Genomic DNA, 53,453 nt, shown 5'->3' on the forward strand with positions numbered 1-53,453 from the left:
CACCACCCCGACGCCGCAGGTCACCTCCATGAACGGCGTGGAGGTGACCGGACAGCGCCCGATGGACTTCGTCACCGAAGCCGACGTCGTCCTGATCGGCAGCGGCGTGAAAACGCGCGACGTGGTCGCCGACGACCGGCTGATCTCGCGGCTCCCGCTCGACCCCGCCCGGCAGTTGATCGGCGCACAGTGCTCCGGCGCGCTGGTGCTCGCCCGGCTCGGACTGCTGAACGACATGCCCGCCTGCACGGACGTCACCACCCGGCCCTTCGTCGAAGCGCGCGGCGTGACCGTCCTGGACGCCCCGTTCCACGCCGAGGGCAACATCGCCACCGCGGGCGGCTGCCTGGCATCCCAGTACCTCGCCATCTGGGTCATCACCCGCGCACTCGGCACCGACGCCGCGCGCGGCGCCATCGGCTACGTGGCCCCGGTCGGCGAACAGCAGGAGACGGTCGAACGGGCTCTCCGCGCCGTCCACGCGGGCGAGGCCGTACGGGGCTGACGCCGGCCCGATTCCTACTGCTCGCGCAGCCCGCCGGTGACGGCGAGGCCGTCCATGTAGTCGCGGGCGTGAACGATCAGCCCGTCGCGGACCCGCAGCACCAGCAGCCCCGGGATGGCGAACTCGCCGCGCCCACCCGCGATTTCACCCCGCACCGTCTGCTCGGCCACCAGCACCTCCGGATCGGTCGACAGATGCACGCCCGTCTCCTCGATCCCCGTCGGCCGCGCCGGAGTCCCCGACCACGCCGCCTTGTACCCCGCCCGGATCTCCTCCCGCCCCTCGAACCGCGCCGGAAAGCCCGGGAACCGGAACGGGAACTCGTGCACCCCGTCCGGCGCATACAGCTCCGCCAGCGCATCGGCGTCCAGCCGGAGCATCGCCCGCTGGTAGCGGGCCAGTACGTCCAGGAGAGGCGAATCGGTCATGGCGGTACCCCCAAGGTGTCGTTCGTGATGGATTGACTCGGAGCCTACGCCTGATTGACGAACCGTCAGCCGAGAACCTGACAGCTCCGCGCAAGTCGGGTGTCAGCGGCGTTGTTGCTCCGCACGCTGGGACGGTACGTCGGGAGTTGCCTGTTCCGCCCGGCCCGCCCGCAGCGTTCGGCAGGCGTTTGAAAGACTCACCTCATGTGGCGCGAACTGATTCTTGAGATGGCACCGAACGCCGAGCTCGGTGCGCCGGCCGATGAGGCCTCCCTGATTGCGGTCGAGCAGGTCCTGGGCCAGCACCTGCCGGAGGATCTTGCGACTTTGCTGCGAGAGTGCAACGGAGTGTCCCGCAACGGTCTCGACACGATCTGGAGCGCCGAACAAATCGCGAAAGGCAATGCCGAATTCCGCGATACCCCGGGCTTCGCCGGCCTCTACATGCCCTTCGAGCCGCTGATGTTCTTCGGGGACAACGCCTCCGACCAGTTCGCCTTCATCCGCACGCCCGAGCGGGACGAGGTCTTCGTCTGGGACCACGAGACGGACAGCCGGTACATGGCGACAGCAAGCCTGCGGCAGTACCTTGAGCGGGCTCTGCGCGAGAGCGGAGACTGGTACCGCTAGACACACGACGGTCGCAGCCGTCAGTTGCCGGTGCTGCCGTTCGGCCAGGTGAGGCCGCGGGTGAAGTGGGTCAGTACGGTCAGGACCACGAGGCCGGACGTGATGCCGGCGAGGGTCATGACCGTGGATGGGGAGGTGTGGTCCACGATGCTGCCGCCGGCCAGTGCGCCGAGCGAGATGGTGGCCTGGAACGAGGCGGTGAAGAGCACCGACGCCGCCTCGGGTACGTTCGGGGCCGCCTTGGCGAACCAGGTCTGCGAGGACACGGGCACCGCACCGTAGGCGACGCCCCACACGAACAACAGGCTCACCGCGCCGGCCTTCGAGCCGCCCAGCACCGGCAGCAGCAGAGTGGCCCCGGCGAGCAGGGCCGCCGCCGCGCCGAAACCGGTGCGGGGGCGCCGGGCGACCAGGGAGCCGCCGAGGAAGTTGCCGAGGATGCCCGCGGCTCCGTAGACCAGCAGGAAGACGGTGATCAGTGCCGGGCCCGCATGCGTGACCTGTTCGAGGAACGGCGTCACATAGGTGTACGCCCCGAAGTGGGCCAGCACGATGAGCATTGTCAGCAGCAGCGCGAAGCGGACGTTCACGCTGCGGAACAGGCCGCCCAGCACCCGCAACCGGGTGGCCCCGGCCGGCGGCAGGGGCGGCACGACCACCAGCAGCAGGACGAACACGCCGGCCGACAGCGCGCCCATGACGGCGAACGCCGCACGCCAGCCCGCCACGTCGCCGATGAACGTGCCGACCGGCACCCCGAGGACGGACCCCAGCGGGACGGCCGAGAAGATCACCGAGACGGCGCGGCCGACGCGGTCCGCAGGCACCAGCCGATCGGCGACCCCGGCCGCGATCGACCAGAAGCCGCCGATGGTGACGCCCACCAGGACCCGTGAGACCACCACCAGTTCGAAGCTGGGCGCGACAACCGCCAGTCCGTTCGCCAGGGCCAGCAGGAGCATGAACGCCCCCAGCATCGCCCGGCGGTCGATGCGGGCGGTGGCTGCGGTGACCAGCGGCGCCGAGACAGCGGCGAGCAGGCCGGGCGTGGTCATCATCAGCCCCGCCACCCCGTCCGAGACCGCGAAGTCGGACCCGATCGAGGTGAGCAGGCCGATCGGCAGGATCTCGGTCGTGACGATCGAAAAGATCCCCAACATGACCGCCACCACGGACAGCCACCCGACCATGGGAGATCGGGCCGGCCGGTTGGCCGTGCGGGGGCGTGAAGCAGCGGAGGTGGCCATGAGTTCCGTCCTGTACCGGATCGTTCGATGTCCGGTCAGTTCAGCAGGGCCCCCGGGTGGAGGCTGGCGGCTTTCCGTCATCACCGTTACGGGGGACGGGGGCAGGCCCGGCGGGAAAGCCGAGGTGATTGGCCGTCGGCGGGGCGGTTGGGCGAGGATGGGCGAGTGGACCTGCCCAGAGTGATGCCGGAGATCGCGGCGGAGAACGGATTCCGGCTGCGGCGTTGGGAGCTGACGGACCGGGCGTTGCTGCGCGAGGCCGCCACCGACCCGTACATTCCGCTGATCACCACCGTGCCCGCGCCCTACTCCGACGCGGAGGCCGACGCGTTCGTGCAACGGCAGTGGCGGCGTACCGAGATCGGCACCGGCTACCCGTTCGTCATCGAGGACCCCGACGGGCGGGCCGTCGGGAACGTCGGCCTGTGGGTCGGTGAACTGCCGCTGCGCGGCAGTGCCACCGCCGGCTACTGGGTGCCGGGGAGCGGCCGGGGCAGGGGCGTCGCGCTCGTCGGGCTGAAAGCCGTCACGGACTGGGCGTTCGGCGAACTCGCCGTCCCGCGCGTCGAGTTGTACGTGGAGCCGTGGAACACCGGCTCGCTGCGCACCGCCGAACGGGCCGGCTACCGGCGCGAGACGCTGATGCCCGCGCACCAGGAGGTCGGCGGCGAACCGCGCGACATGTGGCGCTTCGCGCTCCCGTAGCACAGGCACCAGCACAGGTACCACGGAGACCCGGTGCCTCGGCAGGTCGAGCGGTGGTGCCGTGTGTGTTCGCTGAGCGAAGTCTGCCGGGCCGGTCCGGCCCTGTTTGTCCACGCGCGCCCACGGAATTTTCCTCTCGGCGCACAGATCACCGGTCGAACTGGCTTGGGCTTGCGGGAAGTTCGCGGCGCGGCCCAAGATCGAATGGTCCAGCGGCATCGGGCCCGGTGGCGGAGAGAGGCATGCAATGCGAACTGACGAGGCAGCCAGGGCGGTGATCGTCGGGGGGTCTTTCGCGGGCCTGGCGGCGGCGCACGAGTTGCGGGGTACGGGTGCCGAGGTGGCGGTGTACGAGCGTTCGGGCGGCCAGATAGCGACCCGCGGCGCCGGGATCGTCATGCAGCCGGAGGTGGGGGCGCTGCTGGCCAAGCTGGGCAGCTCCGCGCGAGAGGTCAGCGTCGAGTTGACGGAGCGCCAGTGGCTGCACCGCCGGGGCAGGCCCACGCGTTACGAGGCCCCGCAGTTGATGAGCGCGTGGGACGTCCTCCACCGCACGCTGCGAGTGCCCCTCGACGAGGTCTGCTACCGGATGGACAGCGCACTGCGGCACGTCCGGGTGGAGGACGGCAAGGTCACGGCCGAGTTCGCGGACGGATACACGACGCAGGGGCACTTCCTGGTGGGCGCCGACGGAATCGGCTCGACGACCCGCCGGCTGCTCGACCCCTCCTCCCGCTCCAGGTACGCGGGGTACGTGTCCTGGCGAGGCCTGGAACCGGAGTCCGCGCTGCCCGGCGAGCTGCTCGAACTGCTGGCCGGCAGGTTCACCTTCTTCGGCGCGGACGGCCTGCAGATGCTGTGCTACCTCGTCCCGGGCCCGAACGGCGAACGCACTGAGGGGTCCAGGCGGGTCAACTGGGTCTGCCACATGACCGTTCCGGAGACCGAACTGCCCAGGCTGCTGGCGAGCCGCTCGGGCAAGGCGTACTCGACCTTCCTGCCGCCCGGTGAACTGCTGCCGCAGATCGAAGCCGAGCTGGCGGCCACGGCGGAGCAGGTGATGCCGGCGCCGTTCGCGCAGTTGGTCAGGCTGTCCAAGGTCTTCATGCAGCCGATCTTCGACCTCGCACCCCACCGGATGGTCGCCGACCACGCCGCGCTGATCGGCGACGCCGCCGGCACGGTGCGCCCCCACACCGCCTCAGGAGCCGCCAAGGCGGTCGGTGACGCCGCCTCGCTCGCGACCGCCCTGCGCGGATGGGTACCGGGCCGGGGCCTGCCGCACGAGCGGCTCGCGGGCTGGGAGCGCGAGCGGCTGACCCACCTGGCCGCCCTCTCGCAGGCAGGGGTCTCCTTGGCCGCCCGGTCGTCGCTGGGCACGCCGGCCGCCCGCCGCTACTTCGCCTCCACCTGACCGCCCTCGGCTTCCCGGCCGGAACGGAGGCCGACCGCAGGGCCAGGCCGGGTCGCTGCCGGCGCGCAGCGATCCGACTGGCAGCGCGTACCAGGCGAATGTCCCGGCGCGTGCCTGCACCGGGGGAGACGGCACGACCTCGCGTTGCTCTCGCCGCGTCGGAACTCCGAGCCCCGGCAGGCGAGTTACCCGGCGACGGTGTACCGGTGGACCGTCGAGTTCCTGGTCCGGAACCCGGCCCGCTCGTAGAGGCGGTTCGCCGCTCGCCGCGACGGACGGGACGTCAGATCGACGGTCCGGGCGCCCGCGTCCTTCGCCAGCCGGACGGCCTCGTCGGTCAGTGCGGCACCGACGCCGTGTCCGCGGGCGGCGGCATCGACCACCACATCCTCGATCCGGGCCCGCAGCCCGGACGGCAGCGGCGACACGACCAGCGTCAGCACACCCACGATCACCCCGTCGAGCCGGGCCACCAGCAGCGTGTTCGAGTCGCAGGTCACCAGGCGGGCAACCGCGTCGTGGTCCAACGGCGCGGCTGTAGCGGACAGTTGGGGGAGTAGGCGGGCGAATGCGGTCACCAGTTCGTCATTCGCCTCGCGGGCGATCGCGATGTCGGTACTCATGGGCCGAGACCATAGTGGGAAGAGCCGGGAGCGAGCGGGATCGCGGCGGTAGCGGCAGCGGATCGAATGCGACGGGAGACGGGCGTGGCGGACGGCGGGAGCCTGGCCGAGCTGGCTCGGGAGCGGCTGCGGTCGGGGGCGGAACCGGCCGTGGTGTGCGGCGAGTTGGCCGTACGGACGGTGCGGTGGTGGGACGCGGCAGTGGTGGTCGGCCTGGCGATGGGGATCCCGGAGGCGGAGTTGCGGCAGCGTCTGCACGACGATCCGGACGAGATGCAGAGTCCGTTCGAGGACGGCGACGAGCCGTTGTTCGGCGAACTGTTGGAGATGGCCGGCGTGTTCGACATCCACCGGCAACTCGACGCGCGGGAGTTGGCGGTCGCGGAACGGCTGCGGGCCGCGGTGGCTGCCATGGGAGGTTTGGGGAGTGGGCACGCGCTCGGGCTCTCGCGCCGGTTTGCGAAGGGCGAGTTGGACTCGGTCCTGCGCTCGCTCGCGCGCTTCGGCCCGCGTACCGGGCGGGGCCGGCCGGTGGAGTTCTGGGAAGCCCTGGTGGCGGCCGGCGAACTGCTCGTCGAACTGGCGGACGGGGACGAGGCGCGGGCCGCGGTGGCGCAGGTCCTCGACGAGTGCCGCCTGAAGCTGGCCTCCTGCGAGCCGCACGGCAGTTGAGCCTGTCGAACCGGGCCACCACCGCGTCTGCCGGTGGGCCCGCGCCGTCCCCGCAGGCGGGTGTCCTCGGCGAAAACCGGGCGCGGGCCGGGGCGTGCAGCGCGTGTTGACCGGTGGGGACGGTGGTGTCGTGGCTACCGTGGGGGCGATGAACGAGCAGGTGGAGGACATCGCGGCGCAGTTGCGTGCGCTGGGCGAGGCCAGGGACCGGTTGCAGGGGCTGCTGTCGGCGGTGCTGGCCATCGGGGGTGACCTGGATCTGCCGACGGTGCTGCACCGGATCGTCACCACGGCGATGGAACTGGCCGGCGCGCGGTACGGCGCGCTCGGGATTCTCGCGCCGTCCGGGGACCGGCTGGAGCAGTTCGTGACGGCCGGGCTGTCGCCGGAGGAACGCGCGGATCTGGCCGGGGTCGACTTCCCGCGCGGACGCGGGGTGCTCGGGCACCTCATCCGGAACCCCGAACCGCTGCGGGTGACGGACATCGCCGCGCATCCGGCGTCGGTCGGCTTCCCGCCGGGCCACCCGCCGATGCGGACGCTGCTGGGCGTGGCGATCACCGTCCGAGGGGCGATCTACGGCGACCTGTACCTGTCCGAACGCCGGGACGGGCGGCCGTTCGACCAGGCCGACGAGGAGGTGGTGCAGGCACTCGCGGGCGCGGCCGGCATCGCCATCGAGAACGCCCGCCTGTTCGGGTACATGCGGGACAGCGCCGCGCAGTTCCAGCGGATGCTGCTGCCCACACTGCCGGACCTGTCGCCGTTCACCGGGGCCGCCGCGTACCGCACCGCCGCCGACCCGGCCGGCGTCGGCGGGGACTGGTACGACGCCGTCATCCTGCCCGACCACGCATGCGCGGCCGTCATCGGCGACGTCGTCGGCCACGACCTGAACGCCGCGGCCGCCATGGCCCAGGCCCGCAACATGCTGCGCGCACTGCTGTACGACCGCCGCAGCCCGCCCAGTTCGGTGCTGACCCAGCTCGACCGCACCGTCGAGGCCATCACCGACCTGCCCGTCACCACGGCCTGCCTGGCCCGGATCGAACCCGCCGCCGGGGACGGCTGGACCATGCGCTGGAGCACCGCCGGGCACCCTCCGCCACTCGTCCTCGGGCCGGACGGGCGCACCTGGTACCTGGAAGGCGAACCCGGCATCCCGATCGGCGTCGACCCCACCCTGCACCGCCCCGACCACACCCACCCGCTCCCCAGCGGCGCCACCGTCCTGTTCTTCACCGACGGCCTGGTCGAACACCCTGACCGCGACATCGACGAGGGCCTCGCCGCCCTCGCCACCCTCGCCGCCGCACACGCCGACCTTCCACTCGACGAACTGGTCCACCTCCTCGCGGACCTGCACCCCGGCGACGGCCACGACGACATGGCCGTCCTGGCCATCCGCACCCCGCCCCGGGCCTGAGCCGGGGGCCGGTCGCGGCCGCTGCGCCAGGATGCCCGATTGTCCGTGCCGCCCGCTAGCGTTCGGCCATGACGCCCCACCAGCTGGTTCTGCGCCTCGCGGCTCCCGACGACGCGGACCGCCGGGCCGCCGAGGACGCGTTGGCCGCGCTCGGCCCGGCTGCTCTGCCGGCGTTGATGGAGCACCTGGGCGACGCTGCTTCGCCGGTGAGCGAGGCCGCGCTGCTGGGTGTCCTTCGCCGCATGGGCCCCTCGGCGTTTCCGCTGGTGCTGCACGTTCTGCAGAGCGTGGCCGCGGGGCAGACGTACTGGCGGGCGTTCCGGGTGTTCACGGGTCTCGGGGCAGTGGCGCTGGACGGTTACAACGGTGCGCTGACGCATGAGGACCCGGTGGTGCGTCGCGCGGCGGTCGTGGCCATCGGCGAGTGCGGGGACGACGGACTGCGGTTCGCCGAGCGGGTGGTCCCGTTGCTGGGCGACCCGGACGCGGAGGTGCGGCGGGCGGCCCTGCGGTCGTTCGCGTGGTGGGGTGACGCTGTGGTGCCCCTGCTGCAGGCGGTGCGTCGCGATGGCCCCGGCGCCGCGCGGGCGGGCGCGCTGGAGGCGCTGGCGGAGATCGGCGGGGAGGCGGTGCTGAGCGCGCGCGACCTGGCGGCGCTGGAGCGGTTGGTGCGGATCAAGCTGCCCGACGACGTTCCCACTCCCATCTCTTGCTGCTACCTCTCGTGGATTGCGGTGAGTACGGGTGACCAGGCGGGGGTGCTCGAGTTGCTCGGCCTGTCGTCGCCGCGTCCGGTGCCGTTCGCCACCGGTGTGGACGCTGCCGACTGCGACAGTCACGCCGGCCTGGACGAGAACCCGCTCGATCAGTACCGCCGCGTGTTCGTCACCCCTGAGCTCGCCGGTTGGACTCTGGTGGTCGGGTCATGGTGCGACCCGAGCTCCGCCGAGCGCGAGGACGAGGTCCTGGAGGTGTGTGCGCAGCTGAGCGCCAAGTACGGGAGAACCCAGGCCTATTGGCACAGTTACCAGGGCGACGGCTCGGCGGTTCTGGTCGCCGAGCAGGGCACGATCGTGCGGCGCTTCGCCTACATACCCGGCGAGGACGCGCAGGACCTGGAACTGGGGGCGCCGCTTGCCTACGAGCAGCAGCGTCGAACCGCTCTGGGCCTGCCCGCGCTGGCAGGCGGCCACGTGAACGTCGAGGAGGAGGACGACGAATGGGTATGGGAACTGCTCGAGTTGGCGCCCGGCCTGGCCGCTGAACTGAGCCTGGACCCCCGGTCGGTCGACGCGAGCACACCGGCTCGGGGCACCGGCGTCCTCGCTCTCACCGAGTACGGTCGCAGGCTTGGCGCTCCGGCCGGGGCGCTCACGCTCTGACCGAAGGGCGTCGGGTGCGTTCGGGTAGCGTGGGCCGGTATGCGAACTGAACTGGTGGGGACGGCATTTCGGGTCGAGGCCGGGGCGCTCGGGGCCGCGATGGCCGGGCTGGAGGACGCTGACTGGGCGCGGGCCACGCGGTGCGAGCCGTGGACGGTGGTCGAGCTGCTGGCGCACGTCCGGGTCGCGATCGGGCGGGTGGAGGCGATGGTGGCGGCGCCCGAACCGGAGCGGGCCGAGGTGACGGCGGTGGGCTACTACCGTCCCGACGAGCGCTTCGACGCGGCCACCAACAGCGCGCGGATCGCGCTCGCCCGCGATACGGCCGGCGGCACCGAGCCGGTCGGCGAGTTCGAACGGACCTGGCGGGGCGTGGCGGACCGGTTCGAGGCCGAATCAGAGGCGCGGGTGGTACGGACCCGGCACGGCGACCCGATGCTGCTCACCGAGTTCATGATCACCCGAGTGGTCGAACTCGCCGTCCACGGCCTCGACCTGGCCGACGCGCTCGATCGCCCGGCCTGGCTGACGAACCAGGCCTCGGACGTCCTGGAAGACCTACTGCTCGCGGACGCCGACGGTCCGTCCGTCCGCAAGGCGCTCGGCTGGGACCGGGCAACACTGCTGCGCAAGGCCACCGGCCGTGCCGAGCTGGACGCCGCCGAACAGGCCGAGGTGAAGCGCGCCGGGATCACCTGGCTGACGCTCGGCTGAGAGCGAGCAGTTGGGCACGGCCTCCCGGGCGGCGGTGGTCCGGGAGGCCGTGTCGCGGTGGTCGTCACGCCCCGAGGGCCTCCTCGTGCGGCCACTGGACGGCGGGCAGGACGGACTGGCGCACGGCCCACAGGGCCTTGCGTTCGGTATGCATGAGGATGGGGTGGCTTTCAGGGCTGGGCGGGAGCGCTCAGCGGCCGGCGCGCAGGCCGGAGCGGGCCCCCCGCGGATAGGCGGGTGCCACACGAGGGCGCGATGCATCGCCCCGCTGGGGGCCGCGAGGTCGGTCGCGCGACAGGTCGGCTGTTCAAGGCCTGTCCGGCCCCGATGCGTGGCATCCGCTAAAAGTCCATGCGGTGATCGTGATCGACGCCACGCCCCTACGGCTACTCAATTTCCGTTGGCCGCACGATCGTTCGGGCAGTGATAAATATGCTGAGCGGATGAGCGACTCGAACAGCAAGCCCGTCGAACTGGTGATCTTCGACTGCGACGGCGTCCTGGTGGACAGCGAGCGGATCGCGGTACGCGTTCAGCAGGAGGTCGGCGCGCAGCTCGGCTGGCCGCTCACCGAGGCCGAGGTGGTGCGGCACTTCATCGGACGCTCGCACGCCGCCGGCTGGCAGGTGGTCGCCGAGCGCCTCGGCAAGACCGTCGCCGCCGAGTGGGAGCAGCGCTTCGAACAGCGGCACCGCGAGCTGGTGGACACCGAACTGGAGCCGGTGGACGGCATCGTGGAGGCACTCGCCGCGCTCGGCCTGCCGTCCTGCGTCGCCTCCAGCGGGACGCACGACAAGATGCGGCACACCCTCGGCCGGACCGGCCTGTACGAGCACTTCGAGGGACGGATCTTCAGCGCCACCGAGGTGGAACGCGGAAAGCCCGCCCCCGACCTGTTCCTGCACGCCGCGCAGCGGATGGGCTTCGCCCCGGAGGTGTGCGCCGTGGTCGAGGACAGCGGCCCCGGCACCCGGGCCGCCCGCGCCGCCGGCATGCGCTGCTTCGGCTACACCGGCGGACCCACCGGCGCGGACGCGCTCACCGGCCCGGGCACCGTACTCTTCTCCGACATGCGGCAGCTGCCCGCACTGCTGCGCGCCACCACCGGCTGACGCCCTGCACCCGCCCGCACTGCTGCGCGCCACCACCGGCTGACACCCCGTCCGCACCACCGAAGGGAATCCCCATGGCGCAGGTCGAACTTCCCCCCGGCCACACCGCACGGCCGATCGACCCGGCCACCGACCTCCCCGCCGTCCAGGACCTCGTCCACACCTGCGAACGCGCCCTCGACGGCACGGCCACCACCGACGCCGGCGCGCTCGCCGCCGTGTTCGCCCGCCCCGGACTCGACCCGGCCACCGACACCCTGCTGGTGCACGCCCCCGACGGGCGACTCGCCGGCTGGGCCTGGACGGACCGGCGCACCGACGCCGATGTGCACCCCGACCACCGCGGCCGCGGCATCGGCACCGCACTGCTGCGCTGGATCGAACAGCGCGCCCGCGAACGCGGCACCGCCGAACTCGCCCAGGTCGTCCCCGACCGCGACACGGCCGCCACCGCTCTGCTGCACGCCCACGGCTTCCGCCCCGCCGTCACCAGCTGGCTGCTCGCCATCGGCCTCGACGACCTGCCCGAGCAGCTGCCGCCCGCACTCGAGGGCATCACCGTCCGCCCCTTCCGGGCCGGCGATCCGGCGGACGAGCAGGCCACGCACCGGCTCATCGAGGACGCCTTCGACGAATGGCAGCAGCGCCGCAAGGACTTCGACGAATGGGCCGCCCACACCGTGCGCCGCCCCAGCTTCGCCGCCGACCGCTCCCCGCTCGCCTTCGCCGCCAACGGCCAGTTGGTCGGCGCCGCCCTCGCCCTCGATCTGCCCGACACCGGCGAGGGCTATGTGGAGAACGTCGCCGTCCACGGCGGCCACCGCCACCGCGGCATCGCCCGCCACCTGCTGCGCCACACCTTCCACGCCTGCCGCGCCGCCGGCCTGCGCAGCTGCACCCTGTGGACGCACTCCGGGACCGGCGCGCTCGACCTCTACCTGAAGACCGGCATGACGGTCCGGCACAGTTCCACGGTGCTGAAGAAGACCCTTCAGTAGTCCAGCAGGGCCAGCAGGCGGGCGGCCTGCCGTTCGGTGGTGCCCGGCGGGTTGCGGGCCGCCGTCGCCGGGTCGGTGGCCAGGAACACCAGCCACAGCAGGGCGAACAGGCGCCGGCACTCCAGCAGCCGGGCCTGCTCGGCGGGAGAGAGCGTGAACCGGCCGAGGAACGCCGCCGCGTCCAGGTCGGTGTCCACCCACGCCGAGAGGTGCTCGACCAACTCGGCGAGCTCGTACGGGCGGTCGCTGCGCCCCGAGTCCTCGAAGTCGACCAGCCGGACGTCGGCGCCGTCCCAGAGGAAGTTGGCAAGGTTCCCGTCCGCCTGCCCGAGCACCGGCGCCCACGGTGCTGACAACGAGGCCTCCGCGCCCGCCAGCCAGCGCAGCCCGGCCACCAGCGCCGGCAGCGAGGGTAGCGAGGGCAGCGAGGGCCGCGCCGCGCGGCGGCGGATCGCGGCCACCGAGTCGCCGACGTACCAGCGGCGCTCCGGGAGCGCGGCCACCTCCTCGGGCGGGACGGCGTGCAGCAGACGGTCGGTGGCGCGGGCCAGGGCGTCCAGGTGCGCGGTCGTCAACTCGGTGCCGCGCAACGGGATTCCGCGCAGCCTGGACATGGTGACGGTGCGCCCGTCCAGCGACAGCGGGCGCGGCGCCAGGCCCGGCGCGTACCGGTCGAGCAGGGTGAGCGCCCGCCACTCGCGGTCCGGGTCGCCGTCCGCGTCCGGGCGGAAACGCTTGCGGACGGTGTCGGGGAGGAACTCGACACCGTGGGTGGTCCACGAGGTGGTCATGGCGTCAGCTTTCGGTACCGGTGGGAAAGCGGCGTCGGGGGTCGGTGTGCGTCACTAGGCTAGGGGGAGCAGCACACGGACAACGAGGGGCGGCAACGACATGGTGGGGACCGAACTGGCCGAACTGGCGGCCTCCGGGGCGACGGCGCTGGTCGGCGCGGTGGCCACCGACCTGTGGGGGCAGGTGCGCGACCGGGTCGGCCGGCTGCTCACCCGCGGCCGGGAGAGCCGGGTGGAGGACGCCCGGATGGAACTCGCCTACGCCGAGGTCCTCGACGCCGAGGAGAACGGCCTGCCCGCGGTCCGCGAGACCGTCCGGCAGGACTGGGAACAGCGGCTGCTCACCGTCCTGCGCGAGGACCCGACCGCCGTCGCCGAACTGCGCGCCCTGCTCGACGAGATCGCCCCGCAGGGCGCCGGGCCGCGCATCGAGGTGACCACCATCCACAACGAGATCACCGCCGACGTGCACGGCATCGCCCTGCAGATCGGCCGGGTCGACACCAGCAACGTGACGGTGCGGCAGCCGGGCGATCAGCAGTCCCGGTGACGTCTACGGCCGTCGCGGCAAGTGCTGTTGCGGGGGCTGCCGTACCGAGGCTGAACGTCACATCGAGCCACCGTCAGTGCCGGACCCCGCAGGATCACTGCGCCCGGGTGTCGAGTGCGGCCAGCAGTTCGGGCCCCGACCAGGACGGCGGGGTCGGCGCGGACTCGGCCTCCCGGACCAGCTCCAGCAGCCGCCGGTTCGCGGGCGCCGCCAGCCCGTGCCGGGCGGCGAGGGCCAGCACCTCGCCCTGGAGTTCGTCGACCTCGGTGCGGCGGCCACGCTGCAGGTCCTCCCACATCGAGGACCGGGCCTGCGCGTCCACCCGGAGACTCGCCGCCGCGAGCCGCCGGAACAGCCCGTCCGGCAGCCTCAGTACGGCGGGCATCCACGACGCCGGAACCGGACCGAGCCGGGCCGGCACCAGCCCCGCCGCCCGCAACGCCGCCAGACCCTCACGCTGACACCGCGCCAGCACCAACCGGTACGGCCTGCTGCCGAGTTGCTCGCGGAGCGGCCGCCCGGACAGCGCGTTCACCGCGTTGTTCAGGTTGAGCAGCAACTTCGCCGCCTGCACCTGCGGCATGTCGCCACGCAACTCCACCGGCAGCCCGGCCGCCAGCGCCACGGCGGCGAACCGCTCTGCGGTGTCGGCGCGTTCGAGCATCAGGCGGCCGTCGGTGCCCTGGTGGAACGCGCCCGGCCCGGTGCGGACCACGTTGTACGGAACCATCCCGGCCAGCACCCGGAGCCCCGGGAGGGCTTCGGCGAGCAGGCGGGCGTTGTGCAGCCCGTTCTGGAAACTGATCACGGTGGTCCGCTCGTCCAGGTGCGGGGCGAGCTCACGGGCGGCCTCGGCGGTGTCCGACGACTTGACGGTCACCAGCACGTAGTCGGCCCCGGCAGCGGCCGAGGCATCCACCGCGGTGCCCGGCCGGGCCCGCAGCCGACGGTCGCCCGGCCCGGTCAACGTCAGCCCCGCACGGTCGAGTTCGGCCATCGCCGCCGGACGCCCGATCAGCGTCACCTCGGCGACGGCCGACAGCGCCCCACCAAGGCGGCAGCCGATGCTGCCCGCCCCGAACACGGCGATCCGCAGCGGGGAGGCGGAACGGTCATCGGACACCGGAGGCTCCTTCGTCGATGGCAACGGCCCCGAGGTTACCGTCCGGTCGCCTCCCCGTCAGTGCAGGTGCCGCTGGGTAAAACGCTGGCAGCCGGGGTTCTTACCGGGCGAAGATGCAGCCATGCGTCGTCCCAACACCGACCCTGAGTTGATGGACCTGGTCCGGCGATTCGCGGCCTGTGGCAGCAGTGGACCGAGGCCACAACGAACACGGTGCGGAATCCGCAGGAGTACCGGAAGGTCGTCGAGCAGCTCTGTGCCTTCGCCGCCGAGTGCGCCGGGCTTTTTGTCGGAAGGGAAACCGGCTGCTGAGACCTTCGAACCCCTCAGTAGGGTAAGGATCATGACGATGAACCAGGGCCGCGGGCCGAAGACCGACCAGGACAGTGGCGTCGAGGACGTGACGCTCCTGGTCCTGGAATGGCTGGGCGAGCAGGGCGTGAACGCGATGATCAGGGTGGACGCCGAGCGGGTGGCCGACAACGCACCGGCGTGGACGTTCGCCGCAAGCGGGGGTCCCCTGGAGCACGGCATCCGGGCGGACGGGAGGACGGTGCAGCACTGCATGTCGGCGGCCCTGGCCCGGCTGCGCGAGGCCGGGCTGCCGGTTCCGTTCTGATCTCCTAAGGATCCTTCCGCTTCGCGCAGTTCCCCGCGCCCCTGTCGAACGGATCGACGGTCCGTCAGTGCCCGGACGGGCCGTCAGGTTCGGTGTGGCGGGTGGCGAGGAGGGCGGCGACGTCGTCGTCGGGTGGGCCGCCGGCGTAGTGGCGGAGGTCGCGGCGGAGGTTGTGGAGGACGGTGGGGGAGGGGTCGGTGGTCCAGCCGGCGAGGCGGTCGGGGAGGGGGTAGAACTCGCCGTGGCGGTCGCGGGTTTCGGAGACGCCGTCGGTGTAGAGGAGGACGCGGTCGCCGGGGCCGAAGGGGACGGTCGCGGAGCGGTAGTCGGAGGCGACCAGGGCGGACAGGTTGAGTGGCGGCAGGGGGACCTCGGGTTCGAGGAGGCGGACGCCGTGGGGCTGGATCAGGACGGGTGGCGGGTGGCCGCAGTTGAGGAGGCGGGCCTCGGGGCGGTCGTCGGGGATCTCCAACAGGACGGCGGTGGCGAAGCGTTCGGCGGCGTCGGGTGAGGATGCCCGCTCGGCGTAGCGGTGCAGGCCGGTCTCCAGGCGGCTGGCGAGGGCGGGGAGGTCCTTGGAGTCGTAGGCGGCTTCGCGGAACGAGCCGAGCAGTGCGGCCGCCATCTCGACGGCGGGGAGGCCCTTGCCCTGGACGTCGCCGAGGATGATCCGCACCCCGAAGGGGGTTCGTACGGCTTCGTAGAAGTCGCCGCCGATCTGGGCCTGTTCGGCGGCGGCCGTGTAGTAGAGGGCGAGGTCGACGCTGTTGATCCGGTCGGGCAGTGGACGCAGCACCACCTCCTGGGCGGTCTGCGCGACCGAGCGGACCATCGCCAGGTCGCGTTCCCGGTGCACCCGTTGGGCGGCGGAGTACGCGGCGGCCAGCGTGACGGTGACGGTCGCGGCGATCACCGAGGCGCCGGCCGCGCCGACACTGTGGTCGCGGATCAGGGCCAGCACCACTTCGGTGAGCACGGCGAGGCCGCCGATGGCGAGTGTCCCGGCGGGGCCCCAACTGGCGGCGGCGAGCGCGGGGGCGGCCACCACGAAACGGTCGTAGCGCTGGCCGGCGGGGGTTTCGCTGTCGGCGGCCGCCGCGAGGGCGATCAGCAGGAACGGGGACAGGCGGGTGAGGGCGGTGAGGATCGGTCGCGGCTGCGAAGGATCCCGCTTGTCGGTGATCGTGGGCATGACCCGGTGAACGGTACCCGGGCGGCGCGCCCGGGTGTGGGAGGCGCGGGCGGGTGGTACCGGACAAATGATCAATGCGGCGCGGAGTGCATGAGCGGCTCAACGGCCGCCGCCACGTCGGACCGTGGGCGGAACCGGTCGGATGATCGGCGCGGCGCGGAGCCGATGAGCGCCTCAATGTCCGCCGCCACCATGCCAGTCGGCCCCTCGGTGGTGCGCGGGGCCATGGGCGGCCACCTGGTCCGCGCCGATGATTCACGCCAAACGTGCTCGGCCACCCCCCACTCAAGGCAGATGAGCACACGGCGAGAGCGGAGCCCCCACATGGCAGGACACTTCGGCAAGGGACGGATCGGGAGCTGGGCAAAGGCACTGCTCGCTGGAGCGGTACTGACCGCAGGTGTGCTGACCGGCGCCCCGCAGGCCTCGGCGGCGGGGCTCGGCCAGGTCACCGGGTTCGGCAGCAACCCGGGGAACCTGGCGATGTACAGCTACGTCCCGAGCGGGCTGGCCACCGGCAAGCCGCTGGTGGTGGCGTTGCACGGCTGCACCCAGACCGCCAACGACTACTACGGCAACTCGGGTTGGGCGCAGCTCGCCGACCGCTGGGGCTTCGCGGTGGTGTTCCCGCAGACCAACTCGACCAACAACATGCTGTCCTGCTTCTCCTGGTTCGACAGCTCCAAGGACACCCGGGGCAAGGGCGAGGCGCTGTCGGTCAAGCAGATGGTGGACAAGGCGGTGGCGCTGTACGGCAGTGACCCGTCGCGGGTGTACGTGACGGGCCTGTCGGCGGGCGCGGGCATGGCGGCCGATCTTCTGGCCGACTACCCGGACGTGTTCGCGGGCGGTTCGATCGCCTCCGGTCTGCCCGCGCAGTGCGCGACGACGCAGTCCGCCGCGTCCGGCTGTCAGAACGCCAGCCAGAATCTGACGCCCGCCCAGTGGGGCGACAAGGTGCGGGCGTCGAACCCGGGTTGGGCCGGGCCGTGGCCGCGGGTGGCGATCTGGCACGGCAGTTCGGACACCACCGTGGCGCCGGTCAACGCCACCGAGCTGCGTGACCAGTGGACCAATGTGTGGGGCATCCCGCAGACCGCGTCCGCCACCCAGTCGCTGCCCGGCGGCACCACGCTGAGCGTGTACAACGACAGCGCCGGGAAGCCGGCGGTGCAGCTGTACAGCGTGTCGGGGATGGGCCACGGTCTGCCGGTCAGTCCGGGCAGCGGTACCGCCAACTGCGGCCAGGCCGGCGCCTACTTCCTGAACACCATCTGCTCGTCGTACTACACCGGTCTGTTCTGGGGTCTGGACGGCAGCGGCAACAACGGTCAGCTGCCCGCACCGGGCGGCCTGAGCGTCACCGGCACCACGGACACCACCGCCTCGCTGAGCTGGAACGCGGTACCGGGCGTGGCGTCCTACACCGTGTACCGGGGCGGCGCGCAGGTCGGCACCAGCGCCGGCACCACCTACACCGACACCGGGCTGACCGCGGGCACCGGGTACGCCTGGACGGTCGCGGCAGTGGACGCCAACGGGGCGGTGGGAACGGTGAGTTCGGCCGTGACGGGGACCACCACCGGCAGTGTGTTCACGCCCAAGTGCTACACCGACAACAACTACAACCAGGTCTCGGCGGGCCGCGCCCACCAGAGCGGCGGGTACGCATATGCGAACGGCTCCAACCAGAACATGGGGCTGTGGAACCTGTTCGTGGTTCACACCTTGAAGGAGACCTCGGCCGGGTATTTCGTGCTCGCGGACTCCGGCTGCACCGCCTGAACCGTCCGGACAAGCTCTGACCAGCGATGATGTGGGCTCTGCCGGATTTGCCCGCGGGGCCCACCAGAGTGTCAGGGGGGCAACAAGACGTCTGACAGATTGAATGATTGTCCTACGTCAACGGGGCGGCCAGACTCGTGCATCTCAACATCCGAGCCGACACCCGATTGCCAAGGTGAAAATGACCGCCATCCCCGTGGCCCCGCCGGAGACCCGGTGGGCAACGCCCAAGCGCGTGAGCCTGGTTCCCCTGGTCGCCCTGATCTTCTTCAGCGTCTCCGGCGGCGCCTACGGCATCGAGCCGCTGTTCTCGACGTCGGGGCCCGGCATGGGAATCCTGCTGATCCTGATCGCCCCGTTGATCTACAGCGTTCCGCATGCCCTGGTCTGCGCCGAACTCGGCACTGCCATCCCCGTCGAGGGCGGCTACTACCACTGGGTCAAGCGCGGCCTCGGCCGGTTCTGGGCCTTCCAGCAGGGCGTACTGGCCTGGGTGTGCAGTTTCGTCGACATGGCGCTGTACCCGGTCATGTTCACTTCGTACCTGTCCAGCCTGATCAGCGCGGTCGCCCCCGGCGAGCACGTGCTGTTCGAGATCGTCGGACTGAAGATCGACCTGAACTGGGTGATCTGCGTCGGCGTCATCGTGATCTTCACGCTGCTGAACCTGATGGGCGCGGGCTGGGTCGGCGACTCCTCGGTGCTGTTCGCGATCATCTGCCTCACCCCGATGCTGATCCTCACCGCGATCGGCGGCTACCACCTGCTGACAGAGGGCATCAACCCGGTCACCCCACTGACCGCCGAACAGGGCCAGTCCACCTGGAACGCCTTCGGCTCCGGCCTGTTCATCGTGATGTGGAACTACTCCGGCTGGGACTCGGTCTCCACCGTGGCCGGCGAGATGGAGAACCCGAAGAAGCACCTGCCCAAGGCGCTGTTCTGGGCCGTCCTGCTGATCGTCGTCGGCTACCTGCTGCCCTCGGTGGCCGCCCTCGCGGTCGGCGCGGACGGCGACAACGGCTGGACGAACTGGAAGGACGGCTCGTTCTCCGACATCGCCGGCCAACTGGCCGGCCCCTGGCTCCAGTACACCGTCACCATCGGCGGCCTGTTCGCCTCGGTCGCGATGTTCTCCGCGCTGCTCGCCTCCTACTCGCGCCTCCCGTCCGCCCTCTCGCAGGACGGCTACCTGCCCAGGTGGGTCTCCAAGGAGAGCAAGCGCTACAAGATGCCGATCGCGTCGATCATCGGATCGTCCGTCATCTACGCGCTGTTCTGCTTCTCCAGCTTCAGCAAGCTGGTGATCTTCGACGTCTTCCTCACCAACCTCGGCATCCTGCTGGAGGTCGCGGCCCTGATCGCGCTGCGGATCCGCGAGCCCGAGCTGGAGCGTCCCTACAAGATCCCCGGCGGCTGGTGGAGCGTCGGCCTGATCACCGTCTGCCTGACCTCGATCAGCGTCTGGGCCGCCGTCGAGCAGTACAACGAGGAGGGCAGCAGGGCCGTCAAGCTCTGCCTGATCGTGGTCGGCATCTCGCTGGTGCTCTTCCCGCTGCTGTCGCTGCGCAAGGCCGCCAAGGAGTCCGCCGCGCTCGACCGGGCCGCCGCCGCGAACGGGTCGGTGCACGGCGACGCCTACGGGCTGTCAGGGTCGCAGTGGGACCCGGCACACAGTGACAAGGCCGCCACCGGCACCGGAACGGGTAGCGTCGAGGCATGATCAACAGCTTCGCCCTGCACGTCCCGGACGTTGAGCTGGAACCCGAGCCGCTCGATGCCGAGCAGATCGTCTCCGGCACCCCCGAGGTCACCGGCAAGGTGGTCTGGGAGTCCGCCGACGGCCGCCAGATCCGCGGGATCTGGCAGATCACGCCCGGCGTGGTCACCGACACCGAGGCCGACGAGATGTTCGTCGTCCTCAGCGGCCGGGCCACCGTCGCCTTCGAGGACGGCCCCGTCCTGGAGGTCGGCCCCGGGGACCTCGCGGTGCTGCGCGAAGGCGACCGCACCACCTGGACCGTCCACGAGACGCTCCGCAAGGTCTACACCATCAACCTCGGCCCGGAGGCGGCCGGGGACGAGGACCGATAACCGCCGCGAACGGCACAGCAGTCGGCCCGGCCGCCCCCACGGCCGGGCCGGCCACCCTCCCAAGGCAAGGAACCGAGAACATGGACCCCGTACACGCCCTGCGGGACGCCAAGCCCACCCCGTTCTGGCTGGAGGACCCCGGTCGTCCGCAGGCCAACTCGGCGCTCACCGGAGACGTCCGCTGCGACCTGCTGGTCGTCGGCGGTGGCTACAGCGGCCTGTGGACCGCGCTGATCGCCAAGGAACGCGACCCCGGCTGTGACGTGGTCCTGATCGAGGGCCAGGAGATCGCCTGGGCCGCCTCCGGCCGCAACGGCGGCTTCTGCGCCGCCAGCCTCACCCACGGCCTCGGCAACGGCCACGAGCGCTGGCCGGACGAACTCGCCGCCCTCGAACAGCTCGGCGCCCGCAACCTGCAGTCCATCGAGGACGCCATCACCACGTACGGCATCGACTGCGACTGGGAGCGCACCGGCGAACTCGACGTCGCCACCGAGCCGCACCAGGTCGAGGAACTTGCCGAGCTGTACGAACTCGCCAAGCAGTACGGCGACTACGAGCTGCTGGACGCCGACGCGATCCGCGCCCAGGTCAACTCGCCGACCTACCTCGGCGCGCTGTGGGACAAGGACGGCGTGGGCATGGTCCACCCCGCCAAGCTCGCCTGGGGCCTGAAGCAGGCCTGCGAGAGCCTCGGCGTCCGGATCTTCGAGCACACCAGGGCCACCGACATCGCCGAGTCCGGCTCCGGCATGGCCGTGCGCACCCCCTACGGCCGGGTGTTCGCCCGCCAGGTCGCGCTCGGCACCAACGTGTTCCCCTCGCTGATCAAGCGGATCCGCCCCTACACCGTGCCGGTGTACGACTACGCGCTGATGACCGAGCCGCTCAGCGACGAGCAGCTGGCCTCGATCGGCTGGCAGGGCCGGCAGGGCATCGGCGACAGCGCCAACCAGTTCCACTACTACCGGCTGTCCGCCGACAACCGGATCCTGTGGGGCGGCTACGACGCCATCTACCACTACGGCGCCAAGGTCCGCAACGAGTACGACCACCGGCCGCAGACCTACCGGACCCTCGCCCGGCACTTCTTCGAGACCTTCCCGCAGCTCGAGGGGCTCCAGTTCACCAACGCCTGGGGCGGCGCGATCGACACCTGCACCCGGTTCTCCGCGTTCTTCGACACCGCCTACCGCGGCAAGGTCGCGCTCGCCGCGGGCTTCACCGGCCTCGGCGTCGGCGCGACCCGGTTCGGCGCCGAGGTGATGCTCGACCTGCTGGCCCGCAAGAACACCGAGCTCACCACGCTGGAGATGGTCCGCCGCAAGCCGCTGCCGTTCCCGCCCGAGCCCGTCCGCTGGGCCGGCATCGGCATCACCAAGTGGTCGCTGGACCGCGCCGACCGCAACGGCGGCCGCCGCAACCTGTGGCTGAAGACCATGGACACCCTGGGCCTCGGCTTCGACAGCTGACGCCTGTTCGTTCCGCCGGCCGTCCCTCGGAGGGACGGCCGGCGGTCGCTTGTCAGTCCGGGACGCTCTCGCCCGCCGCGTGGGCGGCCTCGCGCGCGGCCTGCTCGACCCGGGCGTGGTGGGCCGGCCACCAGTCGGGGGAGACGTCGGGGAGGACGGCGTCCCCCGGGCGCAATCCCGTCGAGCCGTCGAGGAGTTCACGGACCACGTCGGCCTGGCCGGTGTGGCGCTGGGTCTCGGCGACCAGGTGGAGCAGGATCCGGCCGAGCGTGAGGTGGTGGCGCGGCGGCCAGGGGACCTGGCCGAGGGCGTCCAGCGGCAGGTCGTCGATGGTCGCGTCCGAATGCGCCCAGACCCGGCGGTACTCGGCGATCAGCTCCTCGCGGCTCTCGTCCGGGCGGGCCCACAGATCGTCGTTGGCGTCGGCGGCGCCCGCCACCCACAGGCCCGGCCCGCCGTCGAAGGGACGGCCGAAGGTCTCGCCGAAGTAGACCGCCTCCGCGCCCGTCAGATGCTTCACCACCCCGAGCAGGTTCGTGCCCGACGGCGTCACCGGGCGGCGCACGTCGTACTCCGACAGGCCCTCCAGCTTCCACAGCAGAGCATCCCGGGCGTCCTGGAGGTACAGCTTCAGATCCCGCTTCACGGCGGCGAGTTGATCGGGCGGGTTCGAGTCGTCGATGGTCGTCATGGCCGGAGTGTGGTCAAGATCCGAATTGGCTCGCAAAGGGTTTTCACACTCCGGTAACGTTCGCGGCATGGCCGTTGATCAAGAACTCGTCGATGCCGCAATCGAATTGACCCGCCGTCGGTTCCCCGGGAAGGAGTGGGCCGGCGCCGCGGCGCTGCGGCTGGACGACGGCACCGTGCTGACCAGTACCGCGCCCGAGCCGCCGAACAACGCGGTGCGGCTGTGCCACGAGACCGGGGCGATCTGCGAGGCGTACAAGCGCGACCGCAAGGTGGTGGCCTCGGTGTGCGTCACCTTCGCCGACGACGGCAGCGGGTTCTGGGTGCTCGCCCCGTGCGGCGTCTGCCAGGAACGGCTGTTCGCGTACGGCCCCGACGTCGAGGTGGGCGTCCCCGAACCCGAGGACCCGACGCGCTGGCGCACCCTGAAGCTGCGCGACGTCCAACCCCACTGGTTCGCCCGGGTGTTCCCCGACGAGACGTGGCCTTACCAGGAGCAGTAGCCGTCCTCAGTCGGTGATGGCGAAGACGAGGAGGCCCTCCAACTCCTCGTCGATCACCTCGACGTGCTCGACCACCGCCCGGGACGGGCCGTGCCGCATCCACCCCACCATCGCCTCCACTGGCGCCTCGTCGCCCTCGAACACGGCCTCCACCCGCCCGTCCGGCAGGTTGCGCACCCAGCCGGCGATGCCCGACTGGGACGCCGCCTGCCGGCAGGAGTCGCGGAAGAACACGCCCTGCACCGTGCCCGAGACCAGCACCCGACGCCGGATCACCCGCACCCACCTCGCCCCGCTCGCCGCCGATACTGCCCGCAGGTATATCCCAGCCGGGGCGGCCCGCGGCGGCAGGCAGGGCCGGACCGGCCGTCAGTTGGTGGTGGCCGCCACCGGCCGCGGCGCGGCCGGGGCCGCGTCGTAGCCGTCGATGCTGCGGCTGAACGGGCGCCAGGCGAACAGCGTGAGCACCGCCATCACCGCCGCCGAGAACCAGAACGGCCCGGTCAGGCCGAACGCGCGGGCCAGCGGGCCGCCGAGCAGCGCGCCCAGCGCCGAACCGCCGACCGCCAGCGCCATGAAGACGCTCATCACCCGGCCGCGCAGCTCGTCCGGCACCGAGCGCTGCACCAGCGTCCGGTCCACGTTCATCCACACCGCGCCGTGCACGCCGAACATCCACAGCACCGCGCCCGCCACCCACGCCGAACCCGCCAGCGCCAGACCGACATGCGTCAGCGTCTCCAGCACCAGGCCGGTGCGCAGCAGCACCGAGGACGAGAACCGGGCCTGAAGCCGCGGCGCGATCGCCGCCCCCAGCAGGCCGCCCACCGCCCCGACCGACATCAGCGCGCCGTAGCCGAACGGGGACAGCCCCAGGTGCTCACGGGCGTACAGCACCATGATCGAGAACCCGGCGATCAGTGTCACGTTCATCAGGCACAGCGCGAGCGTCAGCGTCCGTACCGCCGGATTCGCCCACAGCCAGCGCACCGCCTCGCCGAACTGACGGCGCACCGGCACCCGGGCGGCCGCCGGCGCCCACGGCTGCTTGCCCGGCACCGGCGGCAGCATCGAGATCAGCACGGCCGCGCCGGCGAAACTCAGCGCGTCCACCGTCATCGGCACACCGGCCGCCACCCCGAACAGGGCCGCGCCCAGCGGCGGGCCGCACAGCTTGTTGAGTACCGTATAGGCCCCGAACATCCGGGAGTTGGCGCGCGGCAGCTGCTCGGACGGGACGAGCGCGGGCAGCAGCACGGCGGACGCGTTGTCGCCCAGTGCCGCGCAGGCACCCAGCAGCAGACCCACCGCGTAGATCAGCGGCAGCGAGACCACCCCCGCGAACACCGCGCCCGCCAGCACCGCCGTCAGCGCGGCCCGCGCCGCGTTCATCGCCACCGTCAGCCGCCGCCGGTCCACCCGGTCCACCAGCACGCCGCTCACCGGGGCCAGCAGCAGCCACGGCAGCTGCTGGACGAACACCGACAGGCCGACCAGCACCGGATCCCTGGTCAGCGACGTCACCAGCAGCGGGGCCGCCGCCGCGACGATCCCGTCCCCGAGCGTCGACACCGCCGACGCCGACCACAGCACCCCGAACGCCCGACCAAGCCCGCCGGCCCGCTTCATCCCGCTTCACCCCATGCCGCGTCCGATTTCCGGGAAACGTCCGACGCTAACGGCAGGGGCCGCCCGCGCGCACATGGTTTTCGGGTCGCACATGGTTTTCGGGCCGCGCGGGGACTACTGGCCGGTGCGGCCGTCGACGCGCTCGCGCAACAGGTCGGCGTGGCCGCAGTGGCGGGCGTACTCCTCGATGCGGTGCACCCACAGGGCGCGGACCGGGTCGTGGTCGCGGCCGATCCGGGCGCCCAAGTCCGGGAACTTCGCGAACTCGGCGTCGGTGTCGGCCTGTTCGCGCTCCAGGTCGGCGAACGCGCCGTCCACGACCGACCGCTCGGGCAGCGCACCCTCGAAGTCGCCGTCCGGATCGCCGTACAGCTTGGGCGCCGGCTCGCCCGGGGCGATCCAGTTGCGCCAGTCGCGCTCCACCTCGGCGAGATGCCGGATCAGGCCCAGCAGCGACATGGTGGACGGCGGGACGGAACGGTGGGCGAGCTGCTCCGGCGACAGGCCCTCGCACTTCATCCGCAGCGTCAGCCGGTAGTTCGTCAAGTAGTCCTGGAACGTGGCCAGTTCGCCGTCCGGCGCCGATCCGTTCGTGTTGCGCGGATCGTCGTCCGGGTCCACCCACATGTCGGGGTACACGCCCGCCTTCGTCCAGCGCTCGGGAAGTTGCTCGCTCATCGTCCGGATGATTCCGGCCCGCCCGGCCGGCGGCAAACGATTTTCCGAGGAAGCGTGCCCTTCGCCCGGTACGCGGACGGCGGGGGTGCTCCACGGGCGGGGCCCGGTAGGATCGGTTGGCGCTGACAACGTTGACATACCGTCGGTGCACCTACTGACCCCCTCGTTGTGGAGCACCCCCATGCCCCTGGCGCTCGTCGCCCTCGCCATCACCGCGTTCGCCATCGGCACCACCGAGTTCGCCGCCATGGGACTGCTCCCACAGATCGCCCACAGCCTGGACGTCTCCATCCCGCAGGCCGGATGGCTGATCTCGACGTACGCGGCCGGCGTGGTGATCGGCGCCCCGCTGCTCACCGCCCGCACCGCCGGACTGCCCCGCAAGGCCGTCCTGGTGGGCCTGGTCGCGCTGTTCACCGCGGGCAACCTGCTGTGCGCGCTCGCCCCGAACTTCGCCTTCCTCGCCGCCGCCCGGCTGATCACCGGCCTGCCGCACGGCGCGTTCTTCGGCGCGGGCGCCGTCGCCGCCGCCGAACTGGTCGCCCCGCACCAGCGGGCCCGCGCCATCTCGGTGATGTTCTCCGGCCTGACCGTCGCCAACATCGTCGGCGTCCCCGCCGCCACCCTGCTCGGCCAGCACCTCGGCTGGCGCGCCGCCATGCTCGTCGTGGTCGCCATCGGCCTGCTCGGCACCGTCGCCATCGCCCGCCTCGTCCCGCAGCTGCCCGCCCACCCCGGCGCCGGACTGCGCAGCGAACTCTCCGCCTTCCGTAGCGGACAACTCTGGCTCGCCCTCGCCACCGTGGTCTTCGGCTGCGCCGGACTGTTCGCCTGCTACAGCTACATCACCCCCACCCTCACCGAGGTGGCCGGCTTCGCCGACTCCTCCGTCACCCTGGTCCTCGCCCTGTTCGGCGTCGGCATGACCATCGGCAACGTCATCGGCGGCTACGCGGCCGACCGCGCGCTGCGCCCCGCCCTGTGCGGCGCGCTGCTCGCGATGTCCGGCGCGCTCGCGCTGTTCGCCGTCACCGCGCACGCCCGCTGGTCGGCCGCCCTGACGGTGGTGCTGATCGGCATGGCCGGGTTCGCGGTCGTCCCGACCGTGCAGACCCTGGTGATCGACAAGGCCCGCAAGGCGCCCACACTGGCCTCCGCGACCGTCCAGGGCGCGTTCAACGTGGCCAACGGGCAGGGCGCGTACTTCGGCGGACTCGCGCTCTCGGCCGGCCTCGGCTGGACGTCGCCGACGCTGGTCGGGGCCGGGCTGGCGATGATCGGCTTCCTGATCGCCGTCGGGTCGTGGATCGCCGACCGGCGGGCGCCGGTGGTGGTCGGCGACCAGCCGGTGGCGGCCGAGCAGGTGGGTGCGACGCTCTGACGGGGGGTCATCGGGGGCTGGCGGTAAGATCACCGGATTTCCGCGCCGGCGGCGCGGAGGTGACCGTTCCGCGCACCTGAGGAGCCCCCGATGCCCAGCACCGCCAGCACCGCCAGCACCGCCAGCGCCGCCGTCCGAGGCCGGGTCGGCGTCATGCTGCCCCGTGACCTGCCCGCCCGCGACCTGATCCCGTACGCGCGCCGGGCGGAACAGCTGGGCTTCGACGAACTGTGGGTGGTCGAGGACCTCGGCTGGCGGGGCGGCGTCGCCCAGGCCGCCACCGCGCTCGCCGTGACCGACCGGATCACCGTCGGCATCGGCATCATGCCCGCCGGCGCCCGCAACGTCTGCTTCGCCGCCATGGAACTCGCCACCCTCGCCCAGCTCCACCCCGGCCGGGTGACCGCCGGCATCGGCCACGGCATGCCCGGCTGGATGCGCGGCGCCGGCGCCTGGCCCGCCAGCCCCCTCACCCTGCTCAAGGAGTACACGACCGCGCTGCGCACCCTGCTGCGCGGCGAGCCCGGCCCCGCAGGCGGACGCTACGTGCGCTGCGAGGGCGTCCAGTTGACGGAACTCCCGGACGTGGTGCCGCCCGTCGTCCTCGGCGTGCGCGGCCCCAAGTCGCAGGCCGCGGCGGGCGAAGTCGCCGACGGGCTGCTGCTGGCCGAACCCGCCACCCCCGCGTACATCGAGAACTCCCGCCGCCACCTCGCCCCCGACGCCACCGTCGTCACCTACGACGCTGCCGCGGTCGAAGACGACGAGAGCGCCGCCCTCGACCAGGTCCGGCCCGGCCTGGCCGCGATCGGCGAACCCGACTGGGCCGCCCACCTCGACCCCCTCCCGTTCGCCGCCGACCTCCGCACCCACCGCGCGGCCAGCCCCGACGGCGCCGAGTTCGCCCGCACCCTCCCCGCCGAGTGGGTCCGCACCCTCGCCATCGCGGGCACGCCCGCGCAGGCGCGCGAGGCCATCGCGGCCCGGCACGCGGCTGGCGCCACCACCGTCGTCCTCGCACCGGTCGGCGCCGACGCGCTGCGCTCGCTGGAGTCGCTGGCGCGGGTGCTGCCGGCTGCCGTGAGGGGATAGTGAGGGGCATGGAACTGCGCGGGGGAAAGGTCGTACTGCGGTCGGTGGCCGTCGGGGACGAGGAAGTCCTCGGCAGGATCGTGCGGGAGCCGGAAGTCGCCGCGTGGTGGTCGCCCCCGGACGACTTCGCGGGCATGCTCGCCGTCGTCCTCGACGGCGAGGTCATCGGAGCGATCCAGTTCGCGGAAGAAACCGACCCCGAGTACCGGCACGCCGGCCTCGACATCTTCCTGACGGCCCGCCACCACGGCAGGGGACTCGGCACCGACGCCGTCCGCACCCTCGCCCACTGGCTGGTCCACGAACGCGGCCACCACCGGCTGACCATCGACCCCGCCGCGGCCAACACCGCGGCCATCCGCAGCTACGCCAAGGTCGGCTTCAAACCCGTGGGAATCATGCGGGCCTACTGGCGCGACCACCGGACGGGCACCTGGCAGGACGGACTGCTGATGGACCTGCTCGCGGAGGAACTGACCTGACCTGCCTGCGCCGGTCGCGGCGCAGCGTCGGTCTTCGTCGGTCTTCAAAGCGAGGTCGACGGCGTGCCGGCGGAAGCGTCCGTCAGCGTCCCGGGGGACGGGACGGGACGGGCCGGGCCGCTTGCCGAGGAGCGTCAGCGCCGTGAGCAGGGCGAGTGCGGCGAAGATCACGGCTGCGCCGAATGCGGACTGCCGGCCGGCGAGCGGCGCCCGACCGCCGACCGTGGCGATGCCGGTGTAGATGGCTGCGCCGAGGGCGGTGCCGAGGGCGAAGGAGGTGTCGGCGAGGGCGGCGGCGACGCCCCGGTCCGGGCCGGTGGCGCTGGTCAGTGCGGCGATCTGCGCGCATACCGTGGCGGCGCCCATGCCCGCGCCGAACAGGAGCAGTGCGGCCGCGAGCAGACCGGGGGAGCTGTCGGCGGGTGTGCGGGTGAGGAGCAGGCAGGTGGCACCGAGCAGGGCGGTGCCGGCGGCGGCCACCCGGCGTGGGCCGAGGCGGGGCAGGATCCGCTGACTCAGCAGGGCGCCTGCGGCGGCCGTCACGGTCATCACCGCTGTCATCAGCCCGAATTGGGCCGCCGATCGGCCGAGTGCCCGCTGCAGGTAGGCGGTGAGGGTGACGAGCATGCCGTCGACGGTCATGCCGGCGAGGAGCAGGAGGAGGTTGGGGGTCGAGGAACATCGGAACGAAAACTGGTCCTAAGCCCGGATTGCCGCTGGTGGGCGGCTGACGGTCCGTCGACACCGGCCGGTCCGTGAAGTCGTTCCATAGATAACGCCCTATTATCTGCGGCATCGCCGATCACGACCTGCGGCGACGTCGCCGGGCCGCTGCGCGAAGCGGCCCTGTTATCTGTGGCAAGGGGAAGCCGGTGCCCGTCCTGCTGCTGCCGACGGGGAAGGCGCTGACCGTCCGGACGGCGGCCGACGCCTTCCTCGACTCGCTCACCAACCCGAACACCGTCCGGAACTACGGCATCGCGGTGGGGAAGACCGCCGAGCGGATCGGCGAGGGCCGGCCGCTCGCCACCGTCGCCGACGACGAGATCGGCGAGGCGCTGGAACTGCTGTGGGGCAGCTCGGCGGTGAACACCTGGAACGCCCGCCGCGGCGCGGTGCTGTCCTGGACCGGCTGGTGTGCGGAGCGCGGCTACGACGGGCCGACGGTCCCGGCCTGGGCCAAGCGGATGCCGCCGCCGGACTCCGACACCCCGGTGCACTCGAAGGTGGCGATCGACCGGCTGATCGCCCGCCGGGACGTCCACCTGCGGGAGAAGACGCTGTGGCGGATGCTCTACGAGACGTGCGCCCGCTCCGAGGAGATTCTCGACGTCAACATCGAGGAGTTGGACCTGGCCGGGCGCCGCTGCCCGGTGAAGGCGAAGGGCGCCCAGCCCAAGGTGCGCCGGCGCGGGGCGAGTCGATCCGACTACGTGCTGGAGACGGTGTTCTGGGACGCCGGCGCCGCCCGGCTGCTGCCGCGGCTGCTGAAGGGCCGCACCCGCGGGCCGGTGTTCGTCACCCACCGCCGCCCCGGTCCTGGGAAGGTGGTCTCCGCCCGGGACGTGTGCCCGGACACCGGCCTGGCCCGCCTCTCCTACGGCCAGGCCCGCGCGCTGCTCGACCAGCACACCGCGCACGCGGGGCCGGGCACCGGCTGGGATCTGCACGAGTACCGCCACTCCTCGCTGACCCATCTCGGCGAGCGGGGCGCGTCCGAGCTGATGCTGATGGCCAAATCGAGGCACAAGAAGGTCGAGAACGTCCGCCGGTACTTCAAGCCCTCCGCGGAGGCAATCGCCGAGGTCACCAGCCTGCTCGCACCCGGCGACAGCAGGCGCTGAGGGCCTTGGCGCGGTGGTCGTATGCGGCTTCGACCACCGCGAACTGCCGGTTGGAGCCCCGGGTGAACAGAGCGGGGCCTGCGCCCGAGCCGGGCACCGGGCGTGCCTGGTGATCCGGCTGATGGCCGCGCGAGCGCGCGCCGGGTACCCGCGCACTGTCTGCAGGGCTTCGCCCAGTTGGCCTAACGTGCCGGGCTCGACACAGCCGAGGGGAGCACGGTGGAGATAGGGCCTGTACGTCTCATCGAGGAGGAGCCATGGGTAACCACAGAGAGCCGAATCTATTTTCCGACGATCAGCCGGACGGCGAGGACGACGCCCCGCCGGAGGGGGCAGGCGTCAGAGTATCCGGACGCGGCCCTCTCACAGAGAGGGAGATGGCGCGCGGCATGTTCACCGACGATCAGCCGGACGGCGAGGACGACGCCCCGCCGGAGGACGACTGAGCTTCGCTTCAGGGGCCTCACCCCTGATCCGCGGCGTCCGGGTCGCGCAGAGGCCGCAGGCCGCCGGGCGACTCGGGCAGCAGGAAGCTGTACCGGCCGAGCAGGTTCTTATCTGGACACTCCCGGGTGGAGTTCAGCTTCTCGGCGTCGCGGTCCTCGTCGCCGCTCGTTGATGGTGCTGTGGAGTGCGAACTGCGGGTGGTGAAGGACCGAGACGGCGGCATCGTCCGTCGCGTCCGGTTGATCGACGCATCCGGTTCCGAGATCGATCCGGTCTGCCGGTTTCTGGGGCATCTCAGTGATCGGGGGCTATCGCCGAATACCTGGTGCGCCTACGCCTACGACCTGAAGTACCTGTTCGTGTTCCTGGCCCGGGAGAGCCTGGACTGGCGGGACTTCCGAGCACCGGACGCGTTGCGGCTGCTGGGCTTCCTACGCCGTCAGCCGAGCCGCCGGCCAGCCCAGCGTCTCGGCTTAACCGTCGTGGTCGGCGGAGCGGACCTGCCTGGCAGTCTGCTGTCGCCGTCGACGGTGAACCGCATCTTGGCCGCGGTGTCGAGTTTCTACGACTGGGCCATGGTCGCTGAGGAGTACGACGGCGAGGACTCGCCGATGCAGATGCGCCCGGACCCGGCTCTCGCGAGGGTGCCAGGCCGGCATCAGCCGTTCATGGGTAAGGCCAGCCGCCAGCAGCCGGTGCGGCGCACGGTCACGGTCAAGCAGCCACGGCGGCTGCCGCGTCCGATGGACGAGGCGGTGTTGGAGACCTTCATCGCGAGCCTGACGAAGCGGCGTGACCTGGCGATGTTCCTGCTGATGCTGGACGGAGGACTGCGGCCGGGCGAGGTGCTGTCCCTTCATCTGGCCGACCTTTCCTATGGGAGGCGGCGAGTGACGATCGGCAAGCGTGACGACCACCCCGGCGGAGCCCGCGGGAAGTCGCGCTCCGAGCGGGTCGTCGACCTGCACGATCCGCGCACGCTGGATGCGGTCAGCCGCTACGTCATGCACGAGCGGCCTCTGGAGTCCGCCAGCCCGTTCCCGGCATGGTCGACATGCGGAACTCTCGGTCGACGCCGTCCAGCGTTCCGCGGACCACACCGCCGGCGACGTCGACGCTGGCGACGACGAACAGGTCACGGGCCTTGCGCTCCAGGGTCCTGACGGCAGTACGGACGATCTCTGGACGTTCGAGGATGCAGAACAGGTCGGCGGACGCGGCAGCGTCCTCGGGGACGTAGAGAGTGCGGGCCTTGCCGTACTTTGCGCACGCCTGGACCTCGAACTCGGCGCTGCCGCCCTGCATCCCGGGCCACAGACCCATCTCCGGCAGTAGCACTGTGGACCACTCGCGCCATCGCGCCCCCGCGCCCAGGGCCAGGTCCGACCCGGCCCGGTTGCGCAGCGGTGCCCAGCCCCGATACCGCCGGTTGACCTCCGCATCTGGCAACTGGCCGCCCAGGCCGACGTCACGGAAGTACCGGTACTGCTCAAGCGTCAGGTGCCGGATGTCCATGTTCGACCGCACACCCGGAGCCAGAGCGTTCCGGCCCCGAGCCGCCAGCCGCACCGGCTGGGCCTGCAAGACGCGGCGCGCGACGAGGTAGCGGTAGAGATCATCCAGGATGGACGCCTCCTTCCCCCACGTCCTGGCCGCCACCGGCTTCTTCTGCCACAGACGCCGCCAGTTGCGGTACGCGACCAGGTCGGACTCCGTCGCGGACAGGACATCGCTACCCAAGCCTGCAAGGTAATCGTCCAGCCTGGCAGCCTTCCGCCCGTACTCCCGCATCGTGGCCTCGTCGAGCAGCCCCGTGGACAGGTACCGACCCCATCCGGACAGAGCGGGCAGCGGCATCATCGTCTCGTCGTCCAGGAACACCGGCATGCCATCCAGCAGCCCCCGCCGCTTCAGCAGCGCGGCCACCTCCTCGGCCGAGACCACCTCACTGTCCAGGTACCGGCCCAGCAGCCCCGACTGCACGAAGGCGAGCTCCACCCTGATCCCTCCCGGGGCCACGGCGCACACCCGTCAGCCCAACTGCCCTATGCCCTAACCGTCACAGAGACTCAACCACAGGCCCCGTGAGACAGAACTGAACAGCGGAAAGAACTCATCCGTCAGAAACTCGACCGGCACCCCGGAACTCCAGGCAGTTGATCAGCACGACCGCCGAAGGTTCAACCACCACGGAACCGCAGGTCAACGGGCTCCGGAGAGCAGGGAGGGCTTAGCGCCAGTTTGCGTTCCGATGTTCCTCAACCTCCAGGTTGCCGCCGATCAGCCCGCGTGAGCGCAGGGAGCGCAGGGAGCGCAGGGGCCGCAGGGGGACGAGTGGGGACGGCGATCGCCGTTCGATCCGGACGAAGAGGCCGATCAGCGCGCCCGGGAGGCGACCAGGGCCTGGACGGACGGGGCGAGCCCGCACGCCAGCGAGGCCAGGACCCGCAGCGCCATTGCGGCGAGGAACATCCGCCGACGGCCCAGCAGATCCGCCGCGCGGCCGCACAGCGGCAGCAGCCCGCCAAAGGCCAGGGCGTGGACCGTCACGGTCCACTGGACGGCGGGGCCGCGCAGGCCGAGGTGGTGCCCGATCGCGGGCAGGGCGGTGAGCAGGCTGGTGCCGTCGAGGACGGTCAGGGAGAACGCCGGGCCCAGCAGCATCAGCACCGCCAACGGCCTTGCTGGACACGGACGTTCGTGGTTGTCACCGTTGCGCGGTGCTGCGCAGGACTTCGGCGGCGAGGGCGTCGAGCCAGGTGCCGGTGCCCTGTTCGCGCCAGCTCGGCTGCTCGTGGCCGTCGAGGAAGGTGCCCTGTTCGGTGAGCAGCAGACGGGTGCCGCCGTCCTCGGGGTGGAACTGGACCGTCGTCAGGGAGATCGTCGCGAGCGTCCCGTTCTCGGAGAGGGTGGAGGTGTAGACGATGCGCTCGTCCTGGACGATGTCGCGGTACCAGGACTCGAAGGTCAGCACCGCTCCGGTGTCGGAGCGGCCGCGGTTGACCTCGCGGCCGCCGACGCGGAAGTCGAGTGCGTGCTCGGCGTCCGGGCCGGCGAACCAGCGGGCCTTGGCCTCCGGGGCGGCCCAGGCGGCGAACACCGCCGCCGGCGGGGCCGGGTAGAGACGTTCGAGGGTGAACGTGGCGTGGGTGACCAGGCGGTCGGTCATGGTGTGCTCCCTTGATCCGGGCTGTCGCGCTGTGCGGACAGGTGGTCGCCGAGGCGGTCGAGACGGTGTTCCCAAACGGTGCGCTGCGCCGTGATCCAGCCCTCGGCCGCACGCAGCACGGCCGGCTCCAGGTGGCAGGTACGCACCCGCCCGACCTTCTCGGACCGGACCAGCCCGCACGCCTCCAGCACCTGGAGATGCTGCATCACTGCCGGCAACGACATGGCAAGCGGCCGCGCCAACTCGCTGACGGAGGCGGGCCCGCAGACCAGCCGCTCGACGACGGCGCGGCGGGTGGTGTCCGCGAGTGCCTGGAACACCCGGTCCAGCGAACCAGAATGGTTAAGCATGTACTTCACTATTCTCCGTTGGGAGCGATTGGTCAAGTACTTGCTTAACCATTTGGGCGGCGTGCACTTCCTCGCTCGAGGGGTTGGGCGGCGGGGCGCGCGTGGCGGGTTCGGGCGTTGGCGCTCCACTTTCGGAACGGTGGGGGTGGGCTCTTGGGTAAAGCCCTTGTCCCGTAGGCCGATTGCTGGTCCTACGGCACACCCGTCGAACGGGCCCGGTCCGTTCTCAAGGCCCACTGGCGGTCCCGGACGGACTGGACGCCCGAGGACTGGAGGCTGCCCCTGGTGGTCTTCGACGGCGGCCGGCCGGTCGGCGTGCAGGCGCTGAACGCCACGGACTTCGCGATCCGTCGCGAGGTCCTGCCCGGCTCCTGGCTGGGCATCGAGCACCACGGCCGCGGTCTGGGCACCGAGGCCCGGATCGCCATGCTGCACTTCGCCTTCGACGGCCTGGCCGCCGAGTCGGCGATCTCCGGTTCGTTCACTGACAACGCCGCCTCCGTCGCGATCTCCCGCAAGCTCGGCTACCTCCCCGACGGCCTCGAACGCGACAACCGCCGCGGCGAACTCGCCGTCACCCAGCGCTTCCGCCCGGACCGCGCCGACTGGCAGCCCACCCGCCGCTCCGACATCGAGCTGACCGGCCTCGCCGCTTGCGCCGAACTGTTCGGTCTCCCCGGGGGAGGCTGAGGAACTGCCGCTCCCGATACGGACGTTGGACGGACGAGTGTCGGGACGGACGATGGAGCGGTGATGCTGCCCTACCTGATCACGCTGGCAGTGCTGGCCGGCGTACTGACCCTGCTCGGCCTGGCCGGGCAGGCGCTGCGGCGGCACCGCGGAGCCGCCGCAGCGGTCGGCGGAATGCTGGCCGCGTACGAGGAGGCGGTGCGCGGCACCTCATACGCGGCGCACGCCGAACTGCTCGCCGAGGCCGACCGGAAGGCGCCCGTCGAGGTGCCCGGCGGCCGGTTCGAGGGCCGGGCGCTGCTCTCGGACCGCGCGGCCCGCCCCGCGCGGGGGCGGTGGCGGACCGTCAGGGCCTGGTGGCAGCGGGGCTGATCACCACGTTGAGGTGCTTCATGATCGGCTGATCGCTCTGGCTGCTGTAGTCGCCCAGCGCGCACAGCACGTTCATCTCCGGCATGTACCCGGCCGCGCACCCGCGCGGCAGGTCGTACGGGACGGCCAGGTAGCCGTGCAGCGAGCGGGTCGAACCGTCGCGCGCGGTGGCCGTGATGTCGACCGGGTCGAGCTCGGCGAGCCGGCGTTCGCGCATGTCCTGACGGTTCATGAAGACCAGCGTGCGCAGGTTCTTGACGCCCCGGTAGCGGTCGTTGTCCGAGTAGATGGTGGTGTTCCACTGGTCGTGCGAACGCATGGTGCCCAGCACCAGCGTCCCCGGCTTCGGCAGCACGTCCGGCAGCGGCGCCGTGGAGAACTCCGCCTTCCCCGACGGGGTGAGGAACACCAGTTCACGGGCCGGCTGCTTGATCCGGAAACCCAGCGGCAGCCGCACCCGACGGTTGAAGTCCTCGAAACCGTCCAGCACCTTCGCCATGGTGTCGCGGATCCGGTCGTAGTCCTCCACGTACCACTCCCACGGCGTCGCACTGTCCGGCAGCGCCGCCCGCGCGATACCCGCGATGATGGCCGGCTCGGACAGCAACTGCGCCGACGCCGGGCGCTTCCGCATGCCTACCGACAGGTGCACCATGCTCATCGAGTCCTCCACCGAGGTGGCCTGCACCCCGCCGCGCTGCCGGTCCTGCTCGGTGCGGCCCAGACACGGCAGGATCAACGCCCGCCGCCCGTGCACCAGCTGGCTGCGGTTCAGCTTCGTCGCCACCTGCACCGTCAACTCGCACTTGCGCAGCGCCCGGTGGGTGAACTCGGTGTCCGGCGCGGCCATCGCGAAGTTGCCGCCCATCCCGACGAACACCGTCACCTCGCCGCGCGCCATCGCCCCGATCACCCCCACCGTGTCCAGCCCGTGCTCGCGCGGCGGCTCGAACCCGCACACCTTCCCCAACCGGTCCAGGAACGCGGGCGCCGGACGGTGGTCGATCCCGCAGGTCCGGTTGCCCTGCACGTTCGAATGCCCGCGCACCGGCGACGGACCCGCCCCCTCCCGGCCCAGATTCCCGCGCAGCAGCAGCACATTGACGATCTCCCGGACGGTGTCCACCCCGTGCTCGTGCTGCGTCACCCCCAGACACCAGGAGAAGATCGACCGGTCCGCCTCCCGGTACACCCGCGCCGCCTCCAGCAACTGCGCCCGGCTCAGCCCGCTCTGCCGCTCCAACTCCTCCCACGGCGTGCGCTCGCACAACTCCCGGTACGCGGCGAACCCCGTGGTGTGCCGCTCGACGAACTCCTCGTCCAGCGCCCGCGGATCGTGCCCCGCCTGCTCCAGCAGCGCCTTCGCGATCGCCCGCAGCAGCGCGAGGTCCCCGCCGATCCGCACCTGCAGGTTGAGCGTGCTGGTCGCCGTCGCCCGCAGCAGCGCCATGTCCAGGAACTCGTGCGGCACGATGGTCCGGGTCGCCGCCGCCTCCACCAGCGGATTGACGTGCACCACCTGCGCGCCCCGCCGGTGCGCGTCCGCCAGCGCGGTCAGCATCCGCGGCGCGTTCGACGCCGCGTTCACGCTGAGGATGAACAGCGCGTCCGCCGCCTCCCAGTCCTTCAGGTCGGCCGTTCCCTTCCCGGTGCCGAGCGAGGCCGTCAACGCCCGGCCGGATGCCTCGTGACACATGTTCGAACAGTCCGGCAGATTGTTGGTGCCCAGCTCACGGGCCAGCAACTGGTACAGGAACGTCGCCTCGTTGCCGAGGCGCCCCGAGGTGTAGAACGCCGCCCGATTCGGATCGTCCAGCCCGCGCAGCACCCCGCCGACCAGCTCGAAAGCCTGCTGCCAGGAGATCGGCAGGTACCTGTCCGTCTCCGCGTCGTACACCATCGGCTCGGTCAGCCGGCCCTGGTCCTCCAACGCGAAATCGCTCCACCCCGACAGCTCGGCCACGGTGTGCGCCGCGAAGAACTCCCGCCCCACCCGCTTGCCCGTCATCTCCCAGGTGACGTGCTTGATGCCGTTCTCGCAGATGTCCAGATGCAGGCCCTTGTAGTCGTCCGGCCACGCACACCCCGGGCAGTCGAACCCGCCGTTCTCGTGATTCATCCGCAGCACCGCCCGCGGCCCGTCCACCCACTCACCCGTCCGCGCCAGCACCCGCGCCACCGACTTCGCCGCGCCCCACCCGGCGGCGGGGTGGCGGTACGGCTTCACCTCCGGCTCCTGCTGCTCCTTCGGCTCCTGCTGCTTCGGCTGCGGCTCCTCGGTTGCGGTCACGGCGGCACTCCCATCTCTGCGGCTGGCAACGACCTTCCGGATCCTGCCGCCGCCACCGCTTCGGCCGGCACCGCCCACGCCCACCCGCCGCGGCGAACCACACGGGCGGACGTGGGGCTCACCGACCGGCCGTCACCAGTCCGCCGGCGGCTGGACCAGCTCCGGGCCGCCGCGGTGCCAGGTCGGGAGGTAGTCCTCCGGCGGGGACGGCAGGCTCGCCAGACAGCCGTCCGCGCCGCCAGCGCCGGGAACCCCGGCAGTTTCGCGGCGAATCGGTGGCAGCCGCACGCAAAGGCCGCGCGTACTCGGGCCAGTGGTGGCCACCGGACCCGACCGCTCGGGTGGCGGGGGGTGGGGCCCCAGCCGTCGGCGGGTGTTGGGGATTGCCGGAACGCCCGTACTGCCGACCGAATCTGGGTACGCTCGCGAGCATGTCCTCCTCAGCGCTGTCCTTCGGTGCCGCTGCCCGCCTGTACGACTCGATCCGGCCCACCTACCCTGTCCAGGCCGTCGCCCGGGCCGTCGGTGCCGAGCCGATGCGCGTCCTGGACCTGGGGGCCGGTACCGGGCTGCTGGCCGGTGTGTTGCGTGCGGCCGGTCACGAGGTGATCGCGGTCGAGCCCGACGAGCAGATGCGTGCCGTGGCCGCCGAACGCCTCCCGGGCACGCGGGTGCTCGCCGGCAGCGCCGAGGACATTCCGTTGCCGGACGAGTCCGTCGACGCGGTCGTGGTCGGGCAGGCGTACCACTGGTTCACTCCGCAGGACGCGCTGCCGCAGATTCACCGGGTGCTGCGCAAGGGCGGCGTCTTCGCCCCGATGTGGAACATCCGTGACGACCGGACGCCGTGGGTGGCCGCGCTCTCCGGCATCGTCGGCAACGAGGGATACGGCCTGGAAGATGCCTGGCAGTACGGGCCGGTGACGCCGTGGTTCACCGAACCCGAACGCGGCCTGATCGAGCACACCGTGACCGTCCCGACGGACCGACTGGTCGACCTGGTGCGGTCCCGCTCCTCGTACCTGACCGCCGACGCCGCCCAACAGGCCCGCCTGGACCGGGAGATCGGCGAGTTGGCCGCCACCGACCCGGCGCTGGCCGGCCGCGACAGTGTCGAGATGCCCTACCGGACCTGCGTCTACCGGATGCGACGGATCTGATTCCCGGCCGGAGTCCTGGGGCCCGGGCGGCCTCACATCCGGGATCTCAGCACGTCGACCTCGCAGCCCGGCGCGAAGGGGTCGAAGCCGTGCTCGACCAGCCAGCGGACCGCCAGCAGGCTTCGCAGCGACCACCATGCGTGGATCACCTCGCGGTCGACGTCGGTGCCGTAGCCGGTGATGACGTCGGCGAGGTGTTCCTCGTGTCCGAGGGTGAAGGTGGCGAGGTCGTACAGGGCATCGCCCCGGCCGGCCTCGGACCAGTCGATGACGCCCGTGACCTCGTCACCGTCGAGGAAGACGTGCGCGATCTGCAGGTCGCCGTGGGTGAAAGCCGGGGTCCATGGGCGGAGTGCGGCCTCGGCGACCTGGCGGTTGCGGGTGACCAGGTCGGCGGGCAGGACGCCGTTCGCCACGAGCAGCTCGCACTCGGCGTCAAGTTCCGCCGACAGCACGGCGATGCTCCGCCCGGCCCGCCCGAGTCGGGACGGCAGCGGTGCGTCATGCAGCTTCCGGATGGCAGCGCCCGCCGCGGCCCACGCCGCCGGCGAGCCCGTCGACGGCCCGCCGAGGCGGCCGAGCGTCGTCCCCGGGAGAGCGGCCATCGCGAGCACGGGCGGTTGGTACCACAGGACTTCCGGGGTCGGGACCGGTGCGAGAGACATCGCCTCGACCTCGGCGCCGAGGCGCGCGCCGTCGGCGTCCACCTTCAGGAACACGTCGCCGACGCGTAGAGTCGCACGCTCGGAATGGGCGACGACGACTTCGACTTCATCCATGGGCGCCCAGTATCCCGGCGACGGCCGCCGGCGTCGCCGGGTTTGTCACGTGCGGCGATGCGGCCGTGCCCGGAGGTCCTCACGTCCCGCCGGCAGGCAGGCAGGACCTGGCGACGAGCTCCCGGCTGCCGGTGCCGTCAGCGGGCCCGGGGGCGGAAGGCCGGGTAGCCGAGGATGACGAGCTGTTCGGCCGGGTTGAGCGCGTACGGAACGCGGAGGCCCGTCGGTTCGAAGCCCAGGCGGGCGTAGAAGGACTGGGCGCGGGCGTTGGACTCGTGGACTCCCAGGGTCAGTCGGGTGACGTCGATGTGGGTCTCGGCGAAGGCTGTGGCTGCCGCCACGAGGGCCGCGGCCGGGCCTTCCGGGCCGCGGTGGGCCGGGGTGACGTAGACGCCGTGGACGTGGGCCGTTTCCGGGACGTCCGGGAGCGGGGCGGCGCCCGCCATGCCGATGAAGGCACCCGAGGGAGCGGACGGGTCGAGGGCGACGAACAGGGCCGCGGAAGGGGAGGTCGCCGCCTCCGTGGCCAGGGCCTGCCAGTCCGTGTCGGGGAGGGCCGCAGTCGCGGCGTGGGTGACGCTGAACGCCGTCGGCGAGTCCTCGAGGGCCTCCAGGCGCAGCGCGCGGAGCGAGGGCCAATCCTCCGGGGTGATACGGCGGATGAGGTGGCGGGCGGGTGTCGGCGAACTCATGGGGCGATCTTCCCGCACCGGGTGATCTCCTCCGGCGGCGGGGCGGTTCGACTACGAGAAGCACGAGAGGGATGAGAAGGACGAGAAGCACGAGAAGCACGAGAAGGACGAACTCGCGGCCCGTAGGCTCGTTCCGTGGTGTCAGCGGAGGGCGGGCGGGAGGTCGAGGCGTTCCATCCGGGTCAGGCACCGGTCGATCTCGGTGGCCAACTCCGCGGCGGTCGTGGGGAATTCCTCGGGGCCGGTGGACAGCAGCTCGGTGACGTTGCCCTCGTCGTCCTCGACGGTGACCGACGCCAGCATGTCGGTGCCGGTGGTGGCGAAGCTGACGGCCAGTTGGGCGATCAGCGTCAGGCCGCCGGCCAGTTCGAGGGTCTGGCCGTCGAGGTAGCAGGCCTCGTCCGGGAGGTCCGAGTACTGCCAGGCCGGGCCCAGCGGTTCCCGTCCGCGCACCGTGCCGGCTTCCGCCCAGGTGCGGGCCAGCCTCTTCAGCCGGAAATGGGCGTCGCGGAGGGCAACTGCCGTGTGCCCGACGTCGTTCATCTGGTTCGCTCCTGCCGGTGGATGGTGATCAGGGGCTCAGCGTAGAGCGAGCCCCTGACGGCCACGTCGCCGCAGGTCACCGGGCCGGTGCGGGCGAGCAAGTGGCGCTCGGGAAGGGCCTGTTGCAGCAGGAGTGCTCACCCGTCCCGGAAGTGCGCACCTGGCCATCAGGGGTGGTGGGGCCGCACAATCGGCAGGATGAAGCCGATGCCGCGCACGACCTCGACCGACTGGTACGGACTGGCCCGCGATCTCGACGGCACTCTGGTGCGGCCGGGGGACGAGGCGTACGGGGTGGCCCGGTTGCCGTACAACTCGCGGTTCGACATTCATCCGCAGGCGGTGGTGTTCGCGCAGGGGGTCGAGGATGTGCGGCAGACGATCGCCTTCGCCCGCCGGTACGGGCTGCCGCTGGCGGCGCGCGCGGGGACGCACTGCTACGGGGGGTGGTCCACCAGCCCGGGCGTCACGCTCGACCTGAGCCGGATGAACGCGGTCACCACCGAGGGGTCTGCCGCCGACGGGACGGCCACGGTCGGGGCCGGGGCGCTGCTGATCGACGTGTACGACGCGCTGCTCGCCGAGAACCGGAGCATACCGGCGGGCAGTTGCCCGAGCGTCGGCATCGCGGGGCTGACGCTCGGCGGGGGGATCGGAATCGTCTGCCGCGCCTACGGGTTGACCTGCGACCGGCTGGTCTCCGCCCAGGTGGTGACCGCCGACGGTCGGGTCAGGGAGTGTTCGGCGGAGCGCGAGCCGGAGCTGTTCTGGGCGTTGCGCGGCGGAGGAGGCGGCAACTTCGGGGTCGTCACGGAGTTCACGTTCCGCACGCACCCCACAACCGAGGTCACCCGGGTCGGCCTGCGCTGGAGTTGGCGCGACGCGGCCCGGATCGTGGACGCCTGGCAGCGCTGGGCGCCGGGCCAGGCGGACGAGGTCTGGTCCTTCCTGCGGCTGTCCGTCGAGGAGACGGGCGAGTGCGTGGTGGAGTCGGGGATCTACGTCCTCGGCGAAGGGCCCGACGTGGCAGAGCAGTTGGTCGCCGCCGTCGGCATCCAGCCGCTCGAGCTGAGCAGCGAGGTCCTCTCCTACCAGGAGATGATCATGTCGACGACGGGGATCCCGGGCAGCGTGACCCAACTCCGCCTGACCGGGCAGACCCCGGACGCCGTGATCGACCGGCCGCCGTTCGTCGCGACGTCCAACTTCTTCCCGGTCCTGCTGCCGCCCGCCGGCATCGATGCGCTGGTCGGTGCGGTCGAGCGCCGTGCGGCGGACGGCGGTCCGGCCTACGTGCTGCTGGACAGCCTGCAAGGGGCCGTCGGACGGGTGGCTCCCGCCGACACTGCGTTCGTCCACCGCGACGCTCTCTTCTCGGCGCAGTACCACAGCGTCTTCGAGCCCGGCGCGCCGGCCGCCGCCCTGGACGCGGCAGCCCGCTGGCAGCAGGACCTGCGCCGCGCCATGCGCCCGTGGGCCGGCGACCGCGCGTACGTCAACTACGCCGACCCGTACCTCGAGGACTTCGGGCACGCGTACTACGGGGCCAATCTCGCGCGGCTGGTCGCCGTCAAGGCGGCGTACGACCCGGACGGGTTCTTCGACTTCCCGCAGGCCGTCGGGCGGGGGTAGCTACGGCTTCAAGCGGTGGCCCGGACCGACCGGGCCACCGACTCGGCGGCCCGGCGGACCTGGTCCGAGTGGGCGGCGGGCGACTGGGCGGTGACGACGAGCCCGAGGGTTTCGGTGAAGGCGACCAGGTGATGGCACTGCCGCCACGCGATGCCGTCGTGCTGGTAGGCGAGTTCGACGGCCTCGAACGCGGCCTCGGTGCGGTGACCGACGATGGTCTGACCAGGGGCGACGAACTGGGTGAGCGGCGGGATCCGATCGAGGCTGCGCGGGCCCTGGAGGTAGATCAGGGAGCCGGCCGGCCCGAAGAGGCAGAACGGCGTGGAGGTGTCGCCGGCGGGCGGGGAGTCGATCGAGAAGCCTTCCGGCCACTCGACCGAGAACGGCGAGGTCTCGATCCGCCAGAGGTGCTCGTCGGGACCGGCGAGCACCTCGACGACCTCGGTCACCGACCGGGCGTTCGCCAACTCGATCGTCGGCTGCGCCGCAGGGCCGGTCACGACAGCGGTGTGGGCGGTCTGCCCTTCCCAGCGGGTCACCCGTACCGTTCCCGGCGCGTGGTCCGGACGCTCGAAGGTGTAGGGCCAGACCGGTATCAGCGTCATGCCGAAACCGGTCAGCCGAGCGAAGACGTGGCTCATGTGCCCCTCCGAGGTGCAGAAAGTCCTCATGATCGCAGGAGACGGGGATCGGCCGGGCGGCGGGGACGGGCGAGCAGCCGTGTCATTGTGGTGACGGCAATCGCTGCCGGGTGGCAACGGGAGGTGTCGGTCGTGCTGCTGTGGATCAACGGGCCGTTCGGGGGCGGGAAGACGCAGACCGCGCACAACCTGGCCCGCCGGCTGCCGGGAGCCGTTGTCTGCGACCCCGAACACCTCGGCTTCGGCCTGCACCGGATGCTGCCCCCGGCGCTGCGCGGCGACTTCCAGGACCTGGCCGCGTGGCGCACCGGGACCGTCGAGATGCTCGACCTCGCCGTGCGCCGTCACCCCGGCCCGCTGATCGTCCCGATGACCGTCACCGAGCCGGCGTACTTCGCCGAGACAGTCGGCCGCCTGCGCGAACTCGGCCACGACGTACGGCACTTCACCCTGCTCGCCGACCGCGCCACCGTGCTGCGCCGCCTCGCTGAACGCGAACCCGTGCACTACCTGCGGCGCCTCGCCCGGCTGCCCGCCCCGCCGCACGGGCAGAGCTTCGCCGTCCGCCGCCTCGACGACTGCCTGCACCGGCTCGCCGACCCCGCCTTCGCCACGCACCTGCGCACCGACCGGCTGACCGTCACCCAGGTCGCGGACCGCATCGCCCAACTCGCCGGGCTGCGCCCCGCCCCGGACACCGACACGGCGCTCCGGGCGACGCTGCGCCGGGCCGGCGTCAAGATCCGGCATCTGCGGGTCGGTTGAGAGGGCGCTGTTGAACTGCCGGTCGGGTGGCAGTAGTTCGCGCCGGTGTCGGCGGACGGGCGCGTCGCGGTTGACGCAACGGGGGCAGTGGCGTTGGTGGCCGGTGCAGGTCGTGAAGGCCGTCTCATGATCGCGGGTTTCACTGCCAACCCAGCTGCTTCGACCAGTCACCCCGGAAGCGATAGCCACGGCCGTCACCGATCTCCTTCATCCCGCCGGGCACAACGGCCCCGTGGTCCGGATACTGCTTCGTCACCGCCGCCAGCAGGAACTCCAGGAAGCCGCCCTCGAACAGGTCCCATTCCCGCATTGAGTTGAACGCGGCAGCGACCGGCCAGCGGTCCGGGTCCGGCCCCCGCATCAACCAGAAGAAGTGGTCGGCGTTCCCGTTGTTACCCCAGTTCAGAAGCCCGCCCTCGGCCGGGAACATCGGATACGGGCACTCGTCGTAGTCCCCGTCCAGGTAGGCCTGGCCCAGGGAGCCGCAGTACCCGTAGGGATCCGTCGTGAGGTAGAGGAATCCCTCGAAGCCGAGCGGCTGCGCGATCTCGAGGCCGGGCGCTGCCGATGGCGTGTAGATGTGCAGCTCGTCGCTGATGCTGACCCTCCCGTACCGGTCGGCGAACGCCCGGTAGTCCGCAGGCAGTTGGAAACCGAGTACCTCGGGCCCAAGCTCCCACGGGACCGGGACCACTCCGCCTGCGGGCGGCGGCCCGATCACCGTGCCGAGCCGGTCCAGCATTTCCTCGATGTCCACGTCCACTCCCGTCAGCCGCTCGTTCCCGCCGGAGGCTATCCGCCAGCGGGGACACCGGAGGCGGGAGGCCGCACTTCTGACTGGCCGCAGAAAGCAGCGGCGCTCAGGAGGGCGTTGAGGCGGTCGCGGTGCGCGCGCGGTGGCGGCGGACGGCGTCGCGGTTGGCGCAGCGGGGGGAGCAGTAGCGCTGGCGGCCGGTGCGGGAGGTGTCGGCGAAGGCCGTTGCGCATTCGGGGACCTCGCAGCGGCGGAGGCGGTGCATGCCGCGGCCGGCCAGGTGCAGGGCGGTGCCGACCGCGAACAGGGTGAACAGGAGGGCGCCGAGCGGCTGTTCGGCGTCCCGGTAGTGCAGGTGCCAGCCGGTGTCGGCGTGGGAGGTCAGGCGGGGGTAGGCGGCGGCCTCGGCCAGCATGCGGTTGAGCAGGTCGGCGCGCTCCTGCTCCCCGCCGGCGTCGACGACCTTCTCCCAGGCGTCGAGTGCGGCCAGGGCGCGGCCGAGATCGTCCGGTGCCACCGGGCGTTCCAGGGCGAGACCGGCGGCGAGGCAGCGGTCCGCCAGTTCGTCCGCGCTCCCGGGGCGGCGGTTGGCCAGATCCGCGGCCAGGTTCACCGCGTCCTCGCCGTAAGGGTTGAGCTGCACAAGGGCATTACAACAGGGTGGGCGGCATGACACAACAGACCGCCGCACGTGCCGGATCCGCGCGCCGCAACCCGTTGCCCTATCGCTGGGTCGTGCTGGGCATCGCGACGTTCACCCAGGCCGCGTCCGGCTTCTTCGTGGGCGGGATCGGGGCGCTCGGAGTTCAGCTTCAGAGCGCACTGGACCTGAGTACGGCGCAGCTGGGCCTGCTGGTCTCGGCGGCCCAACTCGCGCCGCTGGTCGGCCTGTTGGTGGCAGGTGTGCTGCTGGACCGGTACGGCGAGCGGTGGGTGGTGGGGATCGGCGCCGGCGTGGTCGGGCTGGCGCTCGGGCTGGGGAGCCTGGCGTCCGGTTACCCGGCGCTGCTGGGTGCGCTGCTGGTGGTCGGTGCGGGGTACAGCACCGTCCAACCGGGCGGGAGCAAGTCGGTGGCGTCCTGGTTCGACGCGTCGCAGCGTGGCTTCGCCATGGGCGTTCGGCAGGCCGGGCTGCCGCTCGGGGCGGCGCTCGCCTCGGCTGTACTCCCGGTGGTGGCAAGGGAGTTCGGGTGGCGGGCGACCCTGGTGACGGGGTGCGGGGTCGCGCTGCTCGGGGCCGGTCTCTTCATGGGCTGCTACCGGAGGCCGCCCGGGCCGGCCGGGCCGGTGGAACCGTCGCTCCCGCTGTCGGCGCAGTTGCGTGCGCGGTTGGGCATGCTGCTTGAACCGGCGATGGTGAAGATCATGCTGGCGGGGACCAGCCTGGTCTCGGTCCAGTGCGGGGTGGGCGTGCTGACAGTGCTGCACCTCCACCGGGAGGCGTCGCTCGGCGCCGGGCAGGCAGCCCTGGTGCTGGTGGCCGCGCAGGGCGCGGGAGTGGTGGGACGGGTCTGCCTGGCCGCGTGGAGCGACCGCAGCAGGTTCGGTCGGCATGCCGTGGTGCTGGTCTGCATGGTCGCCGTGGTCGTCGGGCTCGCTCTGCTGATGACGCCGGTCGGGGGTGCTCCGGTGGTCGCGTCCGGCGTCTTCGTCTGGCTCGGCTTCTTCGGCTTCGGCTGGTACGGCCCGTGGGTCGCCCACGTCACCGAGACGGCCCCGCCCGGCCGGACCGGCTTCGCCCTGGGCCTGGCCATGTCCGTCAACCAGGTCGCCATCATCACGGTGCCGCCCGTCCTCGGCCTGCTGGTCGACCTCACCGGCAGCTTCACCCCGGCCTGGGCGCTGCCGGCGCTGCTGACCGTCGCCGCTCTGTCCGTCACGGTCGGCGCGGAACTCCGCAGCCGGCGGCGCGAATCGGGTAGCCCGCGCGTCCCCCGCCTCGGCTGAAACCCGCTGGACAGCGGCCGGACACTTGGCGTCATGGCCATTACCCAGCAGCTCGCCCGGATCACCCCGGACCACTTGGAGCGCTGCCGCCGGCACGCCGCACTCCACGACGGCGATCCGGACTGGGACCCGCCCGCCGGGGACCACCTCGACCTCGACTGGTCCCCGGTCGCGCTCCGGGCCGTCTGCGAACGTGCGGGCCTGGATCGGACGCAGGTGGACGCCCTGCGCCGCGCGCTCGACGGCTCCGCGGCGGTCGACCTGGGTGTCCTGAACACCTGGCCGCACCCGATCGCCTTCGTGGGCCCGGCCACCGCACTCACACCCGCCGAAGTCGCGGGAGTCGCCGCCGAGTTGGCCGAGATCGACTTCCCCGCCCTGCTCGACCGGCTCCCGTCCGGCCCCACCCTGGCCGCACTGCTCGGCTTCGACCTCGACGGCGACCCGGCGCGCTACCTGCTGCGCCACTTCCACGCCTTGCAGGCGTTCTACGCGGGCGCGGCCCGGCGCGGGCTGATGACCGTCCTCTGGTGGGACTGACCCAGCGCCTCCGCCCGCCCGGCCAGTTGGTCCAGGAAGTCGCGTAGACAGTCGGCCTCCAGCGCGAACCCAGCGTCGCGGGAGGCGGCGAGCGAGCGCAGCACCCGGCCGTCGGTGGTGAGGGCGAACAGCAGGCCGCCGCCGTCGCTGGCGAAGACCAGTGGGTTTGGGCCGTGGGCGGCGACCAGGTCGGGCGGGTGGACGAAGAAGCCGTGGCCGACGTCCGGGAGGTCGGCGGCGGCGATCTCGCGGTAGAGCGCGGCGAGGTCGGCGGGCAGCGGGCCGAGAGCCTCGGCGGCAGCGCGAGTGGCGGGCGTGGCCGGGTGTACCGCGTTGACGCCCGGTGGGTAGCCGAAACGGTCCTCGAAACCGGCCGTCAGGTCGGCGAGTGCCGCGTTCGTGCGGGCCTGCCAGGCGGCGATCGCGTCGGAGGTGAGTGGGTCGACCATGCTGCGGACCGTACCGGCCCCGGGGGACGAGCCCTGGGGCGACCTGGTGCAGGCGGTGGCGCGCCACCGGCCCCGGAGGGAGGTGCTCTCGGGGCCGGTGGGGGGAGGGCCGAACTACCAGACGGGGGCGAGGAGTTCGCCGGTGGTGGCGTGGTGGACGGCGATGGCCTCGACGGGGCACATCTCGGCGGCTTCGGTGAGGTCGGGGGACGTGGTGGCCGTGGGGTGGAGGGGGGTGGCGCGGCCGTTGGGGGCGAGGGTGAGGGCGTCGGGGGCGGTGCGGGCGCACAGGCCGCTGCCGATGCAGCGGGACTGGTCGACCGTCACGACGACGGGGTCGGTGCTCACCAGGTCACCTCCAGGCGCAGCGGGCTACGGGTGAGCAGGCCGGTGCGCCAGGCGATGTCCTCGACGGGGGCGGCGAGGCGGAGTTCGGGCAGGACGCGGGCCAGGTGGTGGAGGCCGAGTTCGAGTTCCATCCGGGCCAGCCAGGCACCGAGGCAGTGGTGCGGGCCGGCGCCGAAGGTCAGCGACGGGGTGCCGAGCGGCGTGAACAGGTCGGTGGGGCCGGGCGGGTAGACGTCCGGGTCGAGGTTGGCGGCGCCGGCGTCGCAGGCGATGATCGCGCCCTCGGGAATGACCACGCCGCCGATCTCCACGTCGGTGACGGCCCGGCGGAGCAGTCCGGGTGCGGAGGTGCGGTCGCCGAGCGGGACGGTGCGCAGGATCTGCTCGGTGGCGGCGGTCGCTGCCGACAGGTCCTGGCCGATCTTCCGCCAGGCGTCGGCGTGTTGGGGGTCGAGCAGGTAGACCAGGGCGTTGCCGAAGCTGGTCATGGTGGTCTCGTGTCCGGCGATCACCAGGCCGATGGTGAGCGAGGTCAGCTGTTCCTCGGTCACCCCGCCGGTCTGGTCGGCGGCCTGCACCAGCGAACTCACCAGGTCCTCGCCGGGGTTCTTGCGGCGGGCCACCACCAGCTGGTACCCGAACTCGCTGAACTCCCGGATGGCGGTGCGGATTTCGTCCGCCGTGTACGCCGTCGTGGACAGTGCGTGGTCGCTCCAGTGGCCGAGCCGGTCGATGTCCAGGCCGTCGAGCTCCATCAGCCGGCTGATCACCCGGACGGGCAGCGGCTTGGTGAGCGCCGCGACCACGTCCGCGGGCGAGCCCGAGGCGACCAGGTCGTCCACCAACTCCCGTACCACGCCGTCCACCCAGGGCCGCCAGCGTTCGATCGCCCGTGGCGTGAAAGCGCGCTGCACGGTGCGGCGGATCAGCTGGTGGTCGGGGCCGTCGCTGTTCAGCATCGACGCCGGGTCGTCCAGGATGTTCGGCGTGAGCGTCAGCGGCGGCGCGTCCGGCGCGTACAGCGTGGCCCGGCCGAAGCCGGGGTTGGCGAGCGCCTGCCGGACGTCCGCGTGCCGGGTCAGCACCCACACCGGGGTGCCGGTCGGCAGCGCCGCCAGCCTCGGCGGGCCGGGCTCGGCGCGCAGCAGGCAGTGCAGGGGCACCAGCGGCTGCGCGTCGGGGGCCTCGGGGTGCGTGGCGGTGGTCATCCGTCCTCCTGGCGAGAGATCGCAGGCTGCCGACCGGCAGCCACCCCCGACCGTATGCGGCACACCCGCCCCGCAGCAGTACGGAATCCAGCCACCCGTGGAATCTCAACCGGCGGACAGGGGGCGGGTATTGGCCCGGACGGGGATTCAGCCGGCGACGACGGCCATCGCCTCGATCTCGATCAGGATCTCGGGCCGGAACAGCGCCACCACCTGCATCGCCGAACTCGCCGGGAGCCGCGCCGGGTCGATGTACGCCGCGCGGGCCTCGCGGATCGCCGGAAGGTATCCGATGTCGGTGACGAAGATGGTCAGCTTCACCACATCGGCGAAGCTCGCGCCGGCCGCGGACAGGCAGCGGTCCAGGTTCGCGAACACCTGCCGGGCCTGCGCCTCGGGGTCGCCTTCGCCGACGACCCGGCCCTGCTCGTCGAGGGCGACCTGCCCGGAGACCTGGACCAGCCGGCCGGTGCCGGTGACCACGTGGGTGTAGCCGGTGGCGGGGGCGACGCCGGGCGGCTCGGTGATGTGGGTGAGGTGCGAGGAGTTCATGACGATCATCCTCGCCCAGCCGGGCCGCCCCGCGCACCCCCAATTCGGCGTGCGTCAATCCTCGATCTGCGGCAACTCCCGGAGGAACGGCCGGTCGCCGTCCGGAAGTCGCTCGAGCGGACCGGCCGCCCGCAGCACCACGCCGAGCACCGCGTCCGGGTCGCACGCGTAACCGCCGCTCGCCCAGGCCGCGTTGGCCTCCACCACCGCCCAACCGCCGGGCGTGCGGCCGACGTCCACCACCGCCGCGCTCGGCAGCGGCGCGCACTCCGCCGAGGCCGCCAGCACCTCGGCGACGAACGCCTCCGGTCCGTCCAAATCGTCGGCGCCGATGGACAGTTCGCCGTCACGCGCGTACCGGGACGCCGCCCGGACCGTGCCGTCCAGCACGAACAGCCGGTACTCGACAGCGAATTGCACCACCTCGCTGACCAGCACCGACACCTCCCCGTCCAGTAGCTCCGGGCCCGGAAGCTCGCCGCCGTCGCGGTACACCCGCGCCGCGAAGTGCTTGTCCGCCGGGGCCTTCACGAATGCCGGCCCGGTCAGCCGCCGCGCCGCCGCGAGGGTGGTCAACTCGACGGTACGGCCTGCCAGTTCACGCGGCAGCGCGGCCAGCCAGCCGGCCGAGGGCTCCAGCAGGCCGAGCCCCAGCGCCCCGCCGACCGCGTCCCCGAACAACGGGCCGCCGTACAGGTGCACCTGCTGCCCCAGCAACTCCTGCGGGGCCCGCCAGGACGATGCCGTGAACGCCCGCATCCCGCGCCGGCCGGCGGCCGTACGCAGTTGCAGACCGGTCTCGTTGATCCGGGGCGCGAGCAACAGGGTGGGGGAGAGGACGTTCATGCCGGTGATCATGACGCGCCGACACCCCGCCCCGCCAGCGGATTTCCCGAACCCGGGCCGGACTCAGCAGGCCGGCGGACGCTCCGGGCGGCCCCAGTCGGCGCCGGCCGCCGGGCCCGCCCCGTCGGTCAGCTGGAAGCAACTGCCGTACGGCCACACGGTGACCGAATCCGGCCGACGGTCGACCCCGAACAGCCCGTGCGGGCCGGTCGTGCCCCGCCACGATCCGTCCTCGCCGGGCGCCGGGGTGACCACCGCGAACGTCCGGCCCGGGGGGATCCAGTAGGCCCCGGCCCACGGCTCCACCGTCAACTCCAGGGGTTCCTCACCGCTGTTGCCCACCAGCAGCCGTGCCGTTCCCCGCGTGACCATGCTCAGCCCCTCCCACGTCCGGCCGCCCCGCGCACCGGGACGGTGGCACTCACCGGCGTCCGGGCGGGCACCGGGTGGCTCAGAGAGTACGGCGCATCGCCAGCCGCGGCCAGCGGTCCAAACCGTGTTCGGCCTCCCGCGCCCGCACCTCCCGCAGCTCCGGCCCGAGCAACTCCGCCGGCACCGGCCGGAACCCGCAACGGGCGTAGTACGGCGCGTTCCACGGCACCTCCGCGAACGTCGTCAGCGTCAACGCCGGCAGCCCGTCGGCCCGCGCCACCTGCGCCGCATGCTCCAGCAACGCCCGCCCGACACCCCGGCGCGCCGCATCCGGATGCACCGAGACCTGCTCCACGTGCAACGCGTCGTCCACCCGCTCGGCGATCAGGTACGCCACCGGCCGGTCCTCGCCGTCCACCGCCACCCAGGCCAGCCCCGCCTCGACATACCGCCCCAACTCCTCGACCGACAGCGGCTCGTCCTCCGCGATCTCCGCCATCCCGACCTCGTGGAACCACCGACCGGCGGCCCGCTCGATCTCCTGAAGCGCCGACAGTTCCCCGACCTGCACCGTTCGTACTCGCATGCGCCTCATTGTGCCCCGCCCGGCAGGCGCCGGGCGCACCTGCCGCAGTAGGATCACCCTGCGTCGGTGCGGGTCAGGGGAGTTGAGATGCCGGACGGTTCGTTCGCGGTGTTCTGGTCGGTGCCGGTGATCGCGGTGGCGCTGGTCTGCTTCGCCGCGCTGCGGGAGCACGGCTCGCGTGTCGCCAGGCTCGCCGCCCATGTGTTCCCCGGCATCGCGGCAGTGCCGGCGCTGTCCGTGGGGTGGGTCGGGTGCGTGGTCGTCGCGGGGTTCGGGGAAGGCTGAGCGGCGCCGCGGGGGCAAATGCTGTGGCGGCGGGCCCGTGTGGAGCCCTACGCTGCCCGCCATGATCGACGGGGTGGATGCACGCCAACTGTACGAATCACTGATGTCCCGCGAGGGCGGGCGAACGACCCGAGACGTGCTCGACCGGTGGCTGGCGCGTGCCCAGGGCGGCTACCGCGGCGCCGTGGCGCGGGCGGGCGAGCACGCCACCCGCTGGTGGGAGGACGAGGAGTCCGTGCCCTCCGGGCAGTACCTCGTCTGGGAGTTGTACGCCCTCAGCCGGGTCAGCGACCTCCTGGTGTTCGACCACCAGCCGCCGTGCACCGACGGCAGGGAGGTCGAGCCGTGGCTGCACCTGCCGGTCTCCGCCTGCCGCGAGTTCTTCACCGGGCTCGGCATGACAGGCTTCGACGGCGACGGCGCGTTCGACCCGTTCCTGCACGAGATCGTCGAGGTCGAGCAGGCCGCCGACCCCGACGCGCCGATCGAGATCACCGAGGTGTGCTGGCCCGGCCTGATGCTCGGCCAGCTCCTGTTCGTCCGTGCGGGCGTGCGGATCCGGGCCGGCGCCCGCCACGCGCAGGCCGGCGTCGCCGACAGGTTCCCGCTGTACTGGACGTACCGCCGCCGCGGCCGCCGCGTCCACGACCGGTCGCACGGCTGGGGCTCCAACTCCCAGTGGCGCACCGACTTCCGCCTCGACTACCGCACCCCGGACGGCGACCACCTCAACGTCCAGGGCGACCGCCCGATCGACGGAGACCCCGAACTCGCCACCGACCACCCGCTGAACCTCAGTCCCGAGGAACGCGCCCTCACATCCGGCGAACGCCGCGACCTGCTCCGCAACCGCACCCTGCTGCGCGTACCCGAGGCCATTGACGTACTCGGCGAACCGAGCCGCTGGGAGGACGACCTCATCGTGTTCGAGTGGCGGCTGCCGGAGGCGTAACAGGCCTCACCGGAGCCCTGGCTCAGCCGACCCGGAGGCAGACGACGCCGGCGAGAGCGTCGCGGCCGGACGCTGGACCGGGACGAATCGCAGGTCACCGGGCCCGCCCCTGCCGCCCCGGCGGTCAGCTCTCGGCGGGGAGGCGGCCGGTGCGGATCGCCGTGAGAAGGGCGGCGTGGTCGGCTTCGGACTGGTCGGCGTAGGTGATGGCGAAGGCGGTCAGGGCCTCGTCGAGGCGGTCGTCCTTGCCGCAGTAGCCGGCGATCAGGGCGGCGTCGGCGGTGTGGGCGTGGGCGCGGGCGAGGAGGGCGGCGGTGAGGCGGGCGTAGTCGTCGAGTTGGGAGGGAGTCAGGGCGGCCGGGTCGACGCTGCCCTTGCGGTTGCGGAACTGGCGTACCTGGTACGGGAGTCCGGCGACGCTGGTCCAGCCCATCAGCGGGTCCGACACCACCTGCATGCGCTTCTGCCCGAGCACCACCCGGCGGCCCTCGTGGCCGCCCTCCGCGGGTATCGGGAACCCGGCCCGCACCAGGTGCGGCAGCAGCACCGACGGGCGGGCCTCCTTCACCTGGAGCACCAGCGGCCCGCCCCGGCGGTCGGTCAGCAGCACCACGTACGAGCGGGTGCCGACACTGCCGGTGCCCACCACCCGGAACGCCACGTCCTGGACCTGGAACCGGCCCAGCAGCGGGTGCAGATCCGCCGGCACGGTGTCGCGGTAGGAGGCCAACGCGCCTGCTATCAGCGAGGCTTGACGGTCCGTCACCTCGGCCAGGATCGGCGGAGCCGGAACGAACCGCCAACCCCCGTCCTCCGTAAGGACGGTGGAGCGCGCCGCGAACTTCGCGCCGGTGTTGCGCAGCGCCTTCGCCGACACCGCCGCCAGCACCTCGCTCAGCTCGTGCGCGTCCGCGAACTCCACCAACTGGTGCTCGGCGATGGCGTCCCAGGCGTTCCACGCGTCCAGCGCCGGCAGCTTGGCCAGCCGCCGCACCGTCCGCCGGTAGGTCGCCGCCGCGTCGAACGCGGCCTGCCGGCACGCGAGTTCGTCCGCGCCCAGCTGGCGACCGGCCAGGACGAGGCTCGCCACCAGCCGCTTCAGGTCCCACTCCCACGGGCCGACGACCGTCTCGTCGAAATCGTTCAGGTCCAGCGCCAGCCGGCCCCGGGCGTCCCCGTACAGGCCGAAGTTCGCCGCGTGCGCGTCCCCGCACAGCTGCGCGGTGACGCCGCTCACCGGGGTGGTCGCCAGGTCGTGCGCCATCAGGCCGGCCGAACCGCGCAGGAACGCGAACGGCGACGC

Annotated in this window: 59 protein-coding genes and 3 pseudogenes (2 of these 62 only partly in view); 32 read left to right on the plus strand and 30 right to left on the minus strand. The window is 72.1% G+C overall.

Annotated elements, in window-relative coordinates; all coding sequences use genetic code 11:
- On the plus strand, positions 1-505 hold the 3' portion of the coding sequence (locus ACFYST_RS14635; RefSeq protein ID WP_387862242.1) for a DJ-1/PfpI family protein. The gene continues 104 nt to the left of window position 1, outside the view; only the last 505 of its 609 coding nucleotides appear in the window; its start codon lies off the left edge, out of view; its stop codon occupies positions 503-505.
- A 14-nt stretch (positions 506-519) separates the two neighbouring features.
- Here the strand turns inward: ACFYST_RS14635 and ACFYST_RS14640 are convergent, their stop codons facing one another.
- Positions 520-933: a nuclear transport factor 2 family protein gene (locus ACFYST_RS14640; protein ID WP_387647750.1), complete on the minus strand. Its 414-nt coding sequence runs from the start codon at positions 931-933 to the stop codon at positions 520-522.
- Between the two features lie 204 nt (positions 934-1,137).
- On the opposite strand from ACFYST_RS14640, the gene ACFYST_RS14645 reads away from it, so the two are divergent.
- A complete protein-coding gene (locus tag ACFYST_RS14645; RefSeq protein ID WP_387862244.1) occupies positions 1,138-1,563 on the plus strand; it encodes an SMI1/KNR4 family protein in 426 nt (141 codons plus the stop codon).
- Between the two features lie 20 nt (positions 1,564-1,583).
- Here the strand turns inward: ACFYST_RS14645 and ACFYST_RS14650 are convergent, their stop codons facing one another.
- A complete protein-coding gene (locus ACFYST_RS14650) occupies positions 1,584-2,810 on the minus strand; it encodes an MFS transporter (RefSeq protein WP_387862246.1) in 1,227 nt (408 codons plus the stop codon).
- A 165-nt stretch (positions 2,811-2,975) separates the two neighbouring features.
- Here ACFYST_RS14650 and ACFYST_RS14655 point away from each other — a divergent pair, with 165 nt between their 5' ends.
- A complete protein-coding gene (locus ACFYST_RS14655) occupies positions 2,976-3,515 on the plus strand; it encodes a GNAT family N-acetyltransferase (RefSeq protein ID WP_387862249.1) in 540 nt (179 codons plus the stop codon).
- Positions 3,516-3,762: 247 nt separating this feature from the next.
- Positions 3,763-4,929 (plus strand): FAD-dependent monooxygenase, encoded by a 1,167-nt coding sequence (locus tag ACFYST_RS14660; RefSeq protein ID WP_387862251.1) that lies wholly within the window; start codon positions 3,763-3,765, stop codon positions 4,927-4,929.
- A 185-nt stretch (positions 4,930-5,114) separates the two neighbouring features.
- On the opposite strand, the gene ACFYST_RS14665 is transcribed toward ACFYST_RS14660, so the two are convergent.
- On the minus strand, positions 5,115-5,552 hold the full coding sequence (locus ACFYST_RS14665; protein WP_387862254.1) for a GNAT family N-acetyltransferase: 438 nt from the start codon (positions 5,550-5,552) through the stop codon (positions 5,115-5,117).
- 84 nt (positions 5,553-5,636) lie between these two features.
- On the opposite strand from ACFYST_RS14665, the gene ACFYST_RS14670 reads away from it, so the two are divergent.
- From ACFYST_RS14670 to ACFYST_RS14695, 6 genes are all read left to right on the plus strand, one after another.
- On the plus strand, positions 5,637-6,224 hold the full coding sequence (locus ACFYST_RS14670) for a hypothetical protein (RefSeq protein WP_387862256.1): 588 nt from the start codon (positions 5,637-5,639) through the stop codon (positions 6,222-6,224).
- 148 nt (positions 6,225-6,372) lie between these two features.
- Positions 6,373-7,650 (plus strand): PP2C family protein-serine/threonine phosphatase, encoded by a 1,278-nt coding sequence (locus tag ACFYST_RS14675; protein WP_387647733.1) that lies wholly within the window; start codon positions 6,373-6,375, stop codon positions 7,648-7,650.
- A 68-nt stretch (positions 7,651-7,718) separates the two neighbouring features.
- On the plus strand, positions 7,719-9,032 hold the full coding sequence (locus tag ACFYST_RS14680) for a HEAT repeat domain-containing protein (protein WP_387862259.1): 1,314 nt from the start codon (positions 7,719-7,721) through the stop codon (positions 9,030-9,032).
- Between the two features lie 39 nt (positions 9,033-9,071).
- On the plus strand, positions 9,072-9,746 hold the full coding sequence (locus ACFYST_RS14685; protein WP_387862262.1) for a maleylpyruvate isomerase N-terminal domain-containing protein: 675 nt from the start codon (positions 9,072-9,074) through the stop codon (positions 9,744-9,746).
- A gap of 443 nt (positions 9,747-10,189) precedes the next feature.
- A complete protein-coding gene (locus ACFYST_RS14690; RefSeq protein WP_387647679.1) occupies positions 10,190-10,858 on the plus strand; it encodes an HAD family hydrolase in 669 nt (222 codons plus the stop codon).
- Positions 10,859-10,932: 74 nt separating this feature from the next.
- The gene (locus tag ACFYST_RS14695; RefSeq protein ID WP_387862265.1) at positions 10,933-11,856 is read left to right on the plus strand and encodes a GNAT family N-acetyltransferase; all 924 of its coding nucleotides are present in this window, start codon (positions 10,933-10,935) and stop codon (positions 11,854-11,856) included.
- Here ACFYST_RS14695 and ACFYST_RS14700 read toward each other — a convergent pair.
- Positions 11,850-12,647 (minus strand): phosphotransferase family protein, encoded by a 798-nt coding sequence (locus ACFYST_RS14700; RefSeq protein ID WP_387862267.1) that lies wholly within the window; start codon positions 12,645-12,647, stop codon positions 11,850-11,852. The two genes, ACFYST_RS14695 and ACFYST_RS14700, sit on opposite strands and share 7 nt — an antisense overlap.
- Before the next feature lie 100 nt (positions 12,648-12,747).
- Between ACFYST_RS14700 and ACFYST_RS14705 the strand changes: the two genes are divergently transcribed.
- Positions 12,748-13,197, plus strand: a complete 450-nt coding sequence (locus ACFYST_RS14705; protein ID WP_387649627.1) for a hypothetical protein — start codon at positions 12,748-12,750, stop codon at positions 13,195-13,197.
- 94 nt (positions 13,198-13,291) lie between these two features.
- Here ACFYST_RS14705 and ACFYST_RS14710 read toward each other — a convergent pair whose 3' ends face one another.
- Complete coding sequence (locus ACFYST_RS14710; protein ID WP_387862269.1) at positions 13,292-14,320, minus strand: 2-dehydropantoate 2-reductase; 1,029 nt, start codon at positions 14,318-14,320, stop codon at positions 13,292-13,294.
- Between the two features lie 343 nt (positions 14,321-14,663).
- Between ACFYST_RS14710 and ACFYST_RS14715 the strand changes: the two genes are divergently transcribed.
- Positions 14,664-14,939, plus strand: coding sequence for a hypothetical protein (locus ACFYST_RS14715; RefSeq protein ID WP_387862272.1), 276 nt, complete (start codon positions 14,664-14,666; stop codon positions 14,937-14,939).
- Positions 14,940-15,003: 64 nt separating this feature from the next.
- Here the strand turns inward: ACFYST_RS14715 and ACFYST_RS14720 are convergent, their stop codons facing one another.
- The gene (locus tag ACFYST_RS14720) at positions 15,004-16,131 is read right to left on the minus strand and encodes a PP2C family protein-serine/threonine phosphatase (RefSeq protein WP_387862275.1); all 1,128 of its coding nucleotides are present in this window, start codon (positions 16,129-16,131) and stop codon (positions 15,004-15,006) included.
- Positions 16,132-16,455: 324 nt separating this feature from the next.
- On the opposite strand from ACFYST_RS14720, the gene ACFYST_RS14725 reads away from it, so the two are divergent.
- From ACFYST_RS14725 to ACFYST_RS14740, 4 genes are all read left to right on the plus strand, one after another.
- A complete protein-coding gene (locus tag ACFYST_RS14725) occupies positions 16,456-17,916 on the plus strand; it encodes a PHB depolymerase family esterase (protein ID WP_387862277.1) in 1,461 nt (486 codons plus the stop codon).
- Between the two features lie 235 nt (positions 17,917-18,151).
- Positions 18,152-19,639, plus strand: a complete 1,488-nt coding sequence (locus ACFYST_RS14730) for an APC family permease (RefSeq protein WP_387862280.1) — start codon at positions 18,152-18,154, stop codon at positions 19,637-19,639.
- A complete protein-coding gene (locus tag ACFYST_RS14735; protein WP_387649612.1) occupies positions 19,636-20,010 on the plus strand; it encodes a cupin domain-containing protein in 375 nt (124 codons plus the stop codon). The genes ACFYST_RS14730 and ACFYST_RS14735 overlap by 4 nt, the downstream gene beginning before the upstream one ends.
- An 80-nt stretch (positions 20,011-20,090) precedes the next feature.
- Positions 20,091-21,482 carry an NAD(P)/FAD-dependent oxidoreductase gene (locus ACFYST_RS14740; protein WP_387862283.1) on the plus strand — a complete coding sequence of 464 codons (1,392 nt, stop codon included), beginning with the start codon at positions 20,091-20,093 and terminating at the stop codon, positions 21,480-21,482.
- A gap of 52 nt (positions 21,483-21,534) precedes the next feature.
- Here ACFYST_RS14740 and ACFYST_RS14745 read toward each other — a convergent pair whose 3' ends face one another.
- Positions 21,535-22,173, minus strand: a complete 639-nt coding sequence (locus ACFYST_RS14745; protein WP_387862286.1) for a DinB family protein — start codon at positions 22,171-22,173, stop codon at positions 21,535-21,537.
- A 67-nt stretch (positions 22,174-22,240) separates the two neighbouring features.
- Between ACFYST_RS14745 and ACFYST_RS14750 the strand changes: the two genes are divergently transcribed.
- Positions 22,241-22,675: a cytidine deaminase gene (locus ACFYST_RS14750; protein WP_387862288.1), complete on the plus strand. Its 435-nt coding sequence runs from the start codon at positions 22,241-22,243 to the stop codon at positions 22,673-22,675.
- Between the two features lie 6 nt (positions 22,676-22,681).
- On the opposite strand, the gene ACFYST_RS14755 is transcribed toward ACFYST_RS14750, so the two are convergent.
- The 3 genes from ACFYST_RS14755 to ACFYST_RS14765 all read right to left on the minus strand — a co-directional run bounded on the left by ACFYST_RS14755 (position 22,682) and on the right by ACFYST_RS14765 (position 24,982).
- Positions 22,682-22,951: an acylphosphatase gene (locus tag ACFYST_RS14755; protein WP_387649602.1), complete on the minus strand. Its 270-nt coding sequence runs from the start codon at positions 22,949-22,951 to the stop codon at positions 22,682-22,684.
- A 93-nt stretch (positions 22,952-23,044) separates the two neighbouring features.
- Positions 23,045-24,304: an MFS transporter gene (locus tag ACFYST_RS14760; RefSeq protein ID WP_387862291.1), complete on the minus strand. Its 1,260-nt coding sequence runs from the start codon at positions 24,302-24,304 to the stop codon at positions 23,045-23,047.
- A 114-nt stretch (positions 24,305-24,418) separates the two neighbouring features.
- Positions 24,419-24,982, minus strand: a complete 564-nt coding sequence (locus tag ACFYST_RS14765) for a DinB family protein (protein ID WP_387649597.1) — start codon at positions 24,980-24,982, stop codon at positions 24,419-24,421.
- Between the two features lie 181 nt (positions 24,983-25,163).
- Here ACFYST_RS14765 and ACFYST_RS14770 point away from each other — a divergent pair, with 181 nt between their 5' ends.
- The 3 genes from ACFYST_RS14770 to aac(6') all read left to right on the plus strand — a co-directional run bounded on the left by ACFYST_RS14770 (position 25,164) and on the right by aac(6') (position 27,937).
- Complete coding sequence (locus ACFYST_RS14770; protein ID WP_387862293.1) at positions 25,164-26,363, plus strand: MFS transporter; 1,200 nt, start codon at positions 25,164-25,166, stop codon at positions 26,361-26,363.
- Positions 26,364-26,453: 90 nt separating this feature from the next.
- Positions 26,454-27,455 (plus strand): LLM class flavin-dependent oxidoreductase, encoded by a 1,002-nt coding sequence (locus ACFYST_RS14775; protein ID WP_387862296.1) that lies wholly within the window; start codon positions 26,454-26,456, stop codon positions 27,453-27,455.
- Positions 27,456-27,463: 8 nt separating this feature from the next.
- Positions 27,464-27,937, plus strand: coding sequence for an aminoglycoside 6'-N-acetyltransferase (aac(6'), locus tag ACFYST_RS14780; RefSeq protein WP_387862298.1), 474 nt, complete (start codon positions 27,464-27,466; stop codon positions 27,935-27,937).
- Positions 27,938-28,081: 144 nt separating this feature from the next.
- Here aac(6') and ACFYST_RS14785 read toward each other — a convergent pair.
- Positions 28,082-28,579: pseudogene (locus ACFYST_RS14785) on the minus strand (MFS transporter); the annotation flags it as partial.
- 230 nt (positions 28,580-28,809) lie between these two features.
- On the opposite strand from ACFYST_RS14785, the gene ACFYST_RS14790 reads away from it, so the two are divergent.
- The 3 genes from ACFYST_RS14790 to ACFYST_RS14800 all read left to right on the plus strand — a co-directional run bounded on the left by ACFYST_RS14790 (position 28,810) and on the right by ACFYST_RS14800 (position 31,391).
- Entirely contained in the window at positions 28,810-29,781 is a 972-nt protein-coding gene (locus ACFYST_RS14790) for a tyrosine-type recombinase/integrase (RefSeq protein ID WP_387862300.1), read from the plus strand.
- A 257-nt stretch (positions 29,782-30,038) separates the two neighbouring features.
- Positions 30,039-30,227, plus strand: a complete 189-nt coding sequence (locus tag ACFYST_RS14795) for a hypothetical protein (RefSeq protein ID WP_387862302.1) — start codon at positions 30,039-30,041, stop codon at positions 30,225-30,227.
- Positions 30,228-30,353: 126 nt separating this feature from the next.
- The gene (locus ACFYST_RS14800) at positions 30,354-31,391 is read left to right on the plus strand and encodes a tyrosine-type recombinase/integrase (RefSeq protein ID WP_387862304.1); all 1,038 of its coding nucleotides are present in this window, start codon (positions 30,354-30,356) and stop codon (positions 31,389-31,391) included.
- 439 nt (positions 31,392-31,830) lie between these two features.
- Here the strand turns inward: ACFYST_RS14800 and ACFYST_RS14805 are convergent.
- The 4 genes and pseudogenes from ACFYST_RS14805 to ACFYST_RS14820 form a co-directional block, all read right to left on the minus strand.
- A pseudogene (locus ACFYST_RS14805) lies at positions 31,831-32,115 on the minus strand (site-specific integrase); the annotation flags it as partial.
- A 489-nt stretch (positions 32,116-32,604) separates the two neighbouring features.
- Positions 32,605-32,892, minus strand: a complete 288-nt coding sequence (locus ACFYST_RS14810; RefSeq protein ID WP_387862599.1) for an MFS transporter — start codon at positions 32,890-32,892, stop codon at positions 32,605-32,607.
- Positions 32,893-32,935: 43 nt separating this feature from the next.
- Positions 32,936-33,397: an SRPBCC domain-containing protein gene (locus tag ACFYST_RS14815; RefSeq protein ID WP_387862307.1), complete on the minus strand. Its 462-nt coding sequence runs from the start codon at positions 33,395-33,397 to the stop codon at positions 32,936-32,938.
- On the minus strand, positions 33,394-33,747 hold the full coding sequence (locus tag ACFYST_RS14820) for an ArsR/SmtB family transcription factor (RefSeq protein WP_387862309.1): 354 nt from the start codon (positions 33,745-33,747) through the stop codon (positions 33,394-33,396). Before ACFYST_RS14820 ends, ACFYST_RS14815 begins: the two co-directional genes overlap by 4 nt.
- 213 nt (positions 33,748-33,960) lie before the next feature.
- On the opposite strand from ACFYST_RS14820, the pseudogene ACFYST_RS14825 reads away from it, so the two are divergent.
- Together ACFYST_RS14825 and ACFYST_RS14830 are read left to right on the plus strand one after the other, a co-directional pair.
- Positions 33,961-34,437, plus strand: a pseudogene (locus ACFYST_RS14825) (GNAT family N-acetyltransferase); the annotation flags it as partial.
- A gap of 63 nt (positions 34,438-34,500) precedes the next feature.
- Entirely contained in the window at positions 34,501-34,809 is a 309-nt protein-coding gene (locus tag ACFYST_RS14830) for a hypothetical protein (protein WP_387649575.1), read from the plus strand.
- On the opposite strand, the gene ACFYST_RS14835 is transcribed toward ACFYST_RS14830, so the two are convergent.
- Positions 34,784-37,036, minus strand: coding sequence for an FdhF/YdeP family oxidoreductase (locus ACFYST_RS14835; protein WP_387862601.1), 2,253 nt, complete (start codon positions 37,034-37,036; stop codon positions 34,784-34,786). The two genes, ACFYST_RS14830 and ACFYST_RS14835, sit on opposite strands and share 26 nt — an antisense overlap.
- 494 nt (positions 37,037-37,530) lie before the next feature.
- Here ACFYST_RS14835 and ACFYST_RS14840 point away from each other — a divergent pair, with 494 nt between their 5' ends.
- The gene (locus ACFYST_RS14840; protein ID WP_387862312.1) at positions 37,531-38,259 is read left to right on the plus strand and encodes a class I SAM-dependent methyltransferase; all 729 of its coding nucleotides are present in this window, start codon (positions 37,531-37,533) and stop codon (positions 38,257-38,259) included.
- Between the two features lie 32 nt (positions 38,260-38,291).
- On the opposite strand, the gene ACFYST_RS14845 is transcribed toward ACFYST_RS14840, so the two are convergent.
- From ACFYST_RS14845 to ACFYST_RS14855, 3 genes are all read right to left on the minus strand, one after another.
- Positions 38,292-39,038: a phosphotransferase family protein gene (locus tag ACFYST_RS14845; protein ID WP_387862314.1), complete on the minus strand. Its 747-nt coding sequence runs from the start codon at positions 39,036-39,038 to the stop codon at positions 38,292-38,294.
- A gap of 137 nt (positions 39,039-39,175) precedes the next feature.
- Positions 39,176-39,730 carry a GNAT family N-acetyltransferase gene (locus tag ACFYST_RS14850; protein WP_387862316.1) on the minus strand — a complete coding sequence of 185 codons (555 nt, stop codon included), beginning with the start codon at positions 39,728-39,730 and terminating at the stop codon, positions 39,176-39,178.
- Between the two features lie 141 nt (positions 39,731-39,871).
- Complete coding sequence (locus tag ACFYST_RS14855) at positions 39,872-40,273, minus strand: hypothetical protein (protein WP_387862318.1); 402 nt, start codon at positions 40,271-40,273, stop codon at positions 39,872-39,874.
- A gap of 207 nt (positions 40,274-40,480) precedes the next feature.
- Here ACFYST_RS14855 and ACFYST_RS14860 point away from each other — a divergent pair, with 207 nt between their 5' ends.
- Positions 40,481-41,905: an FAD-binding oxidoreductase gene (locus ACFYST_RS14860; protein WP_387862321.1), complete on the plus strand. Its 1,425-nt coding sequence runs from the start codon at positions 40,481-40,483 to the stop codon at positions 41,903-41,905.
- An 8-nt stretch (positions 41,906-41,913) separates the two neighbouring features.
- On the opposite strand, the gene ACFYST_RS14865 is transcribed toward ACFYST_RS14860, so the two are convergent.
- Positions 41,914-42,546, minus strand: coding sequence for a hypothetical protein (locus ACFYST_RS14865; RefSeq protein WP_387862324.1), 633 nt, complete (start codon positions 42,544-42,546; stop codon positions 41,914-41,916).
- Positions 42,547-42,678: 132 nt separating this feature from the next.
- Here ACFYST_RS14865 and ACFYST_RS14870 point away from each other — a divergent pair, with 132 nt between their 5' ends.
- The gene (locus tag ACFYST_RS14870; RefSeq protein WP_387862327.1) at positions 42,679-43,311 is read left to right on the plus strand and encodes an AAA family ATPase; all 633 of its coding nucleotides are present in this window, start codon (positions 42,679-42,681) and stop codon (positions 43,309-43,311) included.
- A gap of 139 nt (positions 43,312-43,450) precedes the next feature.
- Here ACFYST_RS14870 and ACFYST_RS14875 read toward each other — a convergent pair whose 3' ends face one another.
- Together ACFYST_RS14875 and ACFYST_RS14880 are read right to left on the minus strand one after the other, a co-directional pair.
- Positions 43,451-44,068 (minus strand): hypothetical protein, encoded by a 618-nt coding sequence (locus ACFYST_RS14875; RefSeq protein WP_387862330.1) that lies wholly within the window; start codon positions 44,066-44,068, stop codon positions 43,451-43,453.
- Between the two features lie 103 nt (positions 44,069-44,171).
- On the minus strand, positions 44,172-44,708 hold the full coding sequence (locus ACFYST_RS14880; protein WP_387649550.1) for a CGNR zinc finger domain-containing protein: 537 nt from the start codon (positions 44,706-44,708) through the stop codon (positions 44,172-44,174).
- 26 nt (positions 44,709-44,734) lie between these two features.
- Between ACFYST_RS14880 and ACFYST_RS14885 the strand changes: the two genes are divergently transcribed.
- On the plus strand, positions 44,735-46,012 hold the full coding sequence (locus ACFYST_RS14885) for an MFS transporter (protein ID WP_387862332.1): 1,278 nt from the start codon (positions 44,735-44,737) through the stop codon (positions 46,010-46,012).
- A 33-nt stretch (positions 46,013-46,045) separates the two neighbouring features.
- Positions 46,046-46,552 (plus strand): DUF1877 family protein, encoded by a 507-nt coding sequence (locus tag ACFYST_RS14890; RefSeq protein ID WP_387862335.1) that lies wholly within the window; start codon positions 46,046-46,048, stop codon positions 46,550-46,552.
- Here the strand turns inward: ACFYST_RS14890 and ACFYST_RS14895 are convergent.
- The 7 genes from ACFYST_RS14895 to ACFYST_RS14925 form a co-directional block, all read right to left on the minus strand.
- Positions 46,501-47,001: a hypothetical protein gene (locus tag ACFYST_RS14895; RefSeq protein WP_387862337.1), complete on the minus strand. Its 501-nt coding sequence runs from the start codon at positions 46,999-47,001 to the stop codon at positions 46,501-46,503. The two genes, ACFYST_RS14890 and ACFYST_RS14895, sit on opposite strands and share 52 nt — an antisense overlap.
- Before the next feature lie 114 nt (positions 47,002-47,115).
- Entirely contained in the window at positions 47,116-47,349 is a 234-nt protein-coding gene (locus tag ACFYST_RS14900; RefSeq protein ID WP_387862340.1) for a ferredoxin, read from the minus strand.
- Complete coding sequence (locus ACFYST_RS14905; protein ID WP_387862343.1) at positions 47,346-48,557, minus strand: cytochrome P450; 1,212 nt, start codon at positions 48,555-48,557, stop codon at positions 47,346-47,348. The genes ACFYST_RS14900 and ACFYST_RS14905 overlap by 4 nt, the downstream gene beginning before the upstream one ends.
- A 147-nt stretch (positions 48,558-48,704) precedes the next feature.
- On the minus strand, positions 48,705-49,109 hold the full coding sequence (locus tag ACFYST_RS14910) for a RidA family protein (protein ID WP_387862346.1): 405 nt from the start codon (positions 49,107-49,109) through the stop codon (positions 48,705-48,707).
- A gap of 54 nt (positions 49,110-49,163) precedes the next feature.
- Entirely contained in the window at positions 49,164-49,955 is a 792-nt protein-coding gene (locus ACFYST_RS14915) for an ATP-grasp domain-containing protein (RefSeq protein WP_387862348.1), read from the minus strand.
- Between the two features lie 63 nt (positions 49,956-50,018).
- On the minus strand, positions 50,019-50,327 hold the full coding sequence (locus tag ACFYST_RS14920; RefSeq protein WP_387862351.1) for a hypothetical protein: 309 nt from the start codon (positions 50,325-50,327) through the stop codon (positions 50,019-50,021).
- Positions 50,328-50,406: 79 nt separating this feature from the next.
- A complete protein-coding gene (locus ACFYST_RS14925) occupies positions 50,407-50,913 on the minus strand; it encodes a GNAT family N-acetyltransferase (protein WP_387649527.1) in 507 nt (168 codons plus the stop codon).
- Positions 50,914-51,000: 87 nt separating this feature from the next.
- Here ACFYST_RS14925 and ACFYST_RS14930 point away from each other — a divergent pair, with 87 nt between their 5' ends.
- Together ACFYST_RS14930 and ACFYST_RS14935 are read left to right on the plus strand one after the other, a co-directional pair.
- Positions 51,001-51,198 carry a hypothetical protein gene (locus ACFYST_RS14930; protein ID WP_387862353.1) on the plus strand — a complete coding sequence of 66 codons (198 nt, stop codon included), beginning with the start codon at positions 51,001-51,003 and terminating at the stop codon, positions 51,196-51,198.
- Between the two features lie 73 nt (positions 51,199-51,271).
- Complete coding sequence (locus ACFYST_RS14935) at positions 51,272-52,150, plus strand: hypothetical protein (RefSeq protein ID WP_387862356.1); 879 nt, start codon at positions 51,272-51,274, stop codon at positions 52,148-52,150.
- A 124-nt stretch (positions 52,151-52,274) separates the two neighbouring features.
- Here the strand turns inward: ACFYST_RS14935 and ACFYST_RS14940 are convergent, their stop codons facing one another.
- On the minus strand, positions 52,275-53,453 hold the 3' portion of the coding sequence (locus ACFYST_RS14940; protein WP_387862358.1) for a DUF2252 domain-containing protein. Its footprint extends 396 nt past the window's final position; 1,179 of the gene's 1,575 nt are visible here — the last part of the coding sequence; its start codon lies beyond the right edge, outside the window; the stop codon is at positions 52,275-52,277.

This window comes from Kitasatospora sp. NPDC004614, from assembly GCF_042873675.1.
Classification (GTDB): domain Bacteria; phylum Actinomycetota; class Actinomycetes; order Streptomycetales; family Streptomycetaceae; genus Kitasatospora.

Excerpts from the sequence above, each read along its gene's own strand:
- ACFYST_RS14740 (WP_387862283.1), top strand. The coding sequence starts at position 20,091 with ATGGACCCCGTACACGCCCTGCGGGACGCCAAGCCCACCCCGTTCTGG.
- ACFYST_RS14830 (WP_387649575.1), top strand. The coding sequence starts at position 34,501 with ATGCTGCCCTACCTGATCACGCTGGCAGTGCTGGCCGGCGTACTGACC.
- ACFYST_RS14855 (WP_387862318.1), bottom strand. The coding sequence starts at position 40,273 with ATGAACGACGTCGGGCACACGGCAGTTGCCCTCCGCGACGCCCATTTC.
- ACFYST_RS14735 (WP_387649612.1), top strand. The coding sequence starts at position 19,636 with ATGATCAACAGCTTCGCCCTGCACGTCCCGGACGTTGAGCTGGAACCC.
- ACFYST_RS14795 (WP_387862302.1), top strand. The coding sequence starts at position 30,039 with ATGGGTAACCACAGAGAGCCGAATCTATTTTCCGACGATCAGCCGGAC.
- ACFYST_RS14925 (WP_387649527.1), bottom strand. The coding sequence starts at position 50,913 with ATGCGAGTACGAACGGTGCAGGTCGGGGAACTGTCGGCGCTTCAGGAG.
- ACFYST_RS14905 (WP_387862343.1), bottom strand. The coding sequence starts at position 48,557 with ATGACCACCGCCACGCACCCCGAGGCCCCCGACGCGCAGCCGCTGGTG.
- ACFYST_RS14695 (WP_387862265.1), top strand. The coding sequence starts at position 10,933 with ATGGCGCAGGTCGAACTTCCCCCCGGCCACACCGCACGGCCGATCGAC.
- ACFYST_RS14920 (WP_387862351.1), bottom strand. The coding sequence starts at position 50,327 with ATGGTCACGCGGGGAACGGCACGGCTGCTGGTGGGCAACAGCGGTGAG.
- ACFYST_RS14690 (WP_387647679.1), top strand. The coding sequence starts at position 10,190 with ATGAGCGACTCGAACAGCAAGCCCGTCGAACTGGTGATCTTCGACTGC.
- ACFYST_RS14775 (WP_387862296.1), top strand. The coding sequence starts at position 26,454 with ATGCCCAGCACCGCCAGCACCGCCAGCACCGCCAGCGCCGCCGTCCGA.
- ACFYST_RS14760 (WP_387862291.1), bottom strand. The coding sequence starts at position 24,304 with ATGAAGCGGGCCGGCGGGCTTGGTCGGGCGTTCGGGGTGCTGTGGTCG.
- ACFYST_RS14700 (WP_387862267.1), bottom strand. The coding sequence starts at position 12,647 with ATGACCACCTCGTGGACCACCCACGGTGTCGAGTTCCTCCCCGACACC.
- ACFYST_RS14885 (WP_387862332.1), top strand. The coding sequence starts at position 44,735 with ATGACACAACAGACCGCCGCACGTGCCGGATCCGCGCGCCGCAACCCG.
- ACFYST_RS14645 (WP_387862244.1), top strand. The coding sequence starts at position 1,138 with ATGTGGCGCGAACTGATTCTTGAGATGGCACCGAACGCCGAGCTCGGT.
- ACFYST_RS14895 (WP_387862337.1), bottom strand. The coding sequence starts at position 47,001 with ATGGTCGACCCACTCACCTCCGACGCGATCGCCGCCTGGCAGGCCCGC.
- ACFYST_RS14840 (WP_387862312.1), top strand. The coding sequence starts at position 37,531 with ATGTCCTCCTCAGCGCTGTCCTTCGGTGCCGCTGCCCGCCTGTACGAC.
- ACFYST_RS14665 (WP_387862254.1), bottom strand. The coding sequence starts at position 5,552 with ATGAGTACCGACATCGCGATCGCCCGCGAGGCGAATGACGAACTGGTG.
- ACFYST_RS14680 (WP_387862259.1), top strand. The coding sequence starts at position 7,719 with ATGACGCCCCACCAGCTGGTTCTGCGCCTCGCGGCTCCCGACGACGCG.
- ACFYST_RS14865 (WP_387862324.1), bottom strand. The coding sequence starts at position 42,546 with ATGAGCCACGTCTTCGCTCGGCTGACCGGTTTCGGCATGACGCTGATA.
- ACFYST_RS14890 (WP_387862335.1), top strand. The coding sequence starts at position 46,046 with ATGGCCATTACCCAGCAGCTCGCCCGGATCACCCCGGACCACTTGGAG.
- ACFYST_RS14850 (WP_387862316.1), bottom strand. The coding sequence starts at position 39,730 with ATGAGTTCGCCGACACCCGCCCGCCACCTCATCCGCCGTATCACCCCG.
- ACFYST_RS14750 (WP_387862288.1), top strand. The coding sequence starts at position 22,241 with ATGGCCGTTGATCAAGAACTCGTCGATGCCGCAATCGAATTGACCCGC.
- ACFYST_RS14715 (WP_387862272.1), top strand. The coding sequence starts at position 14,664 with ATGACGATGAACCAGGGCCGCGGGCCGAAGACCGACCAGGACAGTGGC.
- ACFYST_RS14930 (WP_387862353.1), top strand. The coding sequence starts at position 51,001 with ATGCCGGACGGTTCGTTCGCGGTGTTCTGGTCGGTGCCGGTGATCGCG.
- ACFYST_RS14745 (WP_387862286.1), bottom strand. The coding sequence starts at position 22,173 with ATGACGACCATCGACGACTCGAACCCGCCCGATCAACTCGCCGCCGTG.
- ACFYST_RS14765 (WP_387649597.1), bottom strand. The coding sequence starts at position 24,982 with ATGAGCGAGCAACTTCCCGAGCGCTGGACGAAGGCGGGCGTGTACCCC.
- ACFYST_RS14660 (WP_387862251.1), top strand. The coding sequence starts at position 3,763 with ATGCGAACTGACGAGGCAGCCAGGGCGGTGATCGTCGGGGGGTCTTTC.
- ACFYST_RS14860 (WP_387862321.1), top strand. The coding sequence starts at position 40,481 with ATGCCGCGCACGACCTCGACCGACTGGTACGGACTGGCCCGCGATCTC.
- ACFYST_RS14845 (WP_387862314.1), bottom strand. The coding sequence starts at position 39,038 with ATGGATGAAGTCGAAGTCGTCGTCGCCCATTCCGAGCGTGCGACTCTA.
- ACFYST_RS14650 (WP_387862246.1), bottom strand. The coding sequence starts at position 2,810 with ATGGCCACCTCCGCTGCTTCACGCCCCCGCACGGCCAACCGGCCGGCC.
- ACFYST_RS14640 (WP_387647750.1), bottom strand. The coding sequence starts at position 933 with ATGACCGATTCGCCTCTCCTGGACGTACTGGCCCGCTACCAGCGGGCG.
- ACFYST_RS14810 (WP_387862599.1), bottom strand. The coding sequence starts at position 32,892 with ATGCTGCTGGGCCCGGCGTTCTCCCTGACCGTCCTCGACGGCACCAGC.
- ACFYST_RS14910 (WP_387862346.1), bottom strand. The coding sequence starts at position 49,109 with ATGAACTCCTCGCACCTCACCCACATCACCGAGCCGCCCGGCGTCGCC.
- ACFYST_RS14815 (WP_387862307.1), bottom strand. The coding sequence starts at position 33,397 with ATGACCGACCGCCTGGTCACCCACGCCACGTTCACCCTCGAACGTCTC.
- ACFYST_RS14675 (WP_387647733.1), top strand. The coding sequence starts at position 6,373 with ATGAACGAGCAGGTGGAGGACATCGCGGCGCAGTTGCGTGCGCTGGGC.
- ACFYST_RS14685 (WP_387862262.1), top strand. The coding sequence starts at position 9,072 with ATGCGAACTGAACTGGTGGGGACGGCATTTCGGGTCGAGGCCGGGGCG.
- ACFYST_RS14720 (WP_387862275.1), bottom strand. The coding sequence starts at position 16,131 with ATGCCCACGATCACCGACAAGCGGGATCCTTCGCAGCCGCGACCGATC.
- ACFYST_RS14915 (WP_387862348.1), bottom strand. The coding sequence starts at position 49,955 with ATGAACGTCCTCTCCCCCACCCTGTTGCTCGCGCCCCGGATCAACGAG.
- ACFYST_RS14820 (WP_387862309.1), bottom strand. The coding sequence starts at position 33,747 with ATGCTTAACCATTCTGGTTCGCTGGACCGGGTGTTCCAGGCACTCGCG.
- ACFYST_RS14725 (WP_387862277.1), top strand. The coding sequence starts at position 16,456 with ATGGCAGGACACTTCGGCAAGGGACGGATCGGGAGCTGGGCAAAGGCA.
- ACFYST_RS14770 (WP_387862293.1), top strand. The coding sequence starts at position 25,164 with ATGCCCCTGGCGCTCGTCGCCCTCGCCATCACCGCGTTCGCCATCGGC.
- ACFYST_RS14705 (WP_387649627.1), top strand. The coding sequence starts at position 12,748 with ATGGTGGGGACCGAACTGGCCGAACTGGCGGCCTCCGGGGCGACGGCG.